At 40.6% G+C, this 44,367-nt stretch carries 38 protein-coding genes and 3 pseudogenes; 26 read left to right on the top strand and 15 right to left on the bottom strand.

Annotated elements, in window-relative coordinates:
- Positions 1-156 precede the first annotated feature (156 nt).
- The gene (locus GVY04_14545) at positions 157-1,284 is read left to right on the top strand and encodes a hypothetical protein (protein ID NBD17304.1); all 1,128 of its coding nucleotides are present in this window, start codon (positions 157-159) and stop codon (positions 1,282-1,284) included.
- 260 nt (positions 1,285-1,544) lie between these two features.
- On the opposite strand, the gene GVY04_14540 is transcribed toward GVY04_14545, so the two are convergent.
- The 8 genes from GVY04_14540 to GVY04_14505 all read right to left on the bottom strand — a co-directional run bounded on the left by GVY04_14540 (position 1,545) and on the right by GVY04_14505 (position 11,615).
- Positions 1,545-1,766 carry a hypothetical protein gene (locus GVY04_14540; GenBank protein NBD17303.1) on the bottom strand — a complete coding sequence of 74 codons (222 nt, stop codon included), beginning with the start codon at positions 1,764-1,766 and terminating at the stop codon, positions 1,545-1,547.
- Positions 1,767-1,888: 122 nt separating this feature from the next.
- Positions 1,889-3,142: an ATP-binding cassette domain-containing protein gene (locus GVY04_14535; protein ID NBD17302.1), complete on the bottom strand. Its 1,254-nt coding sequence runs from the start codon at positions 3,140-3,142 to the stop codon at positions 1,889-1,891.
- Positions 3,143-3,943: an ABC transporter permease gene (locus GVY04_14530; GenBank protein NBD17301.1), complete on the bottom strand. Its 801-nt coding sequence runs from the start codon at positions 3,941-3,943 to the stop codon at positions 3,143-3,145. It abuts the gene before it with no gap.
- Between the two features lie 7 nt (positions 3,944-3,950).
- On the bottom strand, positions 3,951-6,605 hold the full coding sequence (locus GVY04_14525; protein NBD17300.1) for a glycosyltransferase: 2,655 nt from the start codon (positions 6,603-6,605) through the stop codon (positions 3,951-3,953).
- A gap of 16 nt (positions 6,606-6,621) precedes the next feature.
- Entirely contained in the window at positions 6,622-7,695 is a 1,074-nt protein-coding gene (locus GVY04_14520; GenBank protein ID NBD17299.1) for a glycosyltransferase, read from the bottom strand.
- Between the two features lie 6 nt (positions 7,696-7,701).
- Complete coding sequence (locus GVY04_14515; GenBank protein NBD17298.1) at positions 7,702-9,207, bottom strand: NAD(P)-binding protein; 1,506 nt, start codon at positions 9,205-9,207, stop codon at positions 7,702-7,704.
- A gap of 127 nt (positions 9,208-9,334) precedes the next feature.
- Positions 9,335-10,339 carry a glycosyltransferase gene (locus GVY04_14510; protein NBD17297.1) on the bottom strand — a complete coding sequence of 335 codons (1,005 nt, stop codon included), beginning with the start codon at positions 10,337-10,339 and terminating at the stop codon, positions 9,335-9,337.
- Positions 10,340-10,469: 130 nt separating this feature from the next.
- Entirely contained in the window at positions 10,470-11,615 is a 1,146-nt protein-coding gene (locus GVY04_14505) for a hypothetical protein (protein NBD17296.1), read from the bottom strand.
- Positions 11,616-11,790: 175 nt separating this feature from the next.
- Between GVY04_14505 and GVY04_14500 the strand changes: the two genes are divergently transcribed.
- Genes GVY04_14500 through GVY04_14485 form a run of 4 tightly spaced genes read left to right on the top strand, consistent with a single transcriptional unit; the run spans position 11,791 to position 16,232 of the window.
- The gene (locus tag GVY04_14500) at positions 11,791-12,657 is read left to right on the top strand and encodes a mechanosensitive ion channel (protein NBD17295.1); all 867 of its coding nucleotides are present in this window, start codon (positions 11,791-11,793) and stop codon (positions 12,655-12,657) included.
- Positions 12,658-12,694: 37 nt separating this feature from the next.
- On the top strand, positions 12,695-13,690 hold the full coding sequence (locus tag GVY04_14495; protein NBD17294.1) for a patatin family protein: 996 nt from the start codon (positions 12,695-12,697) through the stop codon (positions 13,688-13,690).
- A gap of 8 nt (positions 13,691-13,698) precedes the next feature.
- On the top strand, positions 13,699-15,492 hold the full coding sequence (locus tag GVY04_14490; GenBank protein ID NBD17293.1) for a sodium:solute symporter: 1,794 nt from the start codon (positions 13,699-13,701) through the stop codon (positions 15,490-15,492).
- The gene (locus tag GVY04_14485) at positions 15,489-16,232 is read left to right on the top strand and encodes an ATP-binding cassette domain-containing protein (protein ID NBD17292.1); all 744 of its coding nucleotides are present in this window, start codon (positions 15,489-15,491) and stop codon (positions 16,230-16,232) included. Before GVY04_14490 ends, GVY04_14485 begins: the two co-directional genes overlap by 4 nt.
- 578 nt (positions 16,233-16,810) lie before the next feature.
- Here GVY04_14485 and GVY04_14480 read toward each other — a convergent pair.
- Both GVY04_14480 and GVY04_14475 read right to left on the bottom strand, forming a co-directional pair.
- Positions 16,811-17,152, bottom strand: coding sequence for a hypothetical protein (locus GVY04_14480; GenBank protein NBD17291.1), 342 nt, complete (start codon positions 17,150-17,152; stop codon positions 16,811-16,813).
- Positions 17,149-17,382, bottom strand: coding sequence for a DUF433 domain-containing protein (locus tag GVY04_14475; protein NBD17290.1), 234 nt, complete (start codon positions 17,380-17,382; stop codon positions 17,149-17,151). The genes GVY04_14480 and GVY04_14475 overlap by 4 nt, the downstream gene beginning before the upstream one ends.
- A gap of 307 nt (positions 17,383-17,689) precedes the next feature.
- Between GVY04_14475 and GVY04_14470 the strand changes: the two are divergent.
- The 4 genes and pseudogenes from GVY04_14470 to GVY04_14455 all read left to right on the top strand — a co-directional run bounded on the left by GVY04_14470 (position 17,690) and on the right by GVY04_14455 (position 20,525).
- Positions 17,690-17,878 (top strand): annotated as a pseudogene (locus tag GVY04_14470) (DNA methyltransferase).
- 7 nt (positions 17,879-17,885) lie between these two features.
- The gene (locus GVY04_14465) at positions 17,886-18,464 is read left to right on the top strand and encodes a Uma2 family endonuclease (GenBank protein NBD17289.1); all 579 of its coding nucleotides are present in this window, start codon (positions 17,886-17,888) and stop codon (positions 18,462-18,464) included.
- A gap of 1,184 nt (positions 18,465-19,648) precedes the next feature.
- Entirely contained in the window at positions 19,649-19,882 is a 234-nt protein-coding gene (locus GVY04_14460; protein NBD17288.1) for a helix-turn-helix domain-containing protein, read from the top strand.
- 112 nt (positions 19,883-19,994) lie between these two features.
- Positions 19,995-20,525: a hypothetical protein gene (locus tag GVY04_14455; protein NBD17287.1), complete on the top strand. Its 531-nt coding sequence runs from the start codon at positions 19,995-19,997 to the stop codon at positions 20,523-20,525.
- Here GVY04_14455 and GVY04_14450 read toward each other — a convergent pair.
- Together GVY04_14450 and GVY04_14445 are read right to left on the bottom strand one after the other, a co-directional pair.
- Positions 20,514-21,449 carry a site-specific DNA-methyltransferase gene (locus GVY04_14450; protein ID NBD17286.1) on the bottom strand — a complete coding sequence of 312 codons (936 nt, stop codon included), beginning with the start codon at positions 21,447-21,449 and terminating at the stop codon, positions 20,514-20,516. The genes GVY04_14455 and GVY04_14450 overlap by 12 nt on opposite strands.
- A 467-nt stretch (positions 21,450-21,916) precedes the next feature.
- Positions 21,917-22,060 (bottom strand): hypothetical protein, encoded by a 144-nt coding sequence (locus tag GVY04_14445; GenBank protein NBD17285.1) that lies wholly within the window; start codon positions 22,058-22,060, stop codon positions 21,917-21,919.
- A 701-nt stretch (positions 22,061-22,761) separates the two neighbouring features.
- Here GVY04_14445 and GVY04_14440 point away from each other — a divergent pair.
- The 14 genes and pseudogenes from GVY04_14440 (at position 22,762) to GVY04_14375 (ending at position 36,646) form a co-directional block, all read left to right on the top strand.
- The gene (locus GVY04_14440) at positions 22,762-24,381 is read left to right on the top strand and encodes a hypothetical protein (protein ID NBD17284.1); all 1,620 of its coding nucleotides are present in this window, start codon (positions 22,762-22,764) and stop codon (positions 24,379-24,381) included.
- A 52-nt stretch (positions 24,382-24,433) separates the two neighbouring features.
- Positions 24,434-25,240 (top strand): glycosyltransferase family 2 protein, encoded by an 807-nt coding sequence (locus GVY04_14435; GenBank protein ID NBD17283.1) that lies wholly within the window; start codon positions 24,434-24,436, stop codon positions 25,238-25,240.
- A gap of 50 nt (positions 25,241-25,290) precedes the next feature.
- The gene (locus tag GVY04_14430; protein NBD17282.1) at positions 25,291-25,851 is read left to right on the top strand and encodes a hypothetical protein; all 561 of its coding nucleotides are present in this window, start codon (positions 25,291-25,293) and stop codon (positions 25,849-25,851) included.
- A gap of 6 nt (positions 25,852-25,857) precedes the next feature.
- Positions 25,858-26,622 (top strand): hypothetical protein, encoded by a 765-nt coding sequence (locus tag GVY04_14425; protein ID NBD17281.1) that lies wholly within the window; start codon positions 25,858-25,860, stop codon positions 26,620-26,622.
- A gap of 13 nt (positions 26,623-26,635) precedes the next feature.
- Complete coding sequence (locus GVY04_14420; GenBank protein NBD17280.1) at positions 26,636-27,277, top strand: HAD-IA family hydrolase; 642 nt, start codon at positions 26,636-26,638, stop codon at positions 27,275-27,277.
- Between the two features lie 158 nt (positions 27,278-27,435).
- On the top strand, positions 27,436-27,627 hold the full coding sequence (locus tag GVY04_14415; GenBank protein ID NBD17279.1) for a glycosyltransferase: 192 nt from the start codon (positions 27,436-27,438) through the stop codon (positions 27,625-27,627).
- Between the two features lie 55 nt (positions 27,628-27,682).
- Positions 27,683-28,453: a hypothetical protein gene (locus tag GVY04_14410; GenBank protein ID NBD17278.1), complete on the top strand. Its 771-nt coding sequence runs from the start codon at positions 27,683-27,685 to the stop codon at positions 28,451-28,453.
- Between the two features lie 6 nt (positions 28,454-28,459).
- A complete protein-coding gene (locus tag GVY04_14405) occupies positions 28,460-29,971 on the top strand; it encodes a hypothetical protein (GenBank protein ID NBD17277.1) in 1,512 nt (503 codons plus the stop codon).
- 162 nt (positions 29,972-30,133) lie between these two features.
- Positions 30,134-30,942 (top strand): annotated as a pseudogene (locus GVY04_14400) (DUF4935 domain-containing protein).
- Positions 30,943-31,358: 416 nt separating this feature from the next.
- Positions 31,359-32,141 (top strand): prolyl oligopeptidase family serine peptidase, encoded by a 783-nt coding sequence (locus tag GVY04_14395; GenBank protein ID NBD17276.1) that lies wholly within the window; start codon positions 31,359-31,361, stop codon positions 32,139-32,141.
- 146 nt (positions 32,142-32,287) lie between these two features.
- Positions 32,288-33,373, top strand: a complete 1,086-nt coding sequence (locus tag GVY04_14390; GenBank protein ID NBD17275.1) for a transporter substrate-binding domain-containing protein — start codon at positions 32,288-32,290, stop codon at positions 33,371-33,373.
- Between the two features lie 74 nt (positions 33,374-33,447).
- The gene (locus tag GVY04_14385; protein ID NBD17274.1) at positions 33,448-34,614 is read left to right on the top strand and encodes an ABC transporter permease subunit; all 1,167 of its coding nucleotides are present in this window, start codon (positions 33,448-33,450) and stop codon (positions 34,612-34,614) included.
- A gap of 8 nt (positions 34,615-34,622) precedes the next feature.
- Complete coding sequence (locus GVY04_14380; protein ID NBD17273.1) at positions 34,623-35,840, top strand: ABC transporter permease subunit; 1,218 nt, start codon at positions 34,623-34,625, stop codon at positions 35,838-35,840.
- A gap of 26 nt (positions 35,841-35,866) precedes the next feature.
- Positions 35,867-36,646, top strand: coding sequence for an ATP-binding cassette domain-containing protein (locus tag GVY04_14375; protein ID NBD17272.1), 780 nt, complete (start codon positions 35,867-35,869; stop codon positions 36,644-36,646).
- Between the two features lie 172 nt (positions 36,647-36,818).
- On the opposite strand, the gene GVY04_14370 is transcribed toward GVY04_14375, so the two are convergent.
- Positions 36,819-37,778: a hypothetical protein gene (locus GVY04_14370; protein ID NBD17271.1), complete on the bottom strand. Its 960-nt coding sequence runs from the start codon at positions 37,776-37,778 to the stop codon at positions 36,819-36,821.
- 258 nt (positions 37,779-38,036) lie between these two features.
- Here GVY04_14370 and GVY04_14365 point away from each other — a divergent pair, with 258 nt between their 5' ends.
- Positions 38,037-38,357 carry a hypothetical protein gene (locus GVY04_14365; protein ID NBD17270.1) on the top strand — a complete coding sequence of 107 codons (321 nt, stop codon included), beginning with the start codon at positions 38,037-38,039 and terminating at the stop codon, positions 38,355-38,357.
- A 458-nt stretch (positions 38,358-38,815) separates the two neighbouring features.
- Here GVY04_14365 and GVY04_14360 read toward each other — a convergent pair whose 3' ends face one another.
- Positions 38,816-40,579: a 3-dehydroquinate synthase gene (locus GVY04_14360; protein NBD17269.1), complete on the bottom strand. Its 1,764-nt coding sequence runs from the start codon at positions 40,577-40,579 to the stop codon at positions 38,816-38,818.
- Between the two features lie 528 nt (positions 40,580-41,107).
- Positions 41,108-42,581: pseudogene (locus GVY04_14355) on the bottom strand (GAF domain-containing protein).
- 2 nt (positions 42,582-42,583) lie between these two features.
- On the opposite strand from GVY04_14355, the gene trmD reads away from it, so the two are divergent.
- Positions 42,584-43,282 (top strand): tRNA (guanosine(37)-N1)-methyltransferase TrmD, encoded by a 699-nt coding sequence (gene trmD, locus GVY04_14350; protein NBD17268.1) that lies wholly within the window; start codon positions 42,584-42,586, stop codon positions 43,280-43,282.
- Positions 43,283-43,425: 143 nt separating this feature from the next.
- Positions 43,426-44,334 (top strand): cyclic nucleotide-binding domain-containing protein, encoded by a 909-nt coding sequence (locus GVY04_14345; GenBank protein ID NBD17267.1) that lies wholly within the window; start codon positions 43,426-43,428, stop codon positions 44,332-44,334.
- Positions 44,335-44,367 lie beyond the last annotated feature (33 nt).

The following is a 44,367-nucleotide window of genomic DNA, read 5'->3' as shown; positions in this document are numbered from 1 at the left end:
ATCGAGATGATAAAACCGAAAGAAAACACCAATCCCTACAATGAATAATACGGTGATTGTGAGTAACGATTGAGATTGAAGTATCTTGCTTAGAGTCAAATGATTTCTCATTACACAATCCGTAGTCTGCTATTCCCAATAATTTTATCAACTCAGATGAATTTTTCTCTTTTTTCGTTTCTCAATCAAATCCAATCTTTGTTTTCCCAAGCAGAAACACCAATGACTGACGCAACCTGGCAAGAGATTCCAGAAACAGTCAGGGCTGAGTTAGAAAAACTCATCAGTCAGTTGCCTCACCCTTCCTCTCGAATTACTAAAATTGAAAAGGAAATTATATCACGATTAAAGGAGTGGGAAACTGATCAAAATGCCAATCATTTAGTTATTTTAGGCTCACCTGTCAGTCATTTAGAAAGTTTAATACAAGCGAGTTTCCCCCAACACTATTTAAAAGGAGTCGAAGTCATTTACCCCTTTTCTGGTTTGAAGTTTCGCGAGCAGCCTTCTCAGATTACTCAACAGTTGAAAACAGCTATAGAAAATATAACGCAAGGATATGACTCTTATTTCTTTCAATCATCACAGGAATCAAAAACTAAGATAATTATCATTCCGAGCTTGGAGCAATGTTTTTTACGATGTATTGGGGGCTGGGAAGGCATTATTTGGCTACGAGAACATATTGTGAATACTCCTCATTATTTCTGGCTTCTGGGCTGTAATCATTGGTCTTGGAGTTTTTTAGATTATGTGTGTCAAATCAATGCTTATTTACAAGCAAAAGTAAACCTTCCTAATTTAAGTAGTAATGAACTTTTGGAATGGTTACAGCCCATCGTTGAGAGTTTTATTCCGGAAGAAAAAGAGAAAAAATCATCATTCTTTTGGGAGACTTTAGCGTCTTTATCAGGAGGCGAAAGTGAAGTAGCAATGGCATTATGGTTACAATCCCTTCAGATGTCAGTTGATGAAGAAGACCAAGACAATGAAGAAGAGGTGACACACTTGAAATTAAAAACTCCCAGTTTACCTAAGCTCCAGATTTTATCTGCTGAAGATCGGTATCTCTTACATTCTTTATTACTTCATGGAAAAATGACACGCTCATCTCTTGCCATGAGTTTAGGGGAAAAGCAGGAAAATATTCAAGCCAGAATCCAAGTTTTATTACGGGATAATTTAATTGAAAAGCGAGATTATTTCTTAAGCATTACACCACTTTACTATCCTAAAATTAAGCAGGAATTGAGTCAAAATAACTTTTTAATTGGAGAAGATTAATGTGCATTTTTAAATCAAGACATGAAATAATATGGGAGGTGAAAATCTCTCCATCTAAAGATAATCAATTAAAAGATGAATGGAGTACTTTACCATCTCCACTGAATTCGAGTAACAAAGACAAAGATTTTTTCCATATAAGTTTGTCGAATAATGACTTAATCTTTTTAGGCAACCAGTCTTCACCTTAGTGGGTATGTGCAATGTTGTTATGAAATTTTGTTTTTTTATAATTTTTAGACAGGAGAATCAACTTTGATTCATTGGCTGGTCTGAGCTGGAATTTCAAAAAATAAAGAATCTTCTTCAATATAGTTTTCTTCAAGCATAGAATCTAAATTTGCTGAACTAAATTCCCAAATTGTTAATTTTTTTGGGTTATCGAAGCTTGGAATGACTGTCTTAACTTCGCGGGGTTCTGAATTGTTATTGATAATGAGTAAAAAAATCGCCGTGTGGTTATCTTGAGTGGCAATTGCCATTAAATCGGGATCACTGCTTTTCGTTAATCGTTTCCTGCATCCAGTTTCGCACTTGCTGAATGTAAGTCGAAAGATCGTTGTTGACGGTAAGAACGAAACTAATAGAATCTCAATTTTTTTGGTTAAGTAATTGCTGATTGAGTAGAAAGATTTTCTGATGCCACTTCCCAGTGCATTGGAGGATTGAGAACACCTTGAGAGGAAAGTGTTGATTTTACTAGAAGCGAATAGATGTGCCAATGGAAATCGTAGGCATAACTCCAATTTTTTTCATAAATCCCGACATCAATAAAATATTCTCCTGATGCTAGATCTAGCCGATCAATTTGTAAACGCAGAATTCCTTGTTCTTGCAGTGGAATGGCAAAAGCCTCCTGATGAGCGGTGTTAATCTCCAAAAGTTTTTGATTGTCCGACTGCGTAACGGAAACGCCGAAAATCGCAGCAGAAACTGCCTTTTGGTTTTGGTAGCGAATTTCAACACAAAGGGGTTCACCTGAGTGGATTGTTGCTTGGGGAAGGAGTTGTACGGTTTCGATTTCTACTTCTAGAGAACCAAAACGATTTTCCTTGAGCTTTAGTTTACCTTCGATTGCCGTTGGGGTTTCAGGACAATCAGGAGTCAGTTGCTCGGTTTGAGATCTCATTTGCGCTGTGTATTGTCCAGCAACCAATGCGGGGTCACCGTAAGCCAGAACAGTACCGTTTTTGAGCCATAAAGCGCGATCGCAGAGCCGTTCCACTTGCCCCACATCATGGGAAACTAGTACGATCGCGCAACCTCGATCTTTCATTTCGGCAATGCGATTTAAACACTTGGCTTGAAAAGATAAATCCCCAACAGAGAGAAATTCATCCACTAGCAACACCTCAGGTTCGGTATGCACAGCAACCGAAAACGCCAGGCGCATCATCATCCCGGTACTGTAAGTGCGAACCGGATTATCAATAAAGGCTTCCAGTTCAGCAAATTCCATGATCGCTTCCAACCTTTTGGTTACCGCTTTGCGGGTTAAACCGGCTGCAATTCCCATGACAAATATATTTTCTCGACCGGTGAGATCACCGTGCATTCCTGCCCCTAAATCAAGTAAAGCGCCAATTCTACCCTGAACCCGAATGCGACCTTCAGTGGGATGAACCACACCGCCTAACAAATGGAGCAATGTTGATTTTCCAGCTCCGTTGTGACCAATAACTCCCAGCATTTCTCCTGAAGCAACTGTAAATGAAACCTCTTTTAGAGCCCAGAATTGTTCGACTGGCTTCATTCGTTGTAAACCAGATAAAACAGCTTCCATAAGGGTGACGGGCTTTTGAGAATGATAGCGACTGAACCATTTCCCTAAATTTTCAACAATAATCGCCTCTTGCATCTAAATTTCCTCTACAAAACGAAGGCTTTGACGCTTGAAAATACGATAACCCACTGGCAGCGCGATCGCGCAACACCCTAAAATCATTCCTAAGGCAAGCCAATCGGGCTGGGTGCCCCCGATCAAAATCTGTCGATAAGACGTCACAAGATGCACCAAAGGATTTAAGCCATAAGCATACCAATACTGATCAGGAATGTTGCCAATCTGATAGAAAATGGGTGTCATGTAAAACAAAAGCTGCAGGACAACGCCTAGGGTATGCTGGGTATCTCGAAAGGTGACATTTAAAGCTGCCAGAAAATAGGCAATACTAATTGTCAATAGAAATTGGACTAAGTTCAACAGGGGCAATAGCAAGGCCCAGGGAGTCAGTTGCACCCCATCAATGAGCAGAAAAATAATTAGTACTGGCAAAGCCAGAAGGAAGTGAATCAGTCCTGTGCTAACAACGACAATGGGAAGAATGACCACTGGAAATCTGGGTTGGCGAATTAAGGGCTGATTATTGATAATCACCCCAGTTGCTTCAAAAAGAGAACTTTGAAACCATGTCCATACCAGTAGCCCGCAAAATACGTAGGAAGCATATTGAGGAATGTTGATGTTGAGAATAATCTGAAAGACAAAGACAAAGACAGCGAGTTGCAATAAGGGATTAATCAAAGTCCATGCAATGCCCAAAGTTGATCGCTTATACATCAATTTCAGGTTGCGATCAACCAAAGAGCGTAACAAGTCCCATAGATAAGGAAGTTGCCACTGTTGTTGAAACATTCGACCTAGCAGTTTAACTCGCATAAAAATTTTACCCTTTAAGTTGGGTTGAAACAGTGGCAGGAGGGCTAGCGAAAGGCGATTGCATCGGATCGGGCAGACTACGCCCTTCTTTCTTTACTCGTAAGCGCGATCGCCACAACGACCAAGGACCCGCTAAATTACCTAGAATTTCTAGGAATATTAAAGATAGTGGATAATCACTGCGACGTAACAGATATTCTTTAATTCGATAATAGTGGGCGTAGGGTAAACCCAGTAAAACCTGGGCTAATCCTCGCCAGTCCCCATCTCGAAGCCAAGTGGTAAGGTTGTAAGAAACATGACCCTTACTATAACCATAGAGTTGTCGCTTCAAAGCCTGCTCACTTCTGCGATGCTTATGCCAAACATAGGCTTTTGGTTCATAGACAATGGTATATCCTGCTTTAATCACTTTGTAAAATAAATACGTATCTTCTCCAACCCCAGAAGGCATTCCTGGCCCTAAGCACTCATCCATTAATCCAATCTCAGGATGGGTAAATATTGTCCTTCGGAACGCAGCATTAGCGGTTGCTCCTAGCAACCAAGTGGGAGAAGGCTTGTGAGGAAACAAATCATACCATCTGCCATTCACTTCTAAATGATCATAACCCCGTCCTAATCCACCGTAATTTTCAAAAGCCTGTTGATACTTGGTTTCTAATTCTAAAGGTAAGACATTTCCAGTCACGGTCATGACATCTGACCGAGCAAAGGGAGTCACCAGTTTTTCTAACCAGTCCGACGGTACAGTAACATCATCATCAGTAGCAATTAAGATTTCTCCAGTGCTAGCAAGGAATCCTGCATTTCTGGCATAAGCCAGCCCTTGTCGCGATTCTTGCACTAACACCACATCAGGAAAGTCTTCAACAACCGGTGAAGTTAGTCCTGATTCTGGATGATTATCAACTACAACAATTTCAACTGAACGAGCTGTTTTCTGTACTTGAAGATGCTCTAAACAGTTCCGCAAGTCATGAGGACGGTCAAACGTCGCAACTACCACTGAAACTGAAATGTCATTAGGTAAAACAAGGGTTGGCTCAGGGGTTGATAAACCATAGCTTTGAGCAACGGCATTAAGTGCTTGCAACCTCACGAGCTCTTTTTGGCTTTCTTGGAAAGGGTCTAGTAACCGATCCTGACATTGATCAACTATGAGGCGAGCAAGAGTGATCCGAGAAAGAGGATGGTAATTATTTGGGCAATCTACATGACCAAAAGGGCAATGATGCCAATTTAAAAAAATGCGAACGCAGGGATAGTTTTCTAAATCAGTGAGAGGTTGGAGGGGTTGGCTTAATTCAATTTCTCTAACCGCGATCACTGAACTATATTGATCACTGGGATTTGGATGAATTTCAGAGGAGAGACGAATGGCGAGAGGAGAATCCGTTTGCGAACCATATTTTTCAACAATCTGCTGCACTTGTTGTTGCGCTTTTGGATAGGCGGCAAATCCCGCAAAAGCTCCTTTCAACTCAGCAAGAATCAGATCGAGGGGAAACTGAGTTTTATGCCCTAAAGCAATCACAGTGCGACGAATATTCCAGTAGAACATCCACCACAAACCAATTATCAAACAAGAGAGAAAATCTTCTGGGTAAGCCTTGGCAATACTCAACCATAAGGCATACAGGCTGCCATTAAAGGAAATTTGAAGTTTTAACTGAGCATACTCGCGACGGTGACGGTGCCAAATCATCGCTTTTGGATTGTAAACTAACGTATAACCTGATTTAAGCACCCGAAAAAACATTTCTAGATCCCCCCCACCATTCGTGGGGGTTCCTACATCCAACGCTGGATCAAAACAACCAATTTCGGCAAAGACCGATCGACGATAAGCCATATTCGCCCCAGTGCCAAATTGCCCAGCACCGAGCCATTGCCAAGGTAATTTTGGGGTCGTTTTACGATACCACTTTTCTCTAAATCCTCGCCCAAACCCCCCATATTCTTGAAATAACACTTGCGCTTCGGTTTCTAGTTCATAGGGCGCAACTAATCCCGTCACCGCCATGACTTCTGGATTTTCCACAAATGTTTGCGCGATCGCGCTTACCCAACCTGAATCAACGACCACATCATCATCAGTATAGGCAATAATTTCCCCGTTTGCTTCCAAAATAGCCCGATTCCTTGCCCAATCTAGTCCCGGACGCGGTTCCCGCACGTAGCGAACTTGGGGATAGTGCTGGTCAATTAATTCTTTTGTTGCTTCGGTTTTTGGTGCATTATCAACAACCAGGATTTCGAGATGGGGATAGTCTAACTTTGTGATTGCCTCTAAACAGCGTTTCATATCCTCAGCGCGATCGCGCGTGCAAACAGCAACCGTTACCAAGGGCTTTTCCCCCGCAAACGGCGCAGGGGGCAAGTTCACCAAATCTTCAATCCGTAAGTCTTTGGGACGTTCTGGCGAGGCTAAGCCATTTTTAAGCAATTGGCAAATAATTGACTCACTGTATTGATCTAGAATCAGCTTGGATAAAGTTTGGGATCGGCATTTTCCCAAAGTAATGGGGGCTTGAACATATCCTAAAGGAACGCCATGCAGACGAACTAAAGCCCTCAAAAAAAAGTACCGCTCTAAATTTACAAAATCTGGAATCGATTGGCTTAATTCAATCTCAACCACTTTAATCGGATAAAGCATCAGTCAATTTCTATCCTTAAATTTTTGATAATGAGTAATGAAGAATATTTCCAACAAACACCTTCAGCCAAATTTTGAGAGGGTTAATGCTTAACTGAGGTTTTGAGAGAAAACTTAATGCTTGAGGGATAGCAATTCTGTTGACATTCGGGTAACTTTCTCTGCTTTGAAGATGTTTAAGCAAACTCTTAACCAGCAAAACATACCACCCTAATCGGCAAATCGGGGTAATCCAATCAATTTTGATGGCTTGCCAAAGCCAAGCTAATGTTTCGCGGGGATGGTTATTAATATCTGATTGTTGAGCCAAAAATAAATAAAAGCTACTATGAGAAATTCGATAAAGGTAAAAAGGAATTTCAGGATGTTTGTTTTGAATTGCTTTTAGCATCAGTTGCTGCGATCGCGCCATCTGCTGAAAATTCCCAGACATCCCACTGTTTAATTTCCGATATCCAATCAAGAATTCGGGCACTACTGCAAATTCATACTGCTCAGCCAATCGTAAATACAAGTCCCAGTCTTCGCACCCTTGAGCCTTTTGGGCTTTGAGTTGTGTCTCATATCCACCCACTTGATCAAGACAAGTTTTTCGGATCAATGTAGAACTGGCATTCCCTAAAAAATTGTGGCAAAGCAGCGTTTTATAAACATTTCCCTCAACCCTGGCAGCATGGAATCCCCCTGTGAGTTGATTAGACTCATCAATATCAACCGACCAAGCATAGACCACACCTAAATTAAGGTCACCCTGTTGAAATCGTGCGATTAGCTTCGTTAATGTGTCAGGTTGCCACAGATCATCAGCATCAATGGGGGCAATGAAATCCCCTCTCGCCTCTTGAATTCCCCGATTGCGAGCTGCTGCTACTCCTGCATTCGCTTGTTGCAGTAAGCGGATACGAGGGTCATTTTCAGCAAATTCTCTGACAATTTCAGGAGCGCGATCGCGAGATCCGTCATCTACCACTAAAATTTCTAAATTCTTATAGGTTTGATTCAGTACCGATTGCAAAGTTTGACCAATAAAAGCTTCCCCATTGTAAAGAGGAATAATGACTGAAACGAATGAATCATCAGAATTTTCCATAGGACTTTACCTAAACCTAGGGGAAGATACAAATGAAAACGAAACCGGATCATTGCTTGACTTGGAAGATTCTTGCTTCAGCTTTGACCACTCTTCATCGGTAAAATTCTCGTGGTAAGAGCGCTCAACATTGACCTTCCAAATATCATGCTCTTCACCGACAATATTCTTGGCTGCTAGCAAAGCCGTCAGCATGGAATGATCCTGGTTGTTGTAGCGGTGCATTCCGTTACGCCCTACGGTTTGCAAGTTTTCAAACATTTCGAGATAGTGTTGCAACACTTGGAGATGTTGGCGGTACTCCCCGTCATAAACCGGATAAGCTTTACGTTGGCGAATGACACAGCCATCTTCTACATCACTCTCTTCAACGCCTAGATCAAGCTTGACAATTTCTTGGGAAGCGAATTCAATTAACTTTGAGTCTGACAGTTCCCACAAGCTATCTCCTTCGTTACAGAAATATTCCATCCCCAAGCAAGTTTTACTTGCATCCGGAACCATCTCTGGACTCCAGTTCTTGAAGTTTTGAATACGACCCACTTTATAATTAGGACTATGAATATAAAGCCAGTTATCAGGAAACAAATGTTCACGGTTAACTACTAGAGCTATAATCAAGAAATCTCGATATTTTAGTCCTCGTGCGGCTCTCAAAACTTTTGCCGGCGGTTGGGGATTAAGGCGATTCACTAGCAGCGATATTGGCATAGAATTGATAAAGTGTTTTGCCTCTAACTCAAAAGTAAAATTGCCCTGCTGCGCGATCACTTTAGTGATGCGCATTCCTTCTCGGTCAATTTGTATCACCTCTGTATTGAGATAAACTGGTGTTTCCATCGCTTCCAGTTTTGCTTGACAGCGTTCCCACACCATACCGGGTCCTAAGCGAGGATAGTCGAATGTTTTAATGAGGCTCTTAGCATTTTGACTCCCAAATAGAGTATTCAGCACGACTTTTTGGAGAGACATATTTTGGATGCGCTGGGCTGCCCAGTCAGCACGAATTTTATTACAAGGTATTCCCCAGACTTTTTCCGTATACGTTTTGAAGAAAATACGATAGAGACGTTCTCCAAAGCAATCAATGACCCAATCTTCAAAAGTTTCTACTTTAAATTGAGACGTGAATCGCTTTCTTAGTTTCGCTTGAAAGTAGCTAGTCAAAATCAGTATGCTCTCAAATAGACCAAGATTGAGCAATGTTTTGACTAAAGATAAAGGATAATCGTAGAACTTACCGTTATAGTAGATGCGGGAGAGCCTCGTCACTCGAATCAAGTCGTCTCCTAAGATGTCTTGCCAAATTGCTGCCACTTCGCCAACCTTCGTAAAAAAGCGATGTCCACCAATATCGATACGATAACCTTTATAGTTTTCTGTGCGGGAAATCCCTCCTACTTGATGAGATTTTTCTAAAACAACTGAGTTGATTCCCTGCTTCACTAATTCATAACTTGCTGTTAGACCTGCAGGACCACCGCCAATAACAACTACAGGATACTGTTTCATGACATAATTAATCTATTAGTTGTTTTTAATTAAGTATTTATATGTAATTTACTTTTATTCATCTTAAAGCATGATCTAAATTACCGCAAATTTTTTTTCAGTTTTGCTCTATTTCGTGTCCTGATACCTACAAGGACGTGAGTTCTCTCTCGTCGGACGGTAAGAGCTTGAGATAGTATCTAAATACCTGATAAACAAAAGAAGCTCCTCCGTAAAGAAAATAGAGCCAATGCCAAGGAATAACCTGTAAAGTAAATCTTAAACCCCGCTTCTGGTAAAAAAAGCAGTATAAGTCGAGATTTAGGTATGATAGTATGAGTACCAAAATTATATTTAATAAGAATAATCTAGGTACAAAGCAACTACTGAGTAAGCTGAGTACTAATGCAAAAATCAAAACGACACTGAAACGATTAGTGTGATTTAGATTTAAGTCAGCATTAAGGTAGCGATTACGCAGAATCAATTCTGTCCAAGGCAAAGCTCTATGAAAAATTTCTGCTTTTAGAAGAGTTCCTAACTGCCATTGCTTGAGATGTTTCACTTGAATATTTTTGCACAAACGAATGGAGTAACCCATTTGCTTGAGTCGGTATCCTAACTCAATATCTTCAATACAGGGGTGCCGATAACTTTCATCAAATCCACCCACTACTTCAAAGACAGACCGGCGAATTGCACCACAAGCTCCCCAAAATGTGGAGGCATTTTCTGAAGACATCTGATGAGTATAGTGATGAAATAAATTTTTGTACTGTGACAAAAAGTTGTCTGCACCTGGTTCATCGTCATAAGAACCAATCAAAGCAGCTAGGTTTGGTGTTCTTTCAAACTCCTGTTTCACTAAACCTAAAGTTTGAGGATGAAGGGTAACATCTGCATCCATAAAAAATAACAAGTTCCCTTGAGCCGTTTGCGCTCCAATATTTCTAGCTCGCGCTGGCCCTCCAGATATTGGTAGCTGTAGTACTTTTGCCCCAAAGGCTTCGGCTACTTGCCAAGATCCATCGGTATCGCCATCAGCAACAACAATCACTTCATCAGCAGAAGTTAGACTGTCTGTTACACTAGCCAAGCATCTCTGAAAGTTTGCCCCACCGTTGTAAACAGGAATTACGATTGATATCAGCATATAAGGATTTAAGGGATAGACTTAGGCTCCCTCTTGATACTGTTTTGTATAAATTACTACAGACTATAAAATCCTGTAACTTAAATTGAGATTTTCTAAAAAATCAAGTGATACATTTAGTTAATTATACTTAAACGTTATGAACGCGACTACTATCACTATGAGCCTTTAAAAACCAGAGCACCATCAGTATTGGTAAAGCATATTTATCCCAAGGATAAGCTTTCATCATGATGAAAGTGTGACATAAAATTAAACAAAAACTGAGATCGAATCGGGCGAACCGCCAACAAGTAATCAACAATAATCCATAGAATATAATAGGCTTTAGCCATTGCATGAAGGATAATTCAGAAATTTTCCAGAGAACTCCCTTCCCAACTAAATAAGGAGGAAAAGCAATACAAAGGGCTAACAAAATAGCTGCAATTAATATTTTGGCTGGAGTCAAATTGCTTTTCAAATTTAGTGTTCGCTTAAATAGTAACCATTCTGGTATGACGTAATAAAGCCCAATGCAAGCTAAAGCGTAAAAGCCACTGCTAGGTGTCAAACTCCAAAGACTTAATTGGACGGCAGGAGCATGAGCCTCAATTGCCTTAGAAGGCGCTAATCCACCAAAAATTAAAAACCAGCCCAAGATTGATAGGGCAGCGATTGCTGGTAAAAAAAAGCTTAAACTAGGACATTTTTTTTCTCGGATAGCAAGAATTAATTCATAACCGGCAACTCCAAGGGGAAAGGCTAGCATATATTGACGAGATGCGATTGCCAAAATAAAATTAAAGCAGCTAAAAATAGGGAATTTTTGCCGATAGCTAACTATACCTAATAAAGCAAAAAAGGCAGCAATAATATCAGTATAATAACGAGTACTAAACCACAAAAAATATGGATATAGTAAAAAACCGATTGAAGCTAAGATTGATAAAAATCTATATTTATCATTCTTAGGCCAACCAATCAAAAATATAATAGTAATAGACAAAATGTAGTTTAATAAGCGTCCAGGAAATACTCCATTATTAAATAAATATTGGATTTGACCATAAATAATAAAAGGTAATGGTGTATTCAATTCATCATAATTTTTAAGCTGATCAAAACTTGGAATCAGTTGCTGGCTAAATTGTTGGCTAGTTGCATAAAATGAACTTTCATCAGCCCATAACGGATCTTGTAGTTGATTTGTTACCACAAATAACGTTATATAAGTAACACTCACCAAGCCTACAAATAAATATTGAGGTTTCAGACGCTTAAATAATTTCAGCATTATCAGTAAATTCCCTTGAAAAATGTAATCTTAAATACAACTCATAGCATCAAAATATTACAGTCTTATTAAGATATAATTTACTTTTAAAAAATAATGTAAAGTATGTGTCTATCACTTTTACTTCTATAAAACAAAAAATGAGTCAAAATAACTTTTTAATTGGAGAAGATTAATGAGATTAAAAGAAATTGCATTTAATCTAGTTGCCCAGTCAGGTGGTAGTCAGCAAATTTCAGAAGATTTATTCACAGATTTAACTTGGAATAAGCTACTGTTTGCGGGATTAGCTCTTTTAATTAGTTATGGTTTATTAGTTTCAATTCAGTTTATAACAACTTGGGCTTCTGAACAAGTTCCACGGCGTTATCGGTTACTAATCAAACAATCAGTTCCGTTCTGGAAAGGACTGGTTTTAATTATTACTGTTAGTTATTTAGTTAACTTGTTTTTGAATCTATCAGGACAGAATTTAATTGCACTAACTGGTACGATCGCGCTGACTTTGGGGTTTGCTTTTAAAGACTATACCACGGCTATTATTGCTGGCATTGTCGCCTTATTTGAAGCCCCTTATCGTGTCGGCGATCGCGTTAAAATTGGCGATCATTATGGCGAAGTCACTGACTTTGGCTTAAGAGGCATTCGTGTTAAAACCCCAGATGATAACCTAATCACGATTCCTCATAGTAAAATTTTGACTGAAGCGATTTCTAATAGTAACAGTGGCGAACTCGAAGCGCAAGTTGTTACCGATTTTTATTGCGATCATCATGTTGATTTAGAAGTGGTCATTGATATCCTTTATCAAGCCGCTTACAGTAGCAAATACACCCAACTCAAATTGCCGATTACAGTGATTGTTTCTGAAGCATTATGGGGTACTCACTTGAAGTTAAAATCCTATCCCATGGATGCCCGAGATGAATTTATCTACAAAACTGATTTAACTCGTCGCAGTAAACAAGCCTTCCAGGAAAAGGGAATCCAATATCCGTCTTTTAGCTTTGATCAAGAATTGACACAACGGAATGAATCATGAATAATTACCTCATTGTTGGGGTAACAAATTAAAAAGAATGGCAAAGAAAGTTGGTTTAGCCCTGGGAAGTGGCGGCGCCAGAGGCTGGGCGCATATTGGGGCAATTCGGGCGCTAGAAGCAGCAGGAATAACCATTGATTATATTGCCGGAACTAGTATTGGTGCTTTCGTCGGTGGTATTCATGCTGTTAACCAGTTACATGACTTAGAAGAATTCGTGAAAGAGATTGATTGGAAAACGATTGTTTCTTTACTGGATGTTGAATTTCCCACTCAAGGCTTACTCGATGGTGACAAAGTTTATGACCTGATTTATACTCATGTTCTTGACTGTAATTTAGAAGAAACAACGATTCCTTTTCACTGCGTTGCCACTGATTTATCAACCCAACAAGCGGTAATCCTCAAAACCGGATCAATGGTCGATGCGGTCAGGGCAAGTCTTTCGATTCCTGGTGTTTTTACTCCCTTTAATCGAGAAGAAACTTATTTGGTGGATGGCGGTGTCACTAATCCTGTACCGGTGGATGTTGTGCAAGCAATGGGAAGCGATGTTGTTATTGCCATTAACCTCAATTATCCCTATTCACTTCCTCCTGAAGTGTCAACAGAAGCAGAAACAAACGGTGAAACTCAGGAAATTTTATCTGAAATGAAATCTTCAAAAAGTAGCAGTGAAACCGGAAATAAAGAAAACCAAACCTATCGAATTGCACTTTTAAATACGATTAAGTCTCGTTACGAAGCCGTCCAAGAAACGCTCGCTCAAAAAATGGATAACTGGCTACCGGAACGGAATGAAAATAATTTGCCAACTCCGAATATTTTTGATGTCATTGGAAGTACTATTAATATTATGGAGCAACAGGTGACCCAAATTAACTTGCAACTTTATCAGCCAGATATTTTATTACAACCGCGCCTTTCTCAGTATGGTATTTTTGATTTTCACCAAGCAGAAACTCTAATCCAAGAAGGATATCGCTGTGTAGAAGCAGCCTTGCCTGAGATTAAAGAAAAATTATCCAACTAAACTCATTCATGCAATTTTTAGACTATTTAATTATTACTGCTTATCTGTTAACAATTGTTGGTTTTGGCTTTATTTTACAACGGAAAGCCTCCCAAGGGATTGATGCTTATTTCTTAGGCAATCGGCGTTTACCGTGGTGGGCATTAGGGGCGTCTGGGATGGCATCGAATACGGATATTGCGGGAACAATGATCATCACCGCTTTAATTTACGCCATTGGGATTAAAGGCTTTTTCATTGAAATTCGCGGTGGCATTGTGTTGATTATGGCATTTTTCATGATCTTCATGGGAAAGTGGACCAGACGCGCCCAAGTAATGACGTTAGCCGAATGGATGCGATTACGATTTGGGGAAGGCAGAGAAGGCAATATTGCCCGTTTAATTAGTGCCATTGCTAATCTCATTATCTCGATTTGGATTATTAGTTATTTTGCTGTGGGTGGGGGGAAATTTTTTGGTCAACTTTTAGGCATTGATGATCGCTTAGCTGCTATTTTAATGATTACTTTAGCGATGATTTATACCGCTGCGAGCGGTTTTTATGGCGTGATTTGGACTGATGTTTTTCAAGGGGTTTTAATCTTCATTGCTATTATTTATGTTTGCAGTTTAGCTTTAACTACGGTTACGCTACCTGAAACTTTTTCAATTTCCGTTCCTCTCAGTGGTGATAAATTTCAAACAATCTCCACCACCCTCACTGATTGGAGTAACTTTCTTCCTCCCCCGAATCTGGATTTACCGGGACAATATTCAACATTTAATCTCTTCGGCATTACCCTATTTTTCTATCTCCTCAAAACCGGAATTGAAGGGTTTAGTGGTGCGGGGGGCTATATGAGTCAACGCTATTTTGCCGCTAGCAGCGATCGCGCAGCGGGATTACTCTCTCTGTTTTGGATCTTATTATTAGCTTTTCGTTGGCCCCTGGTTACTGCTTTTGCCATTTTAGGCATTCATTACGGACTGACTAATACTGTGATTGCCGATCCCGAATTAGTCTTACCCACAGTAATTGAAGCGTACATTCCTGTAGGAATTAAAGGCTTGTTGGTGGCGTGTTTTATTGCCGCTGCCATGTCCACCTTTGACTCGATTATTAACTCTAGTGCTGCCTATTGGGTGAAAGATATTTATCAAGCTTACCTCAATCCCAATGCGAATAACCGACAACTGATTATTCAAAGTCGCGTGGCTTCTGTCGCGGTTGTTTTAATCGGTTTATTATTTAGTTTTCCGGTTGTGAATATTAATGATATTTGGGGATGGATTACCTTAGGCTTTGGTTCCGGATTATTTATTCCCTTACTTTTAAGATGGTATTGGTGGCGCTTTAATGGCTATGGGTTTGCTGTCGGAATGATTGCAGGAATGGTCACTGCTATTATTACGAAATTGAGTGGCATTGCCTTACCTGAATATGCTAATTTTTTAATTCCGGCGAGTGCTTCTTTCCTCGGTTGTATTATTGGGACGTTCTTAACGCCTCCCACGGAAGAAGCGGTTTTAGATAACTTCTATCGAGTCACGCAACCCTTTGGATTTTGGCAACCGATGCGGAAGAAATTGTCTTTTCCTCAACAAGCTAAAATTCGGCAAGAAAATCGACGGGATATCATTGCAATTTGCATTGCTGTTCCCTGGCAACTGGTCTTATTTTTAACCGGAATGATGATTTTAACCAAGCAATGGGAACAATTTGGTTTGCTGTTACTCGTATTAGTTCTACTTTCGATCGCGCTTTACTTGACTTGGTTTCGCTATTTAGGAAAAGCCGTTCATCTGAAGCAAGAAAAATGACAAATCCTCCTGAGATTATTTTAGAAGCCAAGCAAGTCACTTTATCAGATCGCCTTGGCTTCACAGAAATTTTGCAAGCAATTTCTGTTGAGATTAAACCGCGCGATCGCGCGGTCATTCTTGGACCTTCTGGTTCTGGAAAAACCTCTCTACTCCGCCTCTTCAATCGTTTAAGCGAACCGACAACTGGAACGCTTTTTTTTCAGGGAACGCCTTACAATAAGATTCCGGTTCTTTCTCTACGTAAACAAATTGTTTTAGTTCCCCAAGAACCCAAGCTATTAGGAATGACAGTAAAAGAAGCCCTCGCATATCCCCTAACTTTACAACAACTATCTCAGTCGGAAATTAATACCCGCCTCACGGCTTACTGCGAACAGCTACAAATTCCGGAAAGTTGGTTCGATAAAAACGAATTACAACTGTCTTTAGGACAACGCCAGCTAGTGACCATTGCACGAGGGTTAATCATGCAACCGCAAGTCTTGTTATTAGATGAACCCACTTCCGCATTAGATATTGGCATAGCGACAAAAGTGATCGAGTTTCTAAAGACCCAAGAAATGACCATTTTAATGGTCAATCACCAACTGGATATTGCAGAATTTTTCAGTGATCGCGTTCTGTTTCTCAAACAAGGAAAATTAACAAAAGATATTCCTAATCTTCATCTTGATTGGCAAAAATTGAAACAAGAAATTATAGACACTGAAAAGAAAATGGAACAAGAGTGGAATTAGGCGGAGTTATACTGAAGTCTTACCGAAATGATTCGTTCTATTTTCGGCTTTTTTAGCACTTGTTGCAAACCTAACCTGTTCAAGGATTTTTTAGGAGGTTTTTCCACGGAATGATATCCCGAAAAATTCTTGATGTTGAGACTAATTGGTATAATATCCAAAAAAAGTCAGGATATCATTGACAAATGTACCGAAAGATTCTTGATATCATTCTATATAGGGTAGATATACAGAAAATTTCTCAAATTAATCCCATACAGGGTGAATATCCAGAAAGTTTCCGTACAATAAATAGTTAGTAGGACTTACGCACTGTACAAATTGACACTAGTATGAGTCAACGAAATTACGCTGTTTTGGGCGTTTACTAAGGTACTTCTAGAAAGGAAGAAGATGGTATGACATCAGCTATGGGAATACTTGGAGCTGTTGTAGGTTATCTTTTTGGTATTTTGGTATTAATGATCAACCTAAAAATTCAGCCTAATTACTAGGCTCAAGGCTACTTGTCGGTGCTTGGGATTAGTCCACTCAAGTGTAGTCTATAGGGTAAGGTTTGAGGCTAACCAATAAATAGCTTAAGGAGCATTGCTGATCTCTACGATCATTGTTCCTTGCCGTAGTTGTTCTAAAGCATCAGGTAAAATAGCTGACAGCAATTGCCTCAGATTCCGATTCGTGACATTACCACAGGTCAACCATAAAATTTGAGGAGGTGTTCCCAGGCGACAGACCAAATCAATGAAGTCGCTATCTTTAGTCATAATCACGGCATTTTCGGCTCGCGCTGCTTCAAAGATCTCGATGTCTTGAGCATCTCGAAGAGACAAATCTCTTAGAGCAGACGCTTCTAAACCAAAAGTCGCTGATAACCAGTTCGCCAGCGTTGGCGGTAGTTGGGCATCAATCCAAATTTTCATGCCGTTAGTCTGGGGAAATCAGTACGGCGAGCTGCAAAAAGCAAACAAGCTTGGATATCTGCTAGTTCCAAATCGGGGAAGTCTTCTAAAATTTCATTGATGCTAACGTTCTCAGCCAACATTTCTAAAATATCAGTCACTCGAATTCGCATCCCTCGGATGCAAGGACGACCACCACACTGACCAGGTGTTTGAGTAATGCGGGTAAGCAAGCTAACTGTTGAGTTCATGGAGCGAATCTTTAAAGTATTTAATCTACACCCATTTTATCGGGTAATTCTATCCCATGCGCCAGCTAACACGTCACGGCAGCGGACGGGCGGAAACTGCTGGTGCTGAGTTTGAGTTTATCTGCCGCCGCTGCGTTTTGCCGTTATGCCGCAAGTCCTCGGTGGAGACGTAACCGGAAGGTAATTGGTGAGATACGTTGGCACAGCCTATGCGCAGCATAATCGCCCGCCTTAATGCAGCTACTTGTCCAACCGTCTTTCCCAGTTTCAGATCCGGAACCTTGTCGATGAGTCAGAATTGAGATTATGGATACTCGACCAGTACAAAGAAAAGAAACCCAAAGACCCGATGATCGCCAAACTCTTTAACACCTAAAAGTTTGCGGACTACAGGGAACACGTCATCAACCTGCTCGATCGGGTCTGCACTGTCAGCGTTCGTACGATGGAAATCATCCAGCAAATGCCAGATACCGTTGAGCATAAGGGAGTTTGAATACACCATGACACAGACACTTGAGCAACGCACCTATACCCGTGAAGAATATCTGGAATTTGAAATGGCTTCGGAGGAACGCCATGAATATGTAAACGGAGAAATTCGACTCATGACGGGAGGTACACCTGACCACAACGAATTGGCAATTAACCTTGCAACCCTGCTCAAATCTGCTTTGCGAGGCAAACCTTACCGGATTTTCGGAGCCGATCAACGGTTGTGGATTCCCGATCGCAATCTTTACACCTATCCCGATCTGATGGTTGTCGAAAAACCCCTACAGCTTCAAACCGGGCGTACCGACACCGTGACCAATCCCTGCTTTATTGCTGAAGTGTTGTCCAAATTAACCCAAGATTACGATCACGGCGAAAAGTTTTCTGCTTACCGCACCATTGAAAGCTTCCGCGAATATCTCCTCATTGATCAGTACAGTATTCAGGTAGAACACTACGTCAAAACGGCTGCTAATCAATGGCTGCTATCAGAATATGATGATCCGAATGTTACGTTGTCCTTGAGTGCATTTGAAGCTCAAATCGAAATCATTGCCCTCTATGAAAACATTGAGATTAACGCTTGAAAGCAGCAATAAAGATCACAGTAGTATAAAATCGTTAGATAGCAACTAGTACACGAAGGCGCAAAAGGAACCAATGCTTCTCGGTAGCGCGATCGCGCTCTGGTGATCAGTGGCTCAATCTCATGCGGCTTGCTATTTTCGATTTCCCAATCAACTTAGAATTTAAAGTGCGACCCGCTCTTGTTGTGAGTGAACCTTATGGAGATGAGGATCCGGCTTTGATGGCTGTAGTTCCTCATACGACTAGTATCAGAAGATCCAAATATGAGATCCAATGTAAGGTATCGATCCAAGTGGAGGCATAGTCTTCGCTGAGAATGAGTTGAGGATCAGACTGTTCTAAATCCCCAACTTTGAGCGTTCCAGCTTGTCCAGCAGCAGCTAAAAATTTCCCTTGTGCAGAAAAATCGATCGCGCTGAGAGCAATACCCCTCGTTGGTTAAAGATAAACAGGAGAGGTATGGGGTTGAGACACAATAAGTTCTCCCACTGCTGAACAAGCAGCGAAGTAATGATTCTGAGAAGACCACGCGATCGCGCTTTTACCCTAACGATCTGCCCAAAGAAAACTGGCTGGTTGATTACACAGTGATGCTTTTAGCAATTTGTATCATAACTCTATTAATTCCGTATATTCGCCCTAGTCACAAATTATTTGTTAATGATACAACAATGTCATACCGCAGTTGCAGCATAACTCATTCTCTTCCAACCATTTCTTTAAGATGACCTTTATCACAAAACATAATGTAGGGTTTTATCCAATTAACATAGAGCTTTTCTCGGTCTTGTAAGAATAATGCTTCAAACGAATAACATCGCTAACTGGTTCAAGGAGTTTTTTAGGAGGTTTTTCCATGGAATGATATCCCGAAAAAATTCTTGATATTGTGACAAATTGATATGATATCCAGAAAAAGTCAGGATATCATCAACAACTATCCCGAAAGCTTCTTGATATCATGCTAGGTCGGGTAAATATACGGAAAGTTTCTGCTTTTTGTTCCACACAGGGTTGATATCCAGAAAGTTTCCGCATAATAAATAGTTAGGTGGCAGGTTCACTTAACCCAATAGCAATGCTTTCTGAGAAACACCTAACATTTGCCGCAGTTATGCATGTACTCAGGGTTGCTACTTATAAGCTGTAGACTTATAGGCATCATCTCACCAAAATAAGACCCATGCCGAGCATACTTGCCACCATTGGGTCAAATATCAAGTTTTATAGAAAAAAACTTGGGCTAAGTCAGGAGCAATTGGCTGACTTAGCAGATTTGCACAGGACATATGTTGGTTCTGTTGAACGAGGTGAGAGAAACATCTCTGCCCTTAATATTGAAAAACTTGCGGCAGTGCTTGGCGTTGAACCAGCAAAGCTATTGGAATCAAAGCCAAACCAGATTGATGACAGATAGAGAAGAAGAAAAAGAACTACAAGCTTGTTCACCAATCCCGGTTGATCCAGATTCTTTTAATCCTGACTGTGATTTACCTTATGGCCTAGAAACTATTCACATCTATCAAGCCATGAATGAATTTATTGACTTCATAGGCTTTATTAATGGACAACTCAAGACAAAGGAGATGTCACGCCTTGAAAGTTTTTTAATGCCTGCAAATTTTAGTAGTATCGTGGGCGAATTCATGAACATGAGTATTCCCAAATATTGTCCTAGCTTAGTAAAAAATCAGTATCATAATGGTCACCCAGACTTAATACCAGTAAATACCTTCCCTGACAACGCAGTGCAGTATTCAAGTCAGGGCTTAGAAGTAAAAGGTTCAAGACATCTTAGCGGTTGGCAAGGTCATAATCCTGAATCAGTTTGGCTTATGGTTTTCTGCTTTGATAGCAATACATCTAGTGACAAAATTAAAAATATCGACCCTAAGCCTTTTGTTTTTAGAGCGGTTTATGCAGCTAAACTTGAGGAAGGTGATTGGAACTTTTCTGGCCGCTCTGCAACTAGCCGACGAACTATTACTGCAAGTATTAACAAGCAAGGCTATAGCAAAATGAAAGGAAATTGGATATACGAAGATTCATCAAATTTGTAAGGAAAGTTGATCATCTTCAGTTTGTAGTTCTGCTAATTTTGGAATGGCAAGTTTACTGGCATCAAAATAATCCTTGTATCTTTCGATTCCAACCGCTTTATAGCCCACTGCCTCTGCTGCTGCTATCGTAGAACCTGATCCCATAAAGGGATCAATAACAATCCCACTGCCCATAGGCAAAGAAGCATAAACGATCTTTCGTAGAAAAGACTGCGGTTTAAGACTAGGATGTTCTACGATTTTGCGTTCTTTTTGAGAAGTTCGCTCACTAGGAATCACATCTTCAAAAGGGTTTCCATCAGGCTTCCTTCTTAGTCCTCCAGTTGCAAATTCTTTCAGGCAATCACTCACTTTCATCCCTTTTAAGAGAGGCTTGCGAAAAACACCCCACGGCTCGTAGCAACCACGAGGCATAGAGCATACATCATCAAATTCCTCCTCTGCATTTTTCGGTCTATCGCCACCACGTAATGTTCTAACTAATCGAATGACTGTCCCCCTGTATTCAAGCCCACCATCTATCAGTGCTTGAAAAACCATCTGTGAAAGAAAAGTGTTAGATGCGATGAATATGTGGCTACCTGGACACATAGGACGGTTAACCATTCTTGCCCATTCTAGAAAAAAGCGACATAAATCAGCCCTTTCTTTTTCATTAAGAGCAGTGAAACGCGGAAGTGGAGCACGTATACTTCCATCAAATGACGGTGGTATTCTCCAAATTCCTCCCTTACCATTCTCCTTTTTCTCTAGCTGATCGAAATTGTATTCCTTAACCCCGTAGGGAGGATCGGTAACAACAGCGTGAATGCTATTGTCAGGCAACTTTCCTAGCCATTCAAAGCAATCTGCATGTACCACAAGAGACTGACCGTGCTCAAATGCCAAATATTCAAAATCTAGTTGGGGATGATGTGTTAGCACAGACTAAAGTTAATCAAAGTGAGTTATGATGACTAAAAGTAGCATATTTGTTTGATTGGCGCAAGGTTTAGTGCCACCTAACACTGCGTTGGTGCGGACGGAATAGAGATTATCTGTTGAGAGTTCGAGGTTATCTGCCGCCGCACAACTTCACCGTTATACGGCTCATGTTGCTGGTAGAACATCTCCTCTAAATTTACCAATAAGTTATGCTTGAGGAACTATAAGTTCTCGATAACTCAAGATTTTGCACGAGATGAATTATGAAGTTGTCTGAGATTCACAAACTTGATGAAAGAGGAGAAATAAAGCATCAGGCTGGCGCTTCCCCCAATCTTCCCGATGAGCTATCGCCATATACCGTGTATACAATTCTCAAGGAGCCAATGCTTCTCGATTAGCGATCGCGCTCTGGTAATCAGTGTCTCAATTTCATGCGGCTTGCTATTTTCGATTTCCCAATCAACTTAGAATTTTGTGTGTTGTAGTATTTTAATAGGTAAAAAAACTTTGAGCGTTCCAGCTTGTCCAGCAGCAGCTAAAAATTTCCCTTGTGCAGAAAAATCGATCGCGCTGAGAGAAATAGGAGAGGTATGGGGTTGAGACACCATGAGTTCTCCCACCGCTGAACAAGCAGCGAAGTAATGATTCTGAGAAGACCACGCGATCGCGCTTTTACCCTAACGATCTGCCCAGAGAAAACTGACTGGTTGATTACACAGTGATGCTTTTAGCAATTTGTATCATAACTCTATGTAATTCCGTATATTTGCTCTAGTCACAAATTATTTGTTAATGATACAACAATGTCATACCGCAGTTGCAGTATAACTCATTCTCTTCCACCCATTTCTTTAGGATGACCTCGATCATGAAATATAATGTAGGGTTTTATCCAATTAACATAGAGCTTTTCTCGCTCTTGTAAGAATAATGGTTCAAACGAATAAGATCGCTAACCTGTTCAAGGAGTGTTTTAGGAGGTTTTTCCACGGAATGATATCCCGAAAAATTCTTGATCTTGTGACAAATTGGTATAATATCCAGAAAAAGTCAGGATATCTTCGACAAATATCCCGAAAGTTTCTTGATATCCTGCTAATTCGGGTAAATATACGGAAAGTTTCTGCTTTTTGTTCCACACAGGGTTGATATCCCGAAAGTTTCCGCATAATAAATAGTTAGACCGCTAAGAATCAGACTGTCAGATTACTGATAACGAGTTCAAAAAGTTCTTGACTACCCGAATTTAGTCGTTGGAGTAAATCTAGCTAGTTGACAAACTGGTTAAAAAAACTTTGCTTTAAAATTCATGAAAGACATAAAAGTTCAATGCATTGTTTTTACTAATGAATGTTTGAGATATGCAGAATCTGAAATCTCGGTACTTGATTCACTCCTCAAAATATTGAAAGATAAAGATATAGTTCTGGTTTTTATCCAAGACTTGAAAGATGATTTAGCAAGTGATTTGTTTGACTACTTTTCCTTTCAAGATAAAACCTGTCAAGTAGTTTACTGTAGACACTATGGCGGAGTCTGGGATATTCTTCAAAATTCCCAAAAAACTCATACGAATCAAGATTTATCACTTGAGGAAATAGTTAGACTCGTCCAAATGAAATGTTCTATCTCAATTGAAAATACAATAACTATAGGAGCAAGCAAGCAATCTCTTTTATTAAAAAATAGATCTATTCTGCACTTTTATGTTGGTGATAAAAATCATCTTTTACATAAAGTTAGAGGATTGATTCCCCTAACCGAACAATACCAACTAGGACTATTCAATATTATTTCTTACTTCTCTGATCGACAATTCGTAGATGAAGCAATTGATTATCATGACATTATGAAATTTATTGATAAATCTCACAGATTTTATGCTTCAGAAAGAGCAGTACATGAACTCTTTCAAAAGCATAGCTTAGTAGTAAAGTGTCTAAGAGAAAAATTCCAAGACAAAATAGTAGCAATTTTTGGAACAGGCTTTCCTTTTTACTTATTAGACGGGTTAGAAGATAGTCTAAACGACAAAAGAACGCCAAATTCTATTTTGAATTATTTTAAAATTCAGTCCGCATATTTCAACAAGAAAATAATAGATGAAAAGTCTTATACCGAGAAAAAATCGCAAATTTTCAATATGGAAGATTTGGATAAAATTAATATCTTTCCACTCTTAAATAAGTTTGATGCTTATAAATACGAAAAGCTAGGCTACCCAGTACCATTGCTTGAGAAAACGCAAGGAATGAGCCTTGAAGATTATTATCTTAATAATTGCTTTGATATTTCCTCTGAGATATGGACATGCTATTACTGCTCAACCCTTCAAAATCCTGACTTTTTACCTCATCAATTAGTGACAAGAAACACAAATATTTCTTGCCTTTCATGCAAGCAAACCAGCTTTAAGTTAAGAAATATTATGGGACATAGCGCTGATTTGGATATGGTCATCATTGCAAAAACAAATAAACATGAATTGGCAGATAATATACAGAATTACATAACAGATGAGTCTAGTTATCATCTTTATGATACGAAATTTTATGAAACATTTAAGGAAAACGATGGACCTATTGATTTATTTGTAACTGACGTATCGGACTTAACCTCAGCCTTAAAAAGGCTTCTACTAAATGACTGGGAACAAGTGACTTTTGACTCAATTGCATTATGGTCGCCAAATCTTCAGCATGATTTTCAACTTGGAATAGATTTTGCTCTTGCATTTGAACCAGTTTTCCTTAATGATATTCAGCTTGAAGAAGCATTCTATATTACTAGGCAACAATTCATACTCAAACATGGAATTGAAAAAATAATAAGAAAACTAAGTGATGCTTCATTCTATACAGAGCAGTTGTTGAGCAATGATGATTTAGTGGAAACACTTACAAATAAACTTAGAAAATGGTGTGATTAATTTTCAAGCAAGAACTTTAAGATGTTAGATAGAGGATAGAGGAATCGTATAAATGAAGTTGACACTTATCTCACATTTCTACAATGAAGAGTTTTTGTTGCCATACTGGTTGAGCTATCATTCCAAGATTTTTGATCATGGAATTCTAGTCAATTATCGTTCAACAGATGATTCTGTTCAAATTATCAGAGAACTTACGCCTGATTGGGAAATTCGTGAGTCAAGAAATTATGATTGGGATTTTATTGATGCCGATCAAGAATTAATGGAAATTGAACGAGAAATTGATGGTTGGAAAATAATTCTAAATACCACTGAGTTTATATTAAGTAGTGATTTGAAGACATACTTAATTGAGTTTGAACAAAGAAACCCCAATTTACTAGGTGTAAGAACAAATGGAATTGTAATGGCGGATAAATTAGAGGACAGATACAAAAAATTAGGCAAAGAACATTTGATTTTTCAAAAAAGCTATGGTTATTTAGAAGCTGATTATGCGCCTATAACAAAAGCAAATCCATTACATAGAAGCAGATTTCTCCATCATGCTCCTGATGGACAATATACTCTTGGAAGACATCAAACTCAATATTCGTCTCCCATAGATCAAGAATTATTTTTAATATGGTTTGGTTTTTGTCCATTTGAAAACTTAAAGTCAAGAAAACTTGCCTTTAAACAACGAATGTCTGAAAGAAATATAGTTATGGGTGCTGGATTACAACACACTTGGGATGAGGAGCAGCTAGAGCAGGCTTTTGTAAAAGAATCCCAAAGAAGCTATTACTTGCTAGAGAGGATTCCTGCTTACAAAAGAGTCTTAGAGGAGATTAAAGATAAATTTAACGATCTATAAGTTTATCTTGTTCTCTAATTCAAAATGTATATTCACACTTTGAGAAAATTATGGAAAGCTTTAATACAGACAAAATTGAACATGGTTTAATGTGTGAATATTTCTCTATTCTTGGTTCTCTCAAGTATAAAAAGATTTGTCTATTAGAGATTGGCATAGCATCTGGTGATTCTTTAAAGCTTTGGTCTCATTACTTTCAGCATCCAGAATCAAAAATAATTGGGATAGATATCCGTATTCCTGAGGTTGAATTTCCTCAAAACGTAATAGTCTATCAATGTGATCAGAACGATGTCTCTAAATTGAAAGAGATAGCTCAGATAGAAGGGGAATTTGATGTTGTTATTGATGATGGATCGCACCAACGAGCAGAGACAGAAACCTGCTTTCATACATTGATAGATTATGTAGTAGTAGGAGGTTTTTATGTAATAGAAGATTGGGCTGTTGGTTACTGGAAAAACAAGCCTCGCTATCATGGCATGGTTGATTTGATTACCGATATTATTGAAAAAGCTCCCGATTTAACGATAGAAGAAATGCGTGTCATATTAGCTCCCTTAAAGGCAATTACGTTTTTTAGAAAAGGAAAAAGTGGTTGGAGGTATTAGATTTATATGAAAGAGTTTATTGGAATATTACCAGCAGCAGGTATTGGCTCTCGCCTTAATACATTTCGATACGCAAAAGAACTATTACCAGTCTTTTTTACAACAGATAATTTTAAACAAAGCAATAAGGTCTATCCTAGAGCTGTTGCTGAGTACTCAATACAAGCTATGTGTTGTACAAATATTAAATCATGTTTAATAGTGATATCTGATAGTAAAACAGAAATAATCAAATATTTTAGTGATGGTAGTGATTTAGGTATGGATATTGCATATCTCAATCAAAAAGAGCCATATGGATTGTCTGATGCAATAAACAAAGGTTTTGAATGGTATAAGAATAATTATGTTTGTTTAGCTCTACCTGATACTATTTTCTATCCCTTCAATGCTATCAACATAGTACGGGATAAAATTTTATCTTGTCAGGCAGACCTGGTATTAGGTGTTTTTCCAACATCCAAACCAGAGCAATTAGGTCCTGTACAGTTTGATTTGGATGGAAATGTTATAGAAGTGTTTGAGAAACCTGCTGTATCAAGTATTTTTAATACTTGGGGAATTGCTGTTTGGTCACCAAATTTTTCTAAGTTACTTAATCAACAACTGAATATTTCTTTGGAGCATAGAAAACAGCCTCTTAGCAATATATTTAATCTCGCTATTGCCAATGGATTGAGTATAAAAGCTGTTTTCTTTAAAGATGGTAAATATATAGATTTAGGAACTCCAGAAGGGCTTTCCCATCATATTCTTGATAATAAATTTTAAATCGGAGAGAATCATGATTAACACTATTATTTTTGATGCTGAAGGCGTTGTTGTTGACAGCGAAGTTATCTGGGACAAAGAACAGAAAATATTCTTAAACCGTAGAGGATATATCTATGATCGAGATAAAATCAAGCATTTGGTAACTGGGCAGTCTCTTCGAGAGAGTACGGCTACTATTCAGAAATTTTATGGTTTTAATGAAAGTATGGATAATATGCTCGTTGAAAGAAAAACTATAATGTGTGAACTTTTGGAATCCCAAATCACCTTCATCAATGGATTTAAGGATTTTTTTGAACAGATCTCAGATTCATATAGCGTCTGTATTGCAACTTCTTTAGATAGAGGTATCTTAACCTTTATTGATCGTAAGTTGGAATTGTTTGAACTGTTTAATGGCAATGTATTTTCAATATCCGATGTTAACTATATATCGAAACCTAAGCCTGATATTTTTTTGTATTCTGCTAAGAAAATGAAAGTTAATCCTTTAAATTGTGTTGTCATTGAAGACTCGCCACATGGGATTGAAGCCGCCAGGCAAGCTTGTATGAAATGTATTGCACTTAGCACTACTTATGAGGCTGAAAAATTAACGTCGGCAAATTTGGTTGTCAGTTCTTATAAAAAAATTAATCTAGGTAGTATATAGACTAGTGCAGCCTGGCGAAAATAGTTGACCAGTTAGCGAATGCTCGAAGCATTGATTTTGGTTCAACTTTAGTGGTCAGTTACTTCTACCGCGCTGCACTAGTCTAACTCTAAACTTTAACTCACACTCACACTAAGTTGCAAGATGAGATACCACAGATGGAAAATTCTTACTATAAAATCAGTTTGATAATACCAACGAGAAATCGCTCTTTGGAGTTAGAACGACTACTTGAAAGTCTAAAAGATTATGGCTGGATGACAAGAAGTGATATTGAGATCATAGTTATTGACAATGCTCCTGATGATTTAAAGACATCCGAATCTATGTTCTTTATACAAAAAAGTTGAATATGTATGTATTAAAGAAGCTGGACAAAGAAATGCTTTAAATCATGGAATTTTGTTGGCAAGGGCAAACCTTATAGCTTTTATTGATGATGATGTAGTCATAGAAAACTCGAATTGGCTTGATAAGATGGCTAGTCATTTTGAGAGAAATTCAAACTTAGGGTATGTATCAGGAAATGTTAGGGCTTTCGAGACGCTAACATACTCTCAAAAAATTTGGGAAGCAAAAGGGGGGCTTAGCAAAGGAGCTAAGTCTACTTATTGGACTAATGATGCTTTGCAGTCTAATTATTCTAATAAAGTTTGGCCTTTATTCAACATAATTGCTGGTGCTAACTCAATGATTCCTAAACATGTATTTTTGAAGGTTGGTCTCTTTAATATACTGTTTGATCCAGGCGCTCCTATTCCACATGGTGGTTCTTTAGAGATGGGTTATCGAATAATAAAGAGTGGATACGATCTGATGTATGACTCTGAATCTATAGTCTTGCATCAGCATCCAAGAGATAGTTGGCAACTAAGAAAAAAACTTTTTATTTATGGAATCGGTGCTACATCCTTGCATCTTTATTTGTTTTCAAAATACAAGGATTTAAGAAGCCTAGTATACGCACTTGCTGGACATATACTAGGAATTTTAAGAAATTTTCCTGCATCTTTGCTTGGAACATATCCTCTTCCAGTTAGTTATCTTTTATTCTCATTGCTTGGAAGTGTTTTCGGATTTTTTTTATTTGGAGTTAACTTCTGCAAAATACATCAGTATAAAGTTGTCAACACATTTTATTCTTTAGCAGAAAAATCAGATAAATTTACAGAGTAAATAAGTATGCACTATATTTCACTAGCAGAAAATGCACATGATTCATGCATCACTATTGCAGATGAATTACAGATTATTTTGCATCTCGAATTAGAAAGATTTTTCAATAAAAAACGTTATAGGATTGAAAAACTGAGCACTTTAGAATCATTGATTTCACTTTTGCTTAATGAATACTCAATTAATGATGACATTCAATTTGTCGTTAGTAGGCATCATTCTGAAAGACTCTATTCTATAGTTTCTGAATTTGTACATAACTATTTCCCAAAAAAGGAAATTTATGATGTTGAACACTTAGATGCCCATGCTGCATTTTCTCATCTTTCTGGTCTAAAGGATTCACTTGTAATTGCTTTTGATGGAGGAGGAGATCGTCGAATTAATTCTAATCAACCAAACTTTTTAGCTTATCATTACCATGATAATTCTATCTCTCCTATAAATGATATACACAAACCTAGATTTGACGGAAGAGTTTGGAATGTGATTGCTACGAAATTATTTGGCGACTTTCATGCTTCAGGAAAAGTAATGGGACTGTCAGCTTATGGCATTTTTAGTCCTAAGTATGAAGAAATTTTGCTTGGAGAAGAGTTCTTACATCTTGATACTATTTGGCAGGAAAAAAACCTCAGTAAATTATTAAATCTTCTAAGGATAGATGACTTTGAAGATTCCGCTAATCTTGCTTATACATTGCAAAAAATATTTACTGATGATTTAGTTGCAACAATAAATAGATACAGACATTATTCCGATAATATTGTTCTTGTAGGAGGATGTGCTTTAAATATAATTTCAAATACTGAAATTGGTGAAAGGTTAAATTATAACAATGTGTATGTTCCTCCCTGTCCAGGTGATGAAGGTCAATCTCTAGGTTCATTACTACAATTTTTTCATTCTCATCGAATGCACGTTACATGTGATGAAATTCCATATTTAGGTCAAGGTCTCAGAAAAGTTGGGAAGCAAATCTCAAGCGATGACTATAATAAGATGGCTTCACTCATCCTTGACAATAAATCTCTTGCTTGGCATATAGGAAGATCTGAAATAGGCCCAAGAGCGCTGGGTCATAGAAGCATTTTGGCTTCTCCAGCAAGGCTAGAAACAAAAGTAGCTGTTAGTGAAAAAATTAAGCAAAGAGAGTTTTTTCGCCCCATTGCTCCTATTGTCCTTGAAGAACATGCTTCAGATTGGTTTGATTTTCAATTTTCCTCCCCCTACATGTCATTTAGTGCAAAAGCAAAACAAAAAGCTAAAGAGTATGCACCCGCAATAGTACATGCTGATGGAACAAGTCGTATTCAAACACTCTCGTATAGCTCCAACCCAGAAATTTATGAGCTAATATCAAGAGTCTATGATATGAGTGGAATTCCTATTCTTATGAATACATCTCTAAATGTTGCTGGATTACCAATTTGCAACAGCGAACAGGATAGCAAAATTTTCTTCGTTTCAACATCCATAGATGCCTTAAATTTAAATGGTCATCTTTACATTAAATAGGTGTAAGTATCTAACCAATAAAAGCGGTCTAACAACGCGCTGGAGCGGACGGTTGAAAGATTGGTGATGATGCCTAGTCTATCTGCCGCCGCTCAGCTAAGCCGTTAGATGTCCAATCTCTTGATAGGGGAGTCAGTGCCTAACAATAACCAAACACCGGATATGGATGCTCTACTTTTTGTAGATACTAATATTCTTCTTGATTTTTATCGCATCCGAAAATCAGATATAAGTACAAAATATCTTGAACAGTTAGAGGCTTGTAAAGATCGATTGATCATTGGCTCCCAAATTGAGATGGAGTATAAGAAGAATAGGCAAAAAGTTATTATTGAGTCGTTGACTAGGTTTTCAACTCCTGACTGGGGAAAGCTATCTACACCTGCTTTGGTTGCTGCGCTTCAGCATCAAAAATGATTGAAAAAAGCCGTCAGGAGATCACAAATCAATCCAAGAAAGTGAATGAAAAAATTCAAAAAATATTAACTAATCCATCACAAAACGATCCAGTATATAAATCACTTCAAAGATTGTTTAAGGTAAATTCTTCGTATAATTTGAATCGTGAATCCGAAAGGCGTTTTGCAATTCGTCGTTTGGCTCGAAAGAGGTTTTGCCTAGGATATCCACCTCGGAAATCGAATGACAATTCTATTGGAGATGCGATTAACTGGGAGTGGATTGTTCAGTGTGCTATTGATAGTGGCAAAGATATTGTGATTATCACTAGGGATAGCGATTATGGTGTTATTTATAAAGATCAGTCATATATTAACGATTGGCTAAAGCAGGAGTTCAAACAAAGAGTAAATCGTCAACGAAAAATCCTTCTCACTCATAAGTTGTCAGCCGGTTTAAAGATAGTTCATGCAGCAGTTACGCAAGAGATGGAGGAAGCAGAGGAACAGCTTATAGAAGGTCAAAATATATCAGATGATTTGATTCAAGATGACGAAATCTATACAGAATGAATCCACATCTAACAACCGCATGCACCGGAACGGCAAGGCGATCAGTTGGGTGGCATAGCCTATCAGCATCCGGTGATGCTAATCGTTAGATAGCAACTAGCACACGAAGGTGCAAAAGGAGCCAATACTTCTCGGTTAGCGATTCGTTATGGTGATCATTAGCTCAACTTTATGTGTTTTAAAATCACAGTGTATACCGATAATGAGACAGCAATCCGACTATACAAGAAGTTTGGCTGTATGCTTGAAGGGATACTGATTCATTATGCTTTCCGTGATGGTCCCTAGTCAATTGCAACCCGAAGTAGAATTGCCTGCTCTCGAACAGTAGTTAGAAAAAATACGTAGCTCTTTTCCATGACGAATCGGGGAAAACTCTCTAAAATGGGTCTAAATTTCCATCTTTTTCGATTCTTATGCTCAAAAAACTCTTAGTAACACTTAGTAGTCTTGCATTTTCTTTGGCATTGACGGCACCCGCTCACGCGGATATTGTCCAAGAGCCCATTGTTTATACAATTGATGAACAACCTTATGAAGGTTATTACGCCATTAATGAAGGGTTGGGGAAAAGCCAACCCGTCGTCCTTCTCATTCATGACTGGGATGGGATTGGTGAGTATGAAAAACGTCGGGTGCAGATGCTAGCAGAACAGGGATATGCTGCCTTTGCCATTGATTTGTATGGTCAAGGCATTAGACCCGAAACGACTGAGGAATCACAAGCGGAAAGCAATAAACTATACAGCGATCGCGAAACGATGCGCCAACGACTTTTTGCCGGGCTGCAAGAAGCGCAAAACTTACCTGGAATTGATGGTTCAAGAGTCGTTGTGATCGGTTATTGTTTTGGTGGCGCATCCGCCCTCGAATTTGCTCGGGCTGGAGCAGGTCTTAATGGGTTTGTGAGCTTTCATGGTGGCTTAGAAACCCCAGACAATCAAAATTATGAACAAGTCCAAGCACCAGTGCTCATTTTACATGGATCGGACGACCCTGTTGCCCCGATGGAACAAGTTGCGGCTTTAGCCCAAGCCATGAATGAAGCCGAGGTTGATTATCAAATGGAACTTTATGGGGGAGTCCGTCATTCCTTTACGGTTTGGGGAGCACAAGGCGATAGTTCTCAATATGATGCAACGGCTGATTTAGCGTCTTGGGAGGCGTTACTCTCTTTTCTTGAAAAACAATTGCGTTAATTATCATCACGAGTTAGAGATGATAAGGATGGGGTGTTGCAGTTGTTACGAAAAATGGCATCCTTTTCAATGTATGCTGAATTGACAAAGTTTTTGTTTCAAAAACAACTGAAATCTTAATCCGAAAAACACAATTATCATTCAATATGCACAAGTGGAGTGGATTGCTGCTCGCCGTTACGCTTTTGGCCTCCTCAGTAACGGCTTGCGCCAATAATTCAGAAACTGCCTCTGATGCCGGAGGAACTAGTAATCAACAATCAGCAACGGCGACGAGTGGTCAAAGTCGCTTGGATATCGTTTTAGAGCGCGGTACTTTGATTTGTGGGGTTGAGGGCAATATTCCCGGCTTTAGTTTTGTGGATGAAACGGGCGAATATTCTGGTTTAGATGTTGATGTTTGCCGGGCGATCGCGGCTGCCTTATTTAATGATCCAAACGCCATTGAATTTCGGAACCTCACTTCTTCAGAACGGTTTGAAGCATTAAAAGGAGGGGAAGTTGATCTCCTCTCGCGCAACACAACCTGGACCACGAGCCGTGATACCCAAGTCGGGGCAGAATTTGCTCCCACAACTTTTTATGACGGTCAAGGAATGATGGTGCGCAAAGAGAGCGGTATTAAAACTCTAGAGGATATGGCAGGAAAGTCAATTTGTGTAGAGACTGGGACGACAACCGAGCTTAACCTCACTGATAATATGCGTCAGCGCAACGTTAATTTTGAGCCAGTGGTTTTTCAAGAAGCCAATGCGGCTTATGCCGCCTACTCAGAAGGACGGTGTGAGGGCATGACCTCTGATAAATCGCAACTGTTAGCACGTCGCAGTACTCTCCCGAACCCGGAAGAACATGAACTGTTAGCGGTCACTATGTCTAAAGAACCGCTGGGACCCGTGACCATTAACAATGATTCTGCGTGGTTTGATGTTGTGAAATGGGTAACTTATTCTCTGATCCAAGCGGAAGAATTTGGCATTACTCAAGAGAATGTTGAGGAACAAAAATCCGTAGACGATCCGAATGTCCGACGATTTTTAGGCGTTGAAGGCAGTTTGGGCGAAGATATGGGAATTGCCAATGACTTTACTGCTCGCGCGATCGCGTCTGTCGGGAATTATGGGGAAATTTATGACCGCAACTTAGGTCAGTCCTCTCAGTTTGAGTTGGAAAGAGGCTTAAATGCTTTGTGGACAGATGGAGGCTTACTCTACTCTCCTCCCTTCCGCTAAGCCATTCCTTTGCTCTGGGGTAGTTCATCTGCCCCAATTTTTTGAAGTGAAATTCCACTCACCTGTAATTCAACATGGCTAGTGATTCCCAGCAAAAAAAAGTTCCGCTGCTCCGAGATGAAAGGTTTTGGAAAGTTAATCTCCAGATTTTAGCCGTCGCAATTGTCGTTGCCGTCCTCGCCCTTTTGGTGCATAATTTAAGCCAAAATATGCAACGATCCGGGATTTCTTTTGGTTTTGATTTTTTAGAAAATGCCGCTTCTTTTGGAATTAGCGATTTACCGATTCCTTACAGTCCGGCTAATCCTTACTGGCAAGCTTTACTGGTTGGAATTATTAATTCGATCAGGATTATGATTACTGGCGTTATTCTCACCACTTTGGTCGGTGTAACCGCAGGGATCGTCAGTTTTTCTGAAAATTGGTTGGTGCGACAAATCAGTAAAGTTTATGTCGAAATTGTCAGAAATACTCCTTTATTATTGCAACTATTTTTCTGGTATTTTGCGGTATTTTTTAGCTTACCGCAAGTAGAAAATAAAATCGAATTATTTGGATTAATTTATCTGAGCAAACGCCGGATTGCCATTCCTTGGCCAGCCAATACAGTGGAAGTTTGGTTCAGTTTAGGTCTGGTGGTGGCTTTATTCATTGGAGCAATTTTTCTCTGGCGATCGCGCACGCGAAAGATGGTACAACTGGGAACGTCTGGTCAAAAAGAATTGCTTGGATTAGGGATCATTATTGTCAGCGCGATCGCGCTGATTGTTTTTGGCTTAAACTGGCAATTTCCCCAATCTCCCACCCCCTCAGCAATGGTCGGCGGTTTGCACTTATCCATCGAATTCTCAGCCCTGCTGTGCGGTTTAGTCTTCTATACAGGCGCATTTATCGCAGAAATTGTCCGTGGGGGGATTCAATCGGTGGCGAAAGGGCAATGGGAAGCAGCGCGATCGTTGGGACTTAAACCCAGTTTAGTCATGCAGTTAGTCGTATTTCCCCAAGCCCTAAGAGCGATTATTCCGGCTTTAAATAGTCAATACCTCAACCTTGCCAAAAACTCTAGTTTAGCGGTTGCGATTGGGTTTCCTGACATTTACTCGGTTTCCATTACCACCTTCAATCAAACCGGTCGCCCGGTGGAAGTCTTTTTACTGATCATGGCATTTTACTTGTTGATCAGCTTAGCCATTTCCCTGGTTATGAATTTCTTCAATACCCTCGTTCAACTTCAAGATTAAGGATTGAGATGTCTAACGCTGAAGTTTCTCCCTCTTCCGTTGCCCCACCTAAAGCCAATCTGGGACCGAAAGCCTGGTTGCGTCAAAATCTTTTTAGCAGTTGGCACAATAGTTTATTAACGGTCATTGTCCTCAGCATTTTTGCTTGGATCCTTTGGAATCTCGCGACTTGGGCAACCACAAGCGCCCAGTGGGAAATTATTAAAGTGAATTTACCCCTATTTTTTGTGGGTCGCTTTCCACAAGCCCAATATTGGCGAATCTGGACCATCCTGGCTTTGATTGCGAGTTGTTCTGGCTTCTCTTGGGGGGTGATTGCCAGAGGAGTCCCCAAACTATTGAGTCGCAATATTTTAATCGGCCTTGCGGTTGCGGGAATTGGATTAATTTCTTTACCCACAGCAGTGCCTTTTAAGCTCTTAAACTTAGCCATGCTCGGGTTAATCATTGTAACCGCTTGGGGCGGAAAGCAACTGGGTCATCTTCTCCCAGCAGTGGGAAGCTGGTTGAGTTTGATCTGGATGGCTCTATTTTTGATCAGTTTTTGGTTATTAAGAGGAGGGTTCGGACTAGAAGTGATCCCCACTAATGACTGGGGTGGCTTAACCTTAACCCTACTTGCTTCTGTGATCAGTATTGTCGTTTGTTTTCCGATTGGAGTGGGGTTGGCACTGGCCAGACAGAGTTCGCTGCCGGCAGTACGGTGGTTATCAACGCTTTATATTGAAGTGATTCGTGGCGTGCCTTTGGTTTCCATTTTATTTATGGGACAAGTCATCTTTCCTTTGTTTTTACCCGAAGGAGTCAGACCAGATCGCGTTTTCCGCGCGATCGCGGGCTTAAGTCTGTTTTACGCTGCTTATGTTGCCGAAGATGTCCGGGGAGGATTGCAGTCTCTCCCGAGAGGGCAAACTGAAGCGGCTAAAGCCTTGGGTTTGAATCCGGTTCTCCTCACTAGCCTCATTATTCTTCCCCAAGCGTTAAAAATCTCTCTTCCTTCGCTGGTGGGGCAGTTTATTAGTTTATTTCAAGATACAACCCTCCTCGCCATTGTCGGTCTCGTCGAGTTATTAGGGATTACACGAAATATTTTGGCGCAACCGCAGTTTTTAGGACGTTATGCAGAGGCTTATTTATTTGATGGGCTTTTGTTCTGGATATTTTGTTATGCCATGTCTCGTGCCAGTCGCAAACTTGAAGCTGCCCTGAATACCGATCATTCTTAGCTCAATTCCATTTTACAGATTTAATCATGACTCAATCGGAAAATCAAACCTTACCAACAACAGCCAATCCAGACGATTACGCCATTATCGCCAGTAACGTTCATAAATGGTATGCCAATAATTTCCATGTGTTACGAGGCGTTAGCTTGGCAATTAAACGAGGAGAAGTCGTCGTCATTATGGGACCTTCCGGTTCCGGAAAATCGACTTTTATTCGTACCTTTAATGCTTTAGAACCCTATCAAAAAGGAAGGATTGTTATTGATGGCATCGCCCTATCTCACGATTTAAAAAATATTGAAGCGATCCGACAAGAAGTGGGAATGGTCTTTCAGCAGTTTAATCTCTTCCCTCATTTGAGTGTTTTGCAAAATGTGACTTTAGCGCCGATTTGGGTCCGTCGCTGGAAAGCAGCAAAAGCCGAAGAAATTGCCATGCAACTGTTAGAAAGAGTCGGGATTTTAGAACAGGCGAAAAAATATCCGGGTCAGCTATCCGGCGGACAACAGCAACGGGTCGCGATCGCGCGGGCATTAGCCATGCAACCGAAAATTATGCTATTTGACGAACCAACTTCAGCCTTAGACCCGGAAATGGTGCGAGAAGTTTTAGATACCATGCGCTCTCTTGCCGATGATGGGATGACAATGGTCTGTGTGTCTCATGAAGTGGGTTTTGCCAGAGAAGTTGCCGATCGCGTGGTGTTAATGGCAGAGGGGTTATTGGTTGAAGAAAACACCCCAGAAGACTTTTTTAATCATCCCAAAGAAGAACGCACTCAACAATTTTTATCACAAATCTTATAGCGAGAGGCTTGACAGCGATAAAAAATCGAATATCAGGGTTTTTCAAAAATGGTATAACCAACGTTGGCGAATGCCCGCATAATCGCTGCAACAAGCAGCAAGGCGGTAGCGGCGTATAGTTTAACTGTACCCCTTTTTAATGAGCTGGGGAATTAACCCAATTGGCGAATGCTTAACCAACCGGATCGACTAACGAACCGGGAGTTGCAACAAGAGTATTCGCATCAACGCCTAAAACTGCACCAATCACATCATTATTGAATAAAATCAGAGCATTTCCCCCCGTATCTACGCCAAAACTGTAACCGCCCATATTATCTACATTAAGTTGAATTTTATCCACACCAAGCTCGAAGTCTTGAATTAAAGCAAAATCATCAGCAGGACCCTCTCCTCCCTGGTAGAAAACACTGGTCTCATTCCCGAGGACAAATGTGTCGATTCCGCCGCCGCCAAAGAGGAGATCGGTTTCACCGACTCCTGTTCCGCCTTGACCGCCGGTAAGGGTATCGTTGCCGGCACCCCCGCTTAATAGGTCGCTGCCGGTTCCGCCCAAAAGTTCGTCATCACCTTCTTGACCAAAGAGACGATCGTCTTCAGAAGCGCCGTTGAGTTTATCGTTACCCGCTTGTCCTTGCAGTTCGTCAATGCCGCGACTGCCAATAAGATTATCATTGCCGTCGCCGCCAAACATTCTATCGTCTCCTAGACCACCCAGGAGTTTGTCATCGCCTTCTTGACCAAAGAGAACATCATTATCTCTACCGCCATTGACAAAATCATTACCCACTCCGCCACGGAGGATGTCATTGCCATTGTCTCCAAGCACATAATCGTCGCCAACTCCTCCATCAAGAGTATCGTTATCATCGCCTCCGAATAAGTAATCCGCTCCTACACCGCCGGTGAGAGAGTCGTCTCCTTCCTCTCCTTTGATTAAGTCATCCCCTGCTTCACCATTAATCGTATCGTTGCCTCGATCAGCACGAACGATATCCCGATCCGGACCGCCAGTAATCGAATCGTCTTCTTCGGTGACGTTTCGAGAATCGAGAAGGCTTCTGCGAGAGCTTCTTCGCTCTGGAGTTTCACGTCTTTCGCTGACCCATTGGCCGATGGTACGTGTTCTCATTTTTGGTATCTCCTAATTGCCAAGCTAAGATTTCTATTCTTAACAGTGCTAGATTTACTTTTTTGAGCGCTGCCATTTTGGCAGTTTCTATGCGGATTTTAGTAATCTGTTGAGTAGTTTGCCTGTAACGATCTCAATCCGAACCCTAAAACAATATGCCAAAATGGCAACCTTAATTAATCGCACGTTTTTATACTTTTCAGTAACAGCTAATTAAAGTTGTTATAAGCACAAATTGTTTACTAGGAGAAAACAAAAATGATCATCACCGATCTCAATTACTTAGAAGAAATCAGCTCTGAAACTAGCAAGACTCTCGAGGGCGGCGGAAACATCGCTTTCAATATTGCTAAGGATGTCAATCTGAATAAACAAGTTCAGATGGACATCAACAAAAATGTTAATGTCAACGTTAATAATCCCGACCAATTGGCGACTGCAGAAGCGGATGCCGAAGCCTTTGGTCTCTATGCGCTGGCTGAAGTAGATGCTTATACCTTGGTTGATTCTGAAGCAGCATTTGCTTACGCTGAATCGACTTCTGCTCTTGATCTTGACCAGAATGGTGCAGCTGGGTAGGTTACAATTGATGGCTTAACCCAGTGTTTAGAAATATGCGAGGAGTTTTGGCTAGAGTGTGAAAAAAAACTTCTAGCCAAAACTATCATATAAGTAGATTGTTGGTCAGGGTTTACTTGATCACAAAAAAAAATTGCAATCTCCGAATTTTTTGTCAGAACTTAGAAGAGTCTGAATTGTAGAAGTATTCTGGCTGAAGTACTTTATTTAAACAATATTTTTGTGCAATTTTATCGGCATTTGCAGAAACAATATTTTAAGAGATCAACAGAGTCAACGTAAGCATTTCAGGATTTAATTCTAATTGGATTCTCTCTCGTATGAACTGAAAAAGAATAATAAAATAGGCGGAACTTAAATAGTTTTAGGATTTAAGTTCCGCTCCAGATCAAAGAAAAATTGTATTCTTAAATCAAATTCATGTGCGTCTCTACTTTATTGAAGTGAACCTTATCAGATTAGACGGTAGAGAATAGTTCTTCTGCTGCTTCAGGCGATTCGACGGGTAGATGATGACCAATGGTAGCGGGATTTTCTAAGCCCACATCATGACAGTGAGGTTCAATGCCAAGGCCATGGCGGGGATACTCGGCACAAATCTCTTGATATTGCGCGATCGCGCGATCGAGTTCATTGCGAGTGAGCTGATTGAGATAGCCGCATTTGCCAATTTCTCCTTTTGGCAGGGGTGCGGCTAAATTTCCACCGCGTTTTTGTACCATTTTTTCTTGGGCAGCCCAAACCGTTTCTTTATTTAAGAGCACATCATGCCAGAGACTCAAGCCAAAGGAACTGATCAAATTGAGAATGCGATGGAAGTCTTTAGCGCTTAGCCAGTTATTGCGATAACTCAAGTAAGCACCAAAGCCCATGCCAATGGCAACGGCGTGTCCGTGCAGTAACCCGGCTTCAATTTCAAACCCTGGCGACCAAGTATGCCCATAGGCATGAGGGCGGCACTGATGGGTTTCGTAGAGGTTATCATACTCAGCTTCCACATAGCTTCGCATCGCTGCCCCCAGAATTTTCTGAGAGAGGACACTAATTTTGTCATGTCGTTCACAGTTAAGTGTGCCGAAACGGGTCGTAATCAACTCTTGCCCTGCTTGTTCTAGGTAACTGAATAATTCTGCATCTTTAACCGCCGCCATTTTGAGAATCTCAGCAATGCCGTGTCGTAACCATCCTTCTCGCAACGTTTTGAAGAAAGAGCGATCGGTTAAAGATAGAATCGGTGCATGGTAAGCCCCAAAAAGGTTCTTGTATCCAAAGCCATCACAGCAGGTGCGAGGGGAAGGACCCGCATCAATCCCAGCGACAATGGAGGTAGAAAGCATAACATAAGGCGTGTTGCGGTGATAAAGAGCGCAAGCTAAACCGCCAGTATCCGTTAAGACACCGCCCCCCATAATCAAGACGGGTTCATTACGAGAGACACCAAGACGTTTGAAGTCACCGAGCATTCTTTCAACCGTGTGAATGCCTTTATCCACTTCCATGGCGCGATAGACTAATTTATCTAACTTAATCTCGTGATACTCAAAATAATTCTCAATTTGCTCGCCATAGTAGCGTTCCACATTCTGATCCACTAAACACACACAGCGACCCAGAGAAACATACATATCTCTTAAAACTGTCTCTTGCGGATCGAGGCAATTTTCCAGCACTTTAATGGAAGTAAAAGTACTGGTGCTCATCACTGCTTCCACGTTTTGGTCGTCCTCGGTACTAACGACGGAACCTTGACTTTGACGATAGCTGGACGTGGGATAAATGGCGTGAGGATCAGTTTCAACCAGACGTGAAGACAGCTCGTCGTAAAACTTCCCATCTTGACTACGCAAGAGTCGAGCCAGCAGTTTGGTTGTTGCCAGTTCAGAAGAGTGAATGCGGTTAGAAAAGGTGTACCACTCTGATCCGGCAAGTTCATCAAAACCAGAGATCAGTTGGGCAATTAAGCCAAAGAAGTGACTGAGAGAGTGGTTAAGACAAGTCCGCAGTTGGCGACAGGCGGCTAAGCTTTCAATCACACCGGCTTGTGCAAACTCTTCTCCCAGCTCAGCTGAGAAAACATCGTTGTCAATCAGTGATAGAAGTAAGTGCCTAAAAGGAGTACTGCAAACAATTGCTTCAACAGCACTATCGAGGTCTTTGTCAGTCAAAGGCTCATTGTTATAAGTGGCGATAAAAGCTTTCACAGCAGAGGTTGTCTTGGTCATTATCAGTTCCTAGAGCAGGTGTACAGACGTTATAGCTTAGAGGTAAGCCCAATTGCTTAATACAAATTAACATAACTCTCATCTTTGGAAAGCCCTTCTCAGATGATTTCTATCTTCCTATAGAGACGCTTTTCTCATGGGATTAAAAATACTGATGTTTTTCCCTAAAACTGATGACTTATCGGAGCTTACGGAATTTTTTTCTCCTCAAAAATCAGAATCTATCTTTAGGAAGTTGTGGATGAGTTGATGTTAAGAAAGCATTCATTAGTGTTGATTATTGAAGTATTAGATTAACTTTCTGTTAACTTTTATGGTTGATTTCTGAGAAAAGGATTGTGCAACCCCAACTGCGCAATTGAGTTTGTGATCACCTCATGTTCGAGCAAGATGAGTTACGCCAATTAATCAGATCCCAGTCACTAAAAATGAGAAAGTCATCAGCAAAGTTCATAAACGACTTAACATAGCCCGATATTCTTGTTGAGAACCAGCGCAGCGATCGCGCTCTAATTAAATCACACGTTTTTAGGCAGTCTGCAACCAAACGACAAACGCACTGCCCTGATCAGGATTGTCTGGAGGAACCGCCGGGCTAATCAGTTCAATCTCGCCTTGCATTTGTTCGACATATTCTCGCGCGATCGCGAGTCCTAAGCCAGTTCCGGGAATTGGACTTTGCGACTGAACCCCCCGATAGTGACGTTGAAAGATCTTCGATTGATCGTCAGGGGGAATACCGACCCCATTATCCCGAATGATAATCCCTTGTTGGTGTGATGGCTTGTTATCCACAATCACTTCCACCGTTCCTTGTTCCGGGGTATACTTAATTGCATTATCGAGGAGATTGCTCAGCACTTCTTGCAATGCTTTACGGTTTGCCTGAATCGGCGGCAGGCGCTCGGGAATTGCTGTTTTTAATTGAATATTCCGCTCTTGCGCGATCGCGCGCATTGATTCTAAAATCGGCGGTAAAACTTCCGTCAGGACAAAGGTTTCTAAAGGTAAGGTTTGACTGGGCGGCAACGATTTGACATTCGCATCGCTTTCTGGCAAACGGGTGGTTTCCGTATCAACGGTAATATCTTCGTCCTCCGTCGTCGCAATTTGCTCCAGGTAGTCGCCCATTTCTGCCAACAACTGTTGCAGGCGTTCACTTTCTCGCATCATGTTTTCTGCCAGGGATCGTTTTTTCTCGTCATCTTCTGGCTGAAACCGTTTGAGGAGGAGTTTGCCAAAGGTTCGCAACGCCATGAGCGGATTTCGTAACTGGTGCAAAATATCATCCAGCCGATCTCGTTGTTGTTCTTGTTGCCATTGTTGTTGACGGAGTTTGTGCTGCGAGAGTCCGTGACGTTGATCTAAAACGCAAGCGAGGGTAATCGTTGCTGCTGTCCGCTGAATTTGGGTAAATTCCCATTGACTCCATTGGGCTTGTTGCCGCGCAATGACCAGTAAACCCATCATGACATTGTTATGGAGTAAGGGAAACACAATTTGATGTTGATTGTTTTGGTTGACGACATCCGGGATCAGATCCGCTTGCGCTGTGGTTAACTGTGGTGTACCCTCAGGAGCAGAAGCACTTGCCGGCAATTCAAAAGGAGTATTTTCTAATAATGAATCATCGGACGTAATAATATTCCCTTCGTCCACTTCCTCTTCCCAATGGCTGCTGTCTTCGGGATAAACCACAATGGGAATGAGCCGTCGCGTTCCAGATGCAAGTTCTTTGGTTAAATAAACCGCACCGCGATCTGCATGTAAACCTTCTTGTAAATTACTGACTTGGGAGCGGCAAAGTGCGGTAAATTCAGAGCTAGCGGGGAATAAAACTCGGTTCACCATTCTGGAAAGATTCCATGTGAGGGCAACGTTAATTCGGTACTTAAAAATAGTACTACCCACTATTCTAGTGGTTACGGTGTCGAGGTTGGCTTCTCCGCAAGTCTGAGTCATTCGCTAAAATAATTAACTCACCCGCAGAAACTAAAATCAATCGTGCGTTTTGACGTTATTACCTTATTTCCTGATTTCTTTCACTCTCCCCTCAGTTCTGGGATAGTGGGAAGAGCACTCCAAAAACAGATTGCTGAAGTCAATTTCGTCAACCCTCGGGATTTTGCCTTTGATAAGCATCGTCGGGTGGATGATGAACCTTACGGGGGAGGGGTTGGAATGTTATTAAAACCAGAACCGATTTTTGCAGCTGTGGAATCGCTTCCGCAACGTCCCAATCAAGAAGTCATTTTGATGACCCCCCAAGGGGAACCAATGAATCAGCCCTTGTTGCGAGAACTAGCGGCGGATTTTGAGCAGTTGGTATTAATTTGCGGTCATTATGAAGGGGTGGATGAACGGATTCGGGAAAACTTAGTGACTCGTGAGGTGTCATTAGGAGATTTTATTCTCACTTGTGGGGAGATTCCAGCCTTAGCATTGATTAATGGGGTGATTCGTTTACTACCAGGGACGATTGGTAAGGCAGATTCTCTCAAAGCCGAGAGCTTTGAAACGGAATTGCTTGATTATCCGCAATATACGAAACCAGCTATTTTCCGAGGTTGGGAAGTGCCACCGGTGTTACGGTCAGGGAATCATGGCGCGATCGCGCGCTGGCGACAAGAACAACAAATTAAGCGCACCCAAGAACGTCGTCCAGATTTGTGGGAAAAATGGAAAAATCAGCAATCATCGTGAAGTCCCAATTATCTTTCCCTGTTGACTCGGATCATCGTCTTCTTTTCACACTTCAAATAAAACTTGAAGCTGTAAAAATGGGGTTAACTTTGTTGCCTCTCGGTTGCACGAACCTATAATTAAAGCCCTACCGGCAATTCCCCATGTTAAACTTTCTCGTGTTTCAAGCGCTAGCCATCGGCTTGGTGAGTGCCTGTTCCTTGCCCCTTGGCGCACTAACTGCTCGCTTTTGGCAACCGGGAGAACGTGCCTTGGCATTTTTAATTGCGTTTGGCGGTGGCGCCTTACTGTCAGCTTTGGTCATTGATTTGGTCAATCCGGCAGTAGAAGCAGGATATTTTTTTCCCCTGGCACTGGGGTGCATTTTCGGGGGATTGCTCTTTCTGGGTTTGAATCAATTGATCAATACCTATGGCGGATTTCTCCGAAAAGACTCCATTACTGCTCATTACTTTCACGCGCGCAGACAGCGCCGCTTCAAGCAGATGCTATCTAATATGGGTCGGATTGATGTTTTCCAGCAGTTGGCACCGGGAGATATTCAACAGTTGGCAAATATGGTTTTTAGTCGCAAATATCCTGCAGGAACCCGAGTTTATCACTCCAGTGAACCCTCGGAAGGGCTTTATATCATCGAAGAAGGTGCAGTTGAACTATTGGATCCAGAAAACACTGCCCGTGTCGTTAAGAAATTAGAGAAAAATGATGCTTTCGGTCGGATGGCATTTTTTACTGGTGCGCCTCATGCCAGCATTGCCATAACCACAACTGATACGCAACTTTGGATTTTACCTAAACCTGCTTTTGACCGATTGCTTAAGACGTCTCCGACTTTGGTGGAGGCAGTGAAGCGTTTTCTCAGGAGTGATGAGATTGCTCTTTATCTGCAAAAGCGACAGGGAATGACCCCGCAAAAAGTGCAAGCATGGGTCAAGCATGCTATTAGAGAACTTGAAACTCGCAGTGCGCCGCAAGAAGTGATCTCAATTGAGCTTCGGGCGACAGCCCCGCGTTGTATGCGAAGCATCAACGTCGGGAAGGATAGCCCGTGACTCGTAGCGAAGCGGAGAGGCACAATCAATCTG

This window comes from Cyanobacteria bacterium GSL.Bin1 (genome assembly GCA_009909085.1).
Classification (GTDB): Bacteria; Cyanobacteriota; Cyanobacteriia; order Cyanobacteriales; family Rubidibacteraceae; genus Halothece.
The sequence above is the reverse complement of the archived record's forward strand: the minus strand, read 5'-3'. Positions and strand labels throughout refer to the sequence as shown.

Excerpts from the sequence above, each read along its gene's own strand:
- GVY04_14380 (NBD17273.1), top strand. The coding sequence starts at position 34,623 with ATGTCTAACGCTGAAGTTTCTCCCTCTTCCGTTGCCCCACCTAAAGCC.
- GVY04_14535 (NBD17302.1), bottom strand. The coding sequence starts at position 3,142 with ATGCAAGAGGCGATTATTGTTGAAAATTTAGGGAAATGGTTCAGTCGC.
- GVY04_14485 (NBD17292.1), top strand. The coding sequence starts at position 15,489 with ATGACAAATCCTCCTGAGATTATTTTAGAAGCCAAGCAAGTCACTTTA.
- GVY04_14370 (NBD17271.1), bottom strand. The coding sequence starts at position 37,778 with ATGAGAACACGTACCATCGGCCAATGGGTCAGCGAAAGACGTGAAACT.
- GVY04_14430 (NBD17282.1), top strand. The coding sequence starts at position 25,291 with ATGGAAAGCTTTAATACAGACAAAATTGAACATGGTTTAATGTGTGAA.
- GVY04_14385 (NBD17274.1), top strand. The coding sequence starts at position 33,448 with ATGGCTAGTGATTCCCAGCAAAAAAAAGTTCCGCTGCTCCGAGATGAA.
- GVY04_14460 (NBD17288.1), top strand. The coding sequence starts at position 19,649 with ATGCCGAGCATACTTGCCACCATTGGGTCAAATATCAAGTTTTATAGA.
- GVY04_14420 (NBD17280.1), top strand. The coding sequence starts at position 26,636 with ATGATTAACACTATTATTTTTGATGCTGAAGGCGTTGTTGTTGACAGC.
- GVY04_14475 (NBD17290.1), bottom strand. The coding sequence starts at position 17,382 with ATGAACTCAACAGTTAGCTTGCTTACCCGCATTACTCAAACACCTGGT.
- GVY04_14465 (NBD17289.1), top strand. The coding sequence starts at position 17,886 with ATGACACAGACACTTGAGCAACGCACCTATACCCGTGAAGAATATCTG.
- GVY04_14345 (NBD17267.1), top strand. The coding sequence starts at position 43,426 with ATGTTAAACTTTCTCGTGTTTCAAGCGCTAGCCATCGGCTTGGTGAGT.
- GVY04_14505 (NBD17296.1), bottom strand. The coding sequence starts at position 11,615 with ATGCTGAAATTATTTAAGCGTCTGAAACCTCAATATTTATTTGTAGGC.
- GVY04_14365 (NBD17270.1), top strand. The coding sequence starts at position 38,037 with ATGATCATCACCGATCTCAATTACTTAGAAGAAATCAGCTCTGAAACT.
- GVY04_14530 (NBD17301.1), bottom strand. The coding sequence starts at position 3,943 with ATGCGAGTTAAACTGCTAGGTCGAATGTTTCAACAACAGTGGCAACTT.
- GVY04_14405 (NBD17277.1), top strand. The coding sequence starts at position 28,460 with ATGCACTATATTTCACTAGCAGAAAATGCACATGATTCATGCATCACT.
- GVY04_14390 (NBD17275.1), top strand. The coding sequence starts at position 32,288 with ATGCACAAGTGGAGTGGATTGCTGCTCGCCGTTACGCTTTTGGCCTCC.
- GVY04_14545 (NBD17304.1), top strand. The coding sequence starts at position 157 with ATGAATTTTTCTCTTTTTTCGTTTCTCAATCAAATCCAATCTTTGTTT.
- GVY04_14490 (NBD17293.1), top strand. The coding sequence starts at position 13,699 with ATGCAATTTTTAGACTATTTAATTATTACTGCTTATCTGTTAACAATT.
- GVY04_14455 (NBD17287.1), top strand. The coding sequence starts at position 19,995 with ATGAATGAATTTATTGACTTCATAGGCTTTATTAATGGACAACTCAAG.
- GVY04_14395 (NBD17276.1), top strand. The coding sequence starts at position 31,359 with ATGCTCAAAAAACTCTTAGTAACACTTAGTAGTCTTGCATTTTCTTTG.
- GVY04_14540 (NBD17303.1), bottom strand. The coding sequence starts at position 1,766 with ATGGCAATTGCCACTCAAGATAACCACACGGCGATTTTTTTACTCATT.
- GVY04_14495 (NBD17294.1), top strand. The coding sequence starts at position 12,695 with ATGGCAAAGAAAGTTGGTTTAGCCCTGGGAAGTGGCGGCGCCAGAGGC.
- GVY04_14480 (NBD17291.1), bottom strand. The coding sequence starts at position 17,152 with ATGAAAATTTGGATTGATGCCCAACTACCGCCAACGCTGGCGAACTGG.
- GVY04_14415 (NBD17279.1), top strand. The coding sequence starts at position 27,436 with ATGGAAAATTCTTACTATAAAATCAGTTTGATAATACCAACGAGAAAT.
- GVY04_14440 (NBD17284.1), top strand. The coding sequence starts at position 22,762 with ATGAAAGACATAAAAGTTCAATGCATTGTTTTTACTAATGAATGTTTG.
- GVY04_14510 (NBD17297.1), bottom strand. The coding sequence starts at position 10,339 with ATGCTGATATCAATCGTAATTCCTGTTTACAACGGTGGGGCAAACTTT.
- GVY04_14515 (NBD17298.1), bottom strand. The coding sequence starts at position 9,207 with ATGAAACAGTATCCTGTAGTTGTTATTGGCGGTGGTCCTGCAGGTCTA.
- GVY04_14445 (NBD17285.1), bottom strand. The coding sequence starts at position 22,060 with ATGGTGTCTCAACCCCATACCTCTCCTATTTCTCTCAGCGCGATCGAT.
- GVY04_14435 (NBD17283.1), top strand. The coding sequence starts at position 24,434 with ATGAAGTTGACACTTATCTCACATTTCTACAATGAAGAGTTTTTGTTG.
- GVY04_14425 (NBD17281.1), top strand. The coding sequence starts at position 25,858 with ATGAAAGAGTTTATTGGAATATTACCAGCAGCAGGTATTGGCTCTCGC.
- GVY04_14360 (NBD17269.1), bottom strand. The coding sequence starts at position 40,579 with ATGACCAAGACAACCTCTGCTGTGAAAGCTTTTATCGCCACTTATAAC.
- GVY04_14520 (NBD17299.1), bottom strand. The coding sequence starts at position 7,695 with ATGGAAAATTCTGATGATTCATTCGTTTCAGTCATTATTCCTCTTTAC.
- GVY04_14500 (NBD17295.1), top strand. The coding sequence starts at position 11,791 with ATGAGATTAAAAGAAATTGCATTTAATCTAGTTGCCCAGTCAGGTGGT.
- GVY04_14525 (NBD17300.1), bottom strand. The coding sequence starts at position 6,605 with ATGCTTTATCCGATTAAAGTGGTTGAGATTGAATTAAGCCAATCGATT.
- GVY04_14375 (NBD17272.1), top strand. The coding sequence starts at position 35,867 with ATGACTCAATCGGAAAATCAAACCTTACCAACAACAGCCAATCCAGAC.